General features: G+C 66.9%; 42 protein-coding genes (1 of these 42 cut by a window edge). 24 read left to right on the forward strand and 18 right to left on the reverse strand.

The genetic code is table 11. The annotated features are described in order from the left end of the window. The 3 genes from pqqB to P5F91_RS20710 all read right to left on the reverse strand — a co-directional run. On the reverse strand, positions 1 to 655 hold the 5' portion of the coding sequence (gene pqqB / locus P5F91_RS20705) for a pyrroloquinoline quinone biosynthesis protein PqqB (protein ID WP_277908148.1). 263 nt of this gene lie to the left of the window's left edge; only the first 655 of its 918 coding nucleotides appear in the window; it begins with the start codon at positions 653 to 655; the stop codon falls past the left edge of the window. 96 nt (positions 656 to 751) lie between these two features. Then, complete coding sequence (pqqA, locus tag P5F91_RS29910) at positions 752 to 946, reverse strand: pyrroloquinoline quinone precursor peptide PqqA (protein ID WP_422394482.1); 195 nt, start codon at positions 944 to 946, stop codon at positions 752 to 754. 107 nt (positions 947 to 1,053) lie between these two features. Continuing rightward, on the reverse strand, positions 1,054 to 2,517 hold the full coding sequence (locus P5F91_RS20710; protein ID WP_211107000.1) for a porin: 1,464 nt from the start codon (positions 2,515 to 2,517) through the stop codon (positions 1,054 to 1,056). 443 nt (positions 2,518 to 2,960) lie between these two features. On the opposite strand from P5F91_RS20710, the gene nosP reads away from it, so the two are divergent. The 4 genes from nosP to P5F91_RS20730 all read left to right on the forward strand — a co-directional run bounded on the left by nosP (position 2,961) and on the right by P5F91_RS20730 (position 8,532). Continuing rightward, positions 2,961 to 4,187: a nitric oxide-sensing protein NosP gene (nosP, locus tag P5F91_RS20715; RefSeq protein ID WP_145612172.1), complete on the forward strand. Its 1,227-nt coding sequence runs from the start codon at positions 2,961 to 2,963 to the stop codon at positions 4,185 to 4,187. After that, positions 4,184 to 6,952, forward strand: a complete 2,769-nt coding sequence (locus P5F91_RS20720; RefSeq protein WP_145612102.1) for a hybrid sensor histidine kinase/response regulator — start codon at positions 4,184 to 4,186, stop codon at positions 6,950 to 6,952. Before nosP ends, P5F91_RS20720 begins: the two co-directional genes overlap by 4 nt. 97 nt (positions 6,953 to 7,049) lie before the next feature. Beyond that, on the forward strand, positions 7,050 to 7,835 hold the full coding sequence (locus P5F91_RS20725; protein WP_277908149.1) for a 2OG-Fe(II) oxygenase: 786 nt from the start codon (positions 7,050 to 7,052) through the stop codon (positions 7,833 to 7,835). Between the two features lies 1 nt (position 7,836). After that, positions 7,837 to 8,532 (forward strand): hypothetical protein, encoded by a 696-nt coding sequence (locus tag P5F91_RS20730; protein WP_277908150.1) that lies wholly within the window; start codon positions 7,837 to 7,839, stop codon positions 8,530 to 8,532. Here P5F91_RS20730 and P5F91_RS20735 read toward each other — a convergent pair. The 4 genes from P5F91_RS20735 to P5F91_RS20750 form a co-directional block, all read right to left on the reverse strand. Further along, positions 8,493 to 8,885 (reverse strand): type II toxin-antitoxin system VapC family toxin, encoded by a 393-nt coding sequence (locus P5F91_RS20735; protein ID WP_145612105.1) that lies wholly within the window; start codon positions 8,883 to 8,885, stop codon positions 8,493 to 8,495. The two genes, P5F91_RS20730 and P5F91_RS20735, sit on opposite strands and share 40 nt — an antisense overlap. Continuing rightward, the gene (locus P5F91_RS20740; RefSeq protein ID WP_145612106.1) at positions 8,886 to 9,125 is read right to left on the reverse strand and encodes a type II toxin-antitoxin system VapB family antitoxin; all 240 of its coding nucleotides are present in this window, start codon (positions 9,123 to 9,125) and stop codon (positions 8,886 to 8,888) included. Positions 9,126 to 9,339: 214 nt separating this feature from the next. Beyond that, positions 9,340 to 9,915 (reverse strand): cupin domain-containing protein, encoded by a 576-nt coding sequence (locus P5F91_RS20745; RefSeq protein WP_145612107.1) that lies wholly within the window; start codon positions 9,913 to 9,915, stop codon positions 9,340 to 9,342. Between the two features lie 67 nt (positions 9,916 to 9,982). Continuing rightward, entirely contained in the window at positions 9,983 to 10,654 is a 672-nt protein-coding gene (locus P5F91_RS20750; protein ID WP_145612108.1) for a response regulator transcription factor, read from the reverse strand. A gap of 669 nt (positions 10,655 to 11,323) precedes the next feature. Between P5F91_RS20750 and pqqA (P5F91_RS20755) the strand changes: the two genes are divergently transcribed. From pqqA (P5F91_RS20755) to P5F91_RS20825, 15 genes are all read left to right on the forward strand, one after another. After that, complete coding sequence (pqqA, locus tag P5F91_RS20755) at positions 11,324 to 11,437, forward strand: pyrroloquinoline quinone precursor peptide PqqA (protein WP_211107001.1); 114 nt, start codon at positions 11,324 to 11,326, stop codon at positions 11,435 to 11,437. A 217-nt stretch (positions 11,438 to 11,654) separates the two neighbouring features. Continuing rightward, entirely contained in the window at positions 11,655 to 13,454 is a 1,800-nt protein-coding gene (xoxF5, locus tag P5F91_RS20760) for a lanthanide-dependent methanol dehydrogenase XoxF5 (RefSeq protein WP_145612109.1), read from the forward strand. A gap of 115 nt (positions 13,455 to 13,569) precedes the next feature. After that, positions 13,570 to 14,022: a c-type cytochrome gene (locus tag P5F91_RS20765; RefSeq protein ID WP_145612110.1), complete on the forward strand. Its 453-nt coding sequence runs from the start codon at positions 13,570 to 13,572 to the stop codon at positions 14,020 to 14,022. Positions 14,023 to 14,041: 19 nt separating this feature from the next. Then, a complete protein-coding gene (locus tag P5F91_RS20770; RefSeq protein ID WP_145612111.1) occupies positions 14,042 to 14,896 on the forward strand; it encodes a substrate-binding domain-containing protein in 855 nt (284 codons plus the stop codon). Beyond that, positions 14,893 to 15,480, forward strand: a complete 588-nt coding sequence (locus P5F91_RS20775) for a PQQ-dependent catabolism-associated CXXCW motif protein (protein ID WP_145612112.1) — start codon at positions 14,893 to 14,895, stop codon at positions 15,478 to 15,480. Before P5F91_RS20770 ends, P5F91_RS20775 begins: the two co-directional genes overlap by 4 nt. A 47-nt stretch (positions 15,481 to 15,527) precedes the next feature. Further along, positions 15,528 to 15,908 carry a c-type cytochrome gene (locus P5F91_RS20780; protein ID WP_277908152.1) on the forward strand — a complete coding sequence of 127 codons (381 nt, stop codon included), beginning with the start codon at positions 15,528 to 15,530 and terminating at the stop codon, positions 15,906 to 15,908. A gap of 158 nt (positions 15,909 to 16,066) precedes the next feature. Further along, positions 16,067 to 17,101, forward strand: coding sequence for a nucleoside-diphosphate sugar epimerase/dehydratase (locus tag P5F91_RS20785; RefSeq protein ID WP_277908153.1), 1,035 nt, complete (start codon positions 16,067 to 16,069; stop codon positions 17,099 to 17,101). Positions 17,102 to 17,178: 77 nt separating this feature from the next. After that, entirely contained in the window at positions 17,179 to 17,727 is a 549-nt protein-coding gene (locus P5F91_RS20790; protein WP_145612115.1) for a phosphatase PAP2 family protein, read from the forward strand. 235 nt (positions 17,728 to 17,962) lie between these two features. Then, entirely contained in the window at positions 17,963 to 18,616 is a 654-nt protein-coding gene (locus tag P5F91_RS20795) for a hydrolase (RefSeq protein ID WP_145612116.1), read from the forward strand. Between the two features lie 64 nt (positions 18,617 to 18,680). Then, the gene (locus tag P5F91_RS20800) at positions 18,681 to 18,959 is read left to right on the forward strand and encodes a XapX domain-containing protein (protein WP_145612117.1); all 279 of its coding nucleotides are present in this window, start codon (positions 18,681 to 18,683) and stop codon (positions 18,957 to 18,959) included. Between the two features lie 3 nt (positions 18,960 to 18,962). Beyond that, complete coding sequence (locus P5F91_RS20805; protein ID WP_145612118.1) at positions 18,963 to 20,858, forward strand: amidohydrolase; 1,896 nt, start codon at positions 18,963 to 18,965, stop codon at positions 20,856 to 20,858. Between the two features lie 2 nt (positions 20,859 to 20,860). After that, on the forward strand, positions 20,861 to 21,298 hold the full coding sequence (locus tag P5F91_RS20810; protein ID WP_145612119.1) for a DoxX family protein: 438 nt from the start codon (positions 20,861 to 20,863) through the stop codon (positions 21,296 to 21,298). Positions 21,299 to 21,312: 14 nt separating this feature from the next. Then, positions 21,313 to 22,206, forward strand: coding sequence for a VOC family protein (locus P5F91_RS20815; RefSeq protein WP_145612120.1), 894 nt, complete (start codon positions 21,313 to 21,315; stop codon positions 22,204 to 22,206). Between the two features lie 56 nt (positions 22,207 to 22,262). Further along, the gene (locus P5F91_RS20820; RefSeq protein WP_277908154.1) at positions 22,263 to 23,687 is read left to right on the forward strand and encodes an alginate export family protein; all 1,425 of its coding nucleotides are present in this window, start codon (positions 22,263 to 22,265) and stop codon (positions 23,685 to 23,687) included. A 4-nt stretch (positions 23,688 to 23,691) separates the two neighbouring features. Continuing rightward, positions 23,692 to 24,387, forward strand: a complete 696-nt coding sequence (locus P5F91_RS20825) for a DUF1275 family protein (RefSeq protein WP_145612122.1) — start codon at positions 23,692 to 23,694, stop codon at positions 24,385 to 24,387. Here the strand turns inward: P5F91_RS20825 and P5F91_RS20830 are convergent. Continuing rightward, positions 24,359 to 24,697: a helix-turn-helix domain-containing protein gene (locus tag P5F91_RS20830; RefSeq protein WP_145612123.1), complete on the reverse strand. Its 339-nt coding sequence runs from the start codon at positions 24,695 to 24,697 to the stop codon at positions 24,359 to 24,361. The genes P5F91_RS20825 and P5F91_RS20830 overlap by 29 nt on opposite strands. Before the next feature lie 218 nt (positions 24,698 to 24,915). Here P5F91_RS20830 and P5F91_RS20835 point away from each other — a divergent pair, with 218 nt between their 5' ends. Continuing rightward, the gene (locus P5F91_RS20835; RefSeq protein ID WP_277908155.1) at positions 24,916 to 25,983 is read left to right on the forward strand and encodes an aldose epimerase family protein; all 1,068 of its coding nucleotides are present in this window, start codon (positions 24,916 to 24,918) and stop codon (positions 25,981 to 25,983) included. 29 nt (positions 25,984 to 26,012) lie between these two features. Here P5F91_RS20835 and P5F91_RS20840 read toward each other — a convergent pair whose 3' ends face one another. Beyond that, positions 26,013 to 26,894, reverse strand: coding sequence for an AraC family transcriptional regulator (locus P5F91_RS20840; protein WP_186454840.1), 882 nt, complete (start codon positions 26,892 to 26,894; stop codon positions 26,013 to 26,015). A 257-nt stretch (positions 26,895 to 27,151) separates the two neighbouring features. On the opposite strand from P5F91_RS20840, the gene P5F91_RS20845 reads away from it, so the two are divergent. Then, a complete protein-coding gene (locus P5F91_RS20845) occupies positions 27,152 to 28,744 on the forward strand; it encodes a Na+/H+ antiporter (protein ID WP_145612126.1) in 1,593 nt (530 codons plus the stop codon). A 472-nt stretch (positions 28,745 to 29,216) separates the two neighbouring features. On the opposite strand, the gene P5F91_RS20850 is transcribed toward P5F91_RS20845, so the two are convergent. Next, positions 29,217 to 29,765 (reverse strand): PadR family transcriptional regulator, encoded by a 549-nt coding sequence (locus P5F91_RS20850; RefSeq protein WP_145612128.1) that lies wholly within the window; start codon positions 29,763 to 29,765, stop codon positions 29,217 to 29,219. Positions 29,766 to 29,893: 128 nt separating this feature from the next. Between P5F91_RS20850 and P5F91_RS20855 the strand changes: the two genes are divergently transcribed. Genes P5F91_RS20855 through P5F91_RS20865 form a run of 3 tightly spaced genes read left to right on the forward strand, consistent with a single transcriptional unit; the run spans position 29,894 to position 33,243 of the window. Next, entirely contained in the window at positions 29,894 to 31,939 is a 2,046-nt protein-coding gene (locus tag P5F91_RS20855) for an oxidoreductase (RefSeq protein ID WP_277908156.1), read from the forward strand. A gap of 11 nt (positions 31,940 to 31,950) precedes the next feature. Continuing rightward, on the forward strand, positions 31,951 to 32,385 hold the full coding sequence (locus P5F91_RS20860; RefSeq protein WP_145612130.1) for a nuclear transport factor 2 family protein: 435 nt from the start codon (positions 31,951 to 31,953) through the stop codon (positions 32,383 to 32,385). Positions 32,386 to 32,415: 30 nt separating this feature from the next. Further along, on the forward strand, positions 32,416 to 33,243 hold the full coding sequence (locus P5F91_RS20865) for a crotonase/enoyl-CoA hydratase family protein (RefSeq protein ID WP_277908157.1): 828 nt from the start codon (positions 32,416 to 32,418) through the stop codon (positions 33,241 to 33,243). A 3-nt stretch (positions 33,244 to 33,246) separates the two neighbouring features. On the opposite strand, the gene P5F91_RS20870 is transcribed toward P5F91_RS20865, so the two are convergent. The 8 genes from P5F91_RS20870 to P5F91_RS20905 form a co-directional block, all read right to left on the reverse strand. Then, positions 33,247 to 34,401, reverse strand: a complete 1,155-nt coding sequence (locus P5F91_RS20870) for an alanine racemase (RefSeq protein ID WP_277908158.1) — start codon at positions 34,399 to 34,401, stop codon at positions 33,247 to 33,249. A 270-nt stretch (positions 34,402 to 34,671) separates the two neighbouring features. Continuing rightward, positions 34,672 to 35,394: a glycosyltransferase family 32 protein gene (locus P5F91_RS20875; RefSeq protein WP_277908159.1), complete on the reverse strand. Its 723-nt coding sequence runs from the start codon at positions 35,392 to 35,394 to the stop codon at positions 34,672 to 34,674. 13 nt (positions 35,395 to 35,407) lie between these two features. After that, positions 35,408 to 36,202 carry a glycosyltransferase family 2 protein gene (locus P5F91_RS20880; RefSeq protein WP_277908160.1) on the reverse strand — a complete coding sequence of 265 codons (795 nt, stop codon included), beginning with the start codon at positions 36,200 to 36,202 and terminating at the stop codon, positions 35,408 to 35,410. Positions 36,203 to 36,216: 14 nt separating this feature from the next. Continuing rightward, positions 36,217 to 38,340 (reverse strand): tetratricopeptide repeat protein, encoded by a 2,124-nt coding sequence (locus P5F91_RS20885; protein WP_277908161.1) that lies wholly within the window; start codon positions 38,338 to 38,340, stop codon positions 36,217 to 36,219. Between the two features lie 77 nt (positions 38,341 to 38,417). Further along, entirely contained in the window at positions 38,418 to 39,014 is a 597-nt protein-coding gene (locus P5F91_RS20890; RefSeq protein ID WP_145612135.1) for a hypothetical protein, read from the reverse strand. A 48-nt stretch (positions 39,015 to 39,062) separates the two neighbouring features. Beyond that, complete coding sequence (locus P5F91_RS20895) at positions 39,063 to 40,793, reverse strand: O-linked N-acetylglucosamine transferase, SPINDLY family protein (protein WP_246134483.1); 1,731 nt, start codon at positions 40,791 to 40,793, stop codon at positions 39,063 to 39,065. Positions 40,794 to 41,001: 208 nt separating this feature from the next. Beyond that, on the reverse strand, positions 41,002 to 41,562 hold the full coding sequence (locus P5F91_RS20900; RefSeq protein WP_145612136.1) for a hypothetical protein: 561 nt from the start codon (positions 41,560 to 41,562) through the stop codon (positions 41,002 to 41,004). A 183-nt stretch (positions 41,563 to 41,745) separates the two neighbouring features. Next, a partial coding sequence (locus tag P5F91_RS20905) for a beta strand repeat-containing protein (RefSeq protein WP_422394483.1) occupies positions 41,746 to 43,299 on the reverse strand: 1,554 nt, incomplete at its 5' end.

Raw genomic sequence — 43,299 nt, forward strand, 5'->3', positions numbered from 1 at the left:
CACCGCGCAAGCGGTCCGCCAGCGCCGCCGTCATCGCGGCACAGCCGGGGATGAAGAAGAAACGGCGTTCGCCGTCATCCAACGCCACGCCCACCGTGTCCTCCCCCTCCACGATGGGGGGTGGATCGTCGTGGCCCTCCAGGTATAGCGGCACCTTGCCGGGCACGGGAAACAGCTCGATCCACAGCCCACTTTCCGCGCCGCCAATGCCGGCCCCGGTCAGGGGCACGCGCTCGTTCAACGGCAGCGCGCGTCGCGCCACCACATCACGGGCCAGCACTTCGAAGATCGGATTGGCGTCCAGAATGCCCAGGGTACGGGCGGTGCCGTGGAGGGTGAAAGGCTGGCGTTCCCGCAAATTCAGCAAGCCGGCGATGACGTCCACATCTCCGCCACTCAGCACTACCCCCGCAATGGGGGTAGAGCGCAGGCCGTGGCTGGGGTGGAGCGCTGGATTGGCGGCGATCTGCTGCCGTAGGTCGGGTGACGCATTCAGCAGAAACCAATCCCGACCATCGCGGCTGACGGCCAGCGAGGCCTGGGTGCGGGGCCGTACCGCCGGATCACCGGCGCGGGCCCGCCGGCAGGCCTCGGCATGCGAGTTCCATTGAGGAAACCCGCCACCGGCCGCCGCGCCGAGAACAAGGATATGCATGGGTCCTTAGGCGCCAAGCCAAAGCACAGGGGGCCGTCGCGGCCGTCCGGACCCAACGCCCGGAAGACCAGCGGCGGCCCCAAGTCGTTGAATTGCTTATTTCACTTCCGCGCAAGCGTAGCAGTTGATTTCCATGCCCAGCGCGATTTCAACGATCTTCGGAGTCTTCCAGCTCATAACATTTCCTCCGGTTTTGAGGGGCGGCCACATGTCCGCTCCTGTATTTAAAATAATTCTAAATTGCCTTTCCGTCAAGGGACCAGCCGATGCCGCACCTACGCGCTCCCTCATCCCTTGGGCGCAGACAGGCGCGTTGCGACACCTGAGGCTTTAAGCTTCGCGCGCCTTCGGCTGTTCCGCCGATTGAGCGCCGGCGCTGTCAGACGAACGCGGGCTTGTTAGAAGAACGCGATGGCACCCGCGGCGATCGTATCCTCTTGCGCCTTGTTGCCGCCGTGGGCCGTGGCGGTGGTGTGGGCATACTCACAGATCAGGTTGACCCAACTGGTCAGCTTATATTTGCAGCCGGCGGCCCAGGACTCGTTGGTCTTCACCAGCAAGGGGTTGACCTCGCCCGAGGCCAGGCCCAAGCGGCTCAGCCCATAGCTGCCGGATAGGGTGAACCTCTTGAAGAAGGTGTAGCTGCCCTGGACGTAGTAGCCGTCCGAACTGCGCGCCTGGCCGGCGGCGCTGACGCCGTCAAAGAACAGGCCGGTGGTCCCCAGCGCGTCGCCGGTGTAGCCATAGGCCACCAGCTCGGCATCCGCGACGTCAATCTTGGCGCCGAAGTCCCAGCCGGTGCCCCGCACACTACGTCCCTGGGGCAGCGCCTCGGCAGCCGACACGCTCTTCAAATCCTGGGTGACGACGTTGGCCCATAGCTGGGCCTTCAGCAAGCTGCTGGCGTCGGTCGGCAGCTCATAGTTGACACCGGCCTGGATCTGCGGATCGTCATGGGCGGACAGGGTGCCCGATTGGCCGGAGAAGTTGAAGGCGTCCAGCGGCTGGAAGATGCCGACCGAAGCGGTGAAGCCGCTGAACTTGGGCGTGGTGTAGGTGATCTGGGGCATGAAGTCGGTGTAGACGTAGCCGATGCCGATGCGCCCCAGCGAGGTGTTGGACGGCGCCACGTTGCCGCCGGTCGATCCCACGCCGAACAAGGTGAAGTCGTTCAGGATCGCCTGCTGGCCGAACAGTCCGATGTCGCGACCCACCTTGACCGTGCCCATGCTGGGCGTGCCCACCGTCAGGTACTGCTGGCGGAAGTCGATGCCCGACGTCGCCAGGGCATGCGCGGCGCCGGCGGAGTTGGCCCCCCCGACCCCCGACACGCTGTTCAGGCCCGGGTACAGGCCGAAATGGGCGACGATATCGAAGCCTTCCTGCTGGGTCTTCAGCTCCACGGCGAAGTTGCCGGGCAGCAGACCGTTGCGGATGGAGGAGTTCTCGCTGCTGCCCACCGCCGCCAGGCCGCCCGCCACCACATGGTTGGGCGCCACGCTGTCCGGACTGTCATGGACATAATAGCCGTTGATCTCCCCCGACAGGGTGACGTCAACGGGGCCGACATGCACGCCGATGCCCTTTTCCGTCATGCGCACGGCGAAGGGATCGGGCGGCGGGGCCGCGGCCACCGCCGCGGCGCTGGCGCTGGCCACGGCGGCCGGCGGCGGGGGTGGCGGCGTCTCGACCGCCTTGCGCTGTTTCAGTTGGTCGTATTCCTGCTGGGACAGGATGCCTTTGGCCAACAATTTGGCCAGAAGATCGTCGGTGGTGTCGGCTTTCGCCATGGATCCCGGCAGACATGCCAGGCCGCTGATCGCGGTCACGCCCAGAAACAATGCCATCCGCTTGGATTTCATTCTTGTTTCCTCCCGGCTTTATTTGCAGGGCGTCGGCCCGGTGGCCATGGCAATAAAACGCCATTCGGCGGAAGTTTCCGCGCGCCGATCATTTCCCTGCTGTTTGGCGGGGTCTTTCTGGGCCCCACCTTAATTTGAAACTTGAAGTCGTTTGCCTTGTCCGCGCAATAGAACTAAAGAACCGTTGCGGGTTGCCGGCCGGTTGCGCACGCTGGGACAAGCCTATGAAATCATGGGGGCGGTTCGTATGCGGCCCTTCGGCCGCCGCACCGCACCCGGATGGACCCATGAAAACCAAGCCTGGCGACAGCGGCCAATCCGAGAGTGGCCACTCCCACAGCGGACAGCCCCCCGGTGCCAAGACCCGCCCCATCGACGGGCCCGGCGCCACATCCCTAACCAAACCTAAGGTCGCGGCGCGGTCCGGCAAAACTCCGCCGCGGATGAACGGTGCCGCCCCCGTGCCCCCGGCCCCTTCCCTGCCGCCCCTACCCCCCTTCCCCGTGGCGCCAGCACGGACGCGCGCCCGTGGCGATGGCGGACCCACCGTGCCCTTGCGCCGCGGCGGGTCCGACAAAATGGACGCCCACGCGGCGGTGGCGGAACTGCGTCAACAGGTCGGAAACGGCGGCGACGCGGCCGGTATCCTGGTTTTCTTCTCGCCCGCCTATGACCGGGAGGAGATGCTGGTGGCGCTGAAGGAGGCGTTCGGTTCCACACCCGTCTTCGGCTGTACCACGGCGGGGGAGATCACGCCCTTCGGCTACATCAGCAACGGCCTTACCGGCATCAGCTTTCCGGCGGCGGATTTCATGGTCCACTCCGCCCTGTTCGAGGGGTTGAGCCAATTCCAGATCGCCAACACCATCGAGCGGACGCATCAACTGGTGTCCCAGCGCCATGCCCAGGCCCAGGGGCGGCCCGGCTTCGGCCTGCTGCTGGTCGATGGCCTGTCAACGCGCGAGGAACAGCTGGTCAGCGCCATCGGCAATGCGCTGGCGGGGCTGCCGCTGATCGGCGGGTCGGCTGGCGACGGGCTGGATTTCAAATCCACATTCGTGCTGCATGAGGGCCGCTGCGTCAGCGATGCCGCCATCCTGCTGCTGGTCACCACCCGCCGGCGCTTCTCCGTCTTCAAGACGGAGCATTTCGTGCCGACGGAACACAAGATGGTGGTGACCGGCGCCGATCTGGAGACCCGCCGGGTGTTCGAGATCAACGCCGAGCCGGCGGCCCTGGAATATGCCCGCCTGGTGGGCCTGTCGAACGAGCCGCTGACGCCCAAGATTTTCGCCGCCCACCCCGTGGTGGTGCGGGTGGGCGGCCAGTACCACGTCCGCGCCATTCAGAAGGTGAACCCGGACAACAGCCTGACCTTCCACTGCGCCATCGACGAGGGCCTGGTGCTGACGGTGGCGCGCGGCATCGATATCGTGGAAAATCTCCATGAATTGTTCCGCCGGCTGGAACGGGAGATCGGGCCCTTGGACGCCATCATCGGGTTCGATTGTGTCCTGCGGAATCTGGAGACGGAACAGCGCAACCTGAAGGCCGCCGTGTCGGATCTGTTCGTTGCCCATCGCGTCACCGGCTTCTGCACCTATGGCGAGCAGTACATGTCCATGCACGTGAACCAGACCTTCACCGGCGTCGCGATTGGTGGGACATGATCATTCCCAAGCCCCTGCCCGCCAACCAGGACGCAGCCCCAGTGCCGGCCGACGCGGACGCGGCGCGCCGCATCGCCGACCTGGAGCAGCAGGTGGCGAAGCTGACCCGCATCAACCAGTCGCTGATGGATCGGGTGGAACGCCATGTGGACGGCCAGGGCTCGGCCTTTTCCCTGTTCCAGACCGCCATCAGCCTGGAAGACCAGGTCCGGTCGCGCACCCGGTCGCTGGAAGAGGCGCTGGTTGATCTGGAGCGGTCCTACCAGGAAGCCGCCAAGGCGCGGGAACAGGCGGAAACGGCCCGCCTGCGCCTGTTCACCGCCATCGAGGCGGTCAGCGGCGGCTTCGCCCTGTTCGATGCCAACGATCGGCTGGTGCTGTTCAACCAGGATTACCTGAGCTTCTGGCCCGGCATGGCGGGCGACGTCCACCCCGGCATGTCGTTCAGCGACATGGTGCATCTGGCGGTGCAGCGCAAAAGCGTGATGGACGCCTATCGCGACCCCGACGGCTGGGTCCGCCGCCGCCTGCGCCAACATGCTGATTGCCAAGGCCCCACCGTCCATGCGCTGAGCGACGGCCGCTGGATGCAGATCAACGAGAAGCGCACCAATGACGGCGGCGTGGTCGCCATCTACACCGACATCACCGCCCTGAAACGGCGGGAAACGCAGCAGTGGAAGGCGGCGCTGGCGCAGAAGAGCACCCTGCTGCAGGCCACGCTGGACAACATTTTCCAGGGGGTAGCGGTGTACGACGCCCAACTGGCGCTGGTCGCCTGGAACAACGAGTTCGTGCGCCTGCTGGACCTGACGCCCCGTTGCGTGCGGCGCGGCGCCGTCTTCGCCGATTTCCAGCGCTTCAATGACGGCCTGCTGGCCCATGGCATCAGCGAGCCGCGTTTCCTGGACCCCCAGAACAACCCGCTGCCGCTGCGGCTGGAACAGACCTGGTTCAACGGCCGGGTGCTGGATATCGAGCGCAACCCCATGCCTGACGGCGGCTTCGTCCTGACCTTCACCGACATCACCGAGCGCAAGCGCAACGAGGAGGCGCTGCGCGACAGCGAGCGGCGCATCCGCTTGGTGACCGACGCCATGCCGGCCCTGATCGCCTATTGCGACGCGGATGAGCGCTACCAGTTCGTCAACGCCCCCTACCGGCAATGGCTGCGCCGGCCGGAAACGGCCATTCTGGGCCGGCGCATGCGCAGCGTGCTGGCCCCCGCCTTTTACGAGCGCAGCCGCGCCTACATCCGCCAGGCCCTGGCCGGCCAGACCGTGTCGTTCGAAGTGGAGCTGACGCCCACCGGCGATCCGGACAATCTGGCGGAGCCGCGCTACGCCCATGTCACCTTCGTGCCCCATATCGGGCTGCCCCATGCCGACCAGGATCGGGTGATCCTGGGTCTATTCACGCTGATGCAGGACGTCACGGAGCGGCGCCGCGCCGACGCCGCCATCAAGGAGGCGAACGAGACGCTGGAGCGGCGGGTGACCGAGCGCACCGCGGCGCTGACCGCCCTGAACGGCCAGCTGCAGCAGGAGATCGCGGAGCGGCGGGAGGTGGAGCGCGCCCTGCAGTCCGCCAAGGTGGAGGCGGAGCAGGCCAACCTGTCCAAGACCAAGTTCCTGGCCGCCGCCAGCCATGACCTGCTGCAGCCCCTGAATTCCGCCAGGCTGTTCGTGTCGGCCCTGGCAGAGCTGGAGCATACGCGCAAGAACAGGTCGCTGATCGACAACATCGACGTGTCGCTGAGCGCGGTGGAGGGTCTGCTGGACGCCCTGCTGGACATCTCGAAGCTGGACGCCGGGGCGGTGTCGCCGGAAATCGTGGACTTCCCCATCGGCAGCCTGCTGGGGCCCCTGTCCACCGAGCACCAGGTGTTGGCGCAGGAACAAGGGCTGGCCCTGCGCTATGTGCCGTCGCGCGCGGTGGTGCGCAGCGATATCCGCCTGCTGCGCAGCATCGTGCAGAATTTCCTGTCCAACGCCGTGCGCTATACCCAGCGGGGGGGGGTGCTGCTGGGCTGCCGCCGCCGGGGTGACACCTTGCGCATCGAGGTGTGGGACAGCGGTCCCGGCATTCCGGCCGACCAGCTGGACGAGATCTTCAAGGAATTCCACCAGTTGCATCGCGGACCCATGCTGGGCGGCCCTATTGGGAATTCGACCAAGGGTGAGGGACGCACCCGCGCCACCAGCCGGGGCATGGGCCTGGGCCTGGCCATCGTGCGCCGCGTCGCCAAGGTGCTGGACCTGACGGTGGAAACCCGGTCCATGGTCGGCCGCGGCTCCATCTTCTCCGTCGCCGTGCCCTTGGGCACCATGACGGCCTCGGCCGTCGCCCGCCGTGTCGCCGGTGACGGCAACGCCCGCCCCCTGGACGGAACCTTGGTCCTGGTCCTGGACGACGAGCCCAGCGCGCTGATGGGCATGCAGGCGCTGCTGTCCACCTGGGGCTGCGAGGCGGCGGTGGCGTCCACCGGAGAGGAAGCGCTGGAGGTGCTGGGCCGCCTGCCCCGCCCGCCCGACGCCCTGATCGCCGACTTCCACCTGGGCGACGGCCACACCGGCCCGGATGAGGTCACCCACCTGCGCCAGGTCATCGCCGCCGGCACCGGCCTGGCGCCACCCGCCATCATCGTCACCGCCGACCACACGCCGGAGGTCGAGGCCCAAGTGAAGCAGCACCAGTACTGGATGCTGAAAAAGCCGCTGAATCCCGCGCAGCTGCGGGCGCTGCTGTCCAGCATGCTGGGTTAGGCCGGCTTCCGGCCCCTGCGCGCCCGGTTGACACGCCTTCGCAACCGACGATATGCCTGACCGGTCGCTTTCACGCCCGAACAAGGTCCGGCCGCGCATGCGTTCCCTTCTGGCCGGTCTTGGCCCCGCCGATGTCCGCACGGCCCCCTTCCCCCATATCGTGGCCGACCGGCCCATGGAAGACGGCCTTTACCAGGAGCTGAGCGCCAGCTTTCCCGGGTTTGCCCGCATGGGCTGGGACTGCGCCCCGGACCAGGTGCCCAACAACCGGCGCTTCGAGCTGTCGGCCGAGATGATCCTACAATCACCGGATTTGCCGGCCTGCTGGAAGGACTTCGCCGCCTACCATGCCGGTCCGGCCTTCCTGGCGGAGGTCGCGGCCCTGTTCGACGGCCACTGGGACCCGGCCATGCTGACGGCCCTGGACGGGCGCCTGACCAGTCACAGCACCGGGTTGCGGCGCCTGACCTCGACGGGGCCGTATCGCATCCACCAGGACGCGCGCATGGAGATCAACACCCCCGTACGCGACCGCGCCTCCTCCTCGCGCGGGCCCCATCTCGACACGCCGAACCGCCTTTTCTCCTGCCTGTTCTACATGCGGGCACCCGATGACGATGCACAGGGCGGTGACCTGGTGCTGTACCGCTGGCGCAACGGGCCGACGGGGCGCATCGCGGACTATGCGCTGCCGGAAACGGCGGTGGAGGAGACCCTGACCGTGCCCTACGCCGCCAACCGGCTGGTGATCTTTCCCCAGAGCCTGAACGCCCTGCACGGCGTCAGCCCCCGCCACCCCACACCGCATACCCGCCGCTACGTCTTCGTTACCGCGGAGCTGACCGAGGACTGGTTGCGCCAACCCTTGAGCGAGGGGGTGTGACATGCGCCTGCTGGTCCATGGCATGCAGTCGAGCGGCGCCACCGCCTTCACTCGCGCCCTGGCGGAGCGACCCGGCTGCGTCGCCCTTGCGGACATCCCCAACAATTTCGCTGCCCCGCGCGTGACCACGACGGCCGACTTCGTGGCCAAGGTGGTGGTGACCACGGCCTATCCCCTGGCGACCCATATGGAACGCTTCCGCCCCGACAAGGTGGTGTTGTTCCTGCGCGACCCGCGTGACAACTACGCCAGCCTGTCGACCGCGAACTACCGCCACCATTCCGGCCTGATGGACGAGAAGTTCCTGATCCTGGACCAGTTGTTCGCCGAACGGCACCGGCTGTTCGATGCGATCATCCATTATGAGGATTTCGTCGCCCGCGACCCGTCGGTGTCCACGGCCCTGGCCGCCCTGGGCTGGCCGCTGGACGAAGCGCACTACACCTTCCGCCGCGACTACAACGACCTGCTGCGGACGCTGTGGGAAGTGGAACCAGCGTTGCAGGAAACCATGGACGTGGTCTTCGGCAACACCCGCGGCGCGGGCGTGACCGACCGCTGGCGCGACAAGCCGCGCGATCCAGCCGTCGATGCGCGGCTGGAGGCGCTGTGCCCCCGGCTGCTGGGGCATTATCGGGACCGGCCGGTGAGGAACGGTCAGGCCAGGTCGGTCAGTGCGAAGTCATCGCCCTTATAGAGAAGGGCCGCGCCCTGCGCTTTGGCACAGGCATAGGCGAAGCAATCTCCCATGTTCAATGCGGCCGGATGGCGGCCCTTGCCGTAGCGGGCGTAGGCATCATAGGCGATATCCCACTCCCGCACCCCCAGGTCCACAAACCGGAAGCCCGCTTCCTTCAGGAAATCAAGCACATGGCTGCGTGCCCTTGCCGGTTCAATTTTGTAGGATCGGCAAAGGCCAGCCGCCGTTTCCCAAACCGCAAGGGCGGAACAGAAACGATCAGCGTGCATTTCCAGCCGGTCCGCTAAGACGGCGGCATCCTCCTCCCCCGCAATGAGCGCAATAAGGGCCGACGCATCCGCGAAGATCATTCAGAAGTTTCCGGAAAGATCGTCAAAGAATGCCTTGTCGGCCGGTAGTCCGGTTGGGGCCGGTAAAGGATGGCGGGCACGGAAAGCCGCTAGGCGATCCCGCAAGGGAACAGCCTCTGCCAGGCGCTGAAGTTCCGCCCGCACCGCCAGCTTGACCGCATCCTGTTTGGAAATGCCCCGGAGGACCGCCAACTCCGCCACCAGTTCGGCGGTAACGTCGTCCTTGATGTAGAGAGGCATTGCCATTATCTCCCCAACGGGCCGCCGGATATCCAAGAAAGATACATCGGGATATCCGTGCATTCAAGAACCACCCGCGGTGTAAGAATTCCACCGCTGAGCGCTGGTCCGGAAAATTTGCCTTGTTCCACGCCGTGCAACTGACAGCTGGGCAGATGCGCCGGCTTGCGTCCTCGCTGGTTCCGGCATTGGGCATTCTGACACCGAACCACAGTTACATCTGGTAGCCGGGGGTCGGCGTCCACAGCTGGGTTAATGGCCCATTGGCCCCTGTGACGGGATCGGACGGTGGGAAGGGCAGGTGGGCGATGCGCTCCAGCTCCTCTGGCGTCGCCGCCTCGCGCCGGATATCCCAGTCCTGGCCCGGCGGATAGCCGCCCACTGCCAGGAAATCATCGCTGGCGGCAACGCGGCAGTGGCCGGTGCCGGCGGGCAGCACGGCGACGTCGCCGGCCCGCACCGCCACCCGGCGGCCCTGGGGCCCGCCCAGCATGAGTTCCGCCTGCCCCCGGGCGAAGCCCAGCACCTCATGCGCGGACGTGTGATAGTGGTGATAGTCGTAGATGCCGTCGCGCCAGCGCGCGGGCCAGCCGTTGCGCTGGAACAGCGCCTCGAACACCGCCGCCGGGTCGCCCTCGCCCAGGGGCACCATGCCCCGGTAGATCAGGACGTGCAGGCGGGCGTTGTTTGGCACCCAGCTGAGGCCGTGCAGGATGAAATTCTCCGGCCAGCGGCCGTGTTCACCCGCCATGCCGCCGTAGGCATCGGCTTCGGCGTGCTGGTCGGCCATGACATGTCTCCCTGAAGGCGGAACGGTTCCGCCCTCTGAAATCCGCCGGGCCGCCGCAGGTTCCGAATCAGCCTTCCGCCACGTCGGCGAAGCTGTCCAGGTGCAGACGGCCGGCCATGACCACGGCCTGGGTCCGGCTGTAGACGCGCAGCTTGTGCAGGATGCTGGAGACGTGGGCCTTCACCGTGGTTTCGGCGATATCCAGGTCATAGGCGATTTCCTTGTTGAGCTTACCGGTGCCCAGCAATTGCAGGACGCGGCGCTGCTGCGGCGTCAGCGTCAGGACCCGCTGCAGGAAATCATCGTCCGCCGCCTGGCCCTTGGGGTCGGGTGCCGGCTCAGCCAGCGCCAGGTCATCGGGACGGTAGGTGCCCCCGGCGGCCACCAGCGACAGAGCGGCCACGATCTCAGCCCGGGGGGTGGACTTGGGGATGAAACCCATGGCGCCCAAGGCCAGGGCCTCGCGTACCAGGCGTGGGTCCTCCAGGGCGGAGATCACCACCACGGGGGTGGCGGGGAATTGACTGCGGATGCGCACCAGCCCCTCGAATCCGTCCACACCGGGCATGCGCAGATCCAGCAGCAGGAGGTCGGCGGCGCCGATGGACTCCAGCAACTGCATCACACCCGCCAGATGGGCGCACTCCAGGATTTCAGGCTGGTCAAACGCGGACTCCACGGCCAGGGCCAGGGCGCCCCGCACCATGGGATGATCGTCGGCAATGATTATTTGCGGCATGCGTCGCCTCGTTTGCGGGCGATTATGATTCGGCGTTTCCTCGACCTTGACGATAGTCGATATCGATCAACCCGGCTAGTGCCTGGGAGGGTTAGGCCGCGTCCCATCGGCGGAGCCTCCACCACCGCCAGGCGGCTGTATGCAACCCTTTGACATACAATCAATATCAGACTGGAAGAGCGAATGCCGACACCCCCCTGCGCGGGTGCGGCACGGGTGTCAAATTACCCTTGTACCAAAGTACAATTGGCACCCGGGACGGGCTTCTTGAAGATGGGCAGCAAGCCGAACGGTGGCGCATTCCCTCTGAAGTTCCAAAGGGAAGGCCGGAAGGAACGGCGCCCCGGAGAGGAACGGCCCGGCGGGAAAGCCCCGGCGGGCCAGCAAAGACGAAGAACTGGCAGAGTCGAAGTTCCCGCGTGATCATGGGCCTGCGGCGTGACCGGTTATTGGCATTCCCGACCGCCCCCTTTTCGGCCGACAGCCGCCTGGTTTCGACGGTATTTCTTTTACCTTGCGACATCGGGCGCGAACGACACTGATCCCACGAAGGCCGGCACGCCGGCCTCTTGGGCGGCAGGGGTAGGCGGCAGGGATGGAGACGGGATTGCCCGTGGCGGCCGGCGGCCCAGGACAGGATGGGAACATGCGGGATGGAAACCGGTCCGAATGGACCTATCCTTAACCTTCTCAAGGAGAGACCCCATGCGTTGGAAGAAGCCCATCGTCACCGAGATCGCGCTCGGCATGGAAATCAACTGCTACGCCTGCGCGGACGTCTGACGCCCCCGCCATCATCGGCCGGCCCACGGGGTCGGCTGGACGTGCATCCGCCCGGTGTGCGTCCCTGTGCGTTTTGTCCCCAGTCGCCGGGCTGGATATCCGCCTCGTGCCGGCGGGCTGGTGGCCCCTGTTCAGCCTAATCGCGTCGCCCATCCGCCGGCCAGGCGGACACCAATCGGACCGGACCTACCGGCCAATCCCCAGGGAGGGAATTGAGATGAAACAGCGGAAGAAGGTGTTGTTGTCGTGGACCGCCCTCGTGACGGCCAGCTTGCTGTCCAGCCATCCGTCGCTGGCCAACGACGAACTGTCCAAGGCGAGCAAGGACCCCAAGCAATGGGTCATGCAAGCCGGTGACTACGCCAATCAGCGCTACAGCTCCTTGAAGCAGATCACCACCGCCAACGTTAAGGAATTGCGCCCGGTGTGGACCTTCTCCACCGGCGTGCTGCGCGGCCATGAGGGCGGCCCGCTGGTCGTGGGCGACGTCATGTACGTCCACACCCCCTTCCCCAACGTGGTGTACGCGCTGGACCTGAACAACGCCGGCCGCATCCTGTGGAAGTATGAGCCCAAGCAGGACCCGACCGTCATTCCCGTCATGTGCTGCGACACCGTGAACCGCGGCGTGGCCTATGGTGACGGCAAGATCATCCTGAACCAGGCCGATGCCAATGTCGTGGCGCTGGACGCCAAGACCGGCAAGGAGCTGTGGAAGGTCGCCAACGGCGACCCCAAGAAGGGTGAGACCATGACGGGCGCGCCCGTCATCGTGAAGGACAAGGTGCTGGTCGGCATCAGCGGCGGCGAATTCGGCGTGCAGGGCCGCATGACGGCCTACAACCTGAAGGACGGCTCCGTCGCGTGGAAGGCCTATTCCGTCGGCCCCGACGACCAGATCCTGGTCGACCCGCAGAAGACCACCAGCCTGGGCAAGCCCATCGGCGCCAACTCTTCCCTGTCGACCTGGCAAGGCGACCAGTGGAAGACCGGCGGCGGCGCCACCTGGGGCTGGACCAGCTATGACCCGCAGCTGAACCTGATCTATTACGGCTCGGGCAACCCCTCGACCTGGAACCCCAAGCAGCGCCCCGGCGACAACAAATGGTCCATGACCATTTTCGCCCGCGACGCCGACACGGGCATGGCCAAGTGGGTCTACCAGATGACGCCCCATGACGAATGGGATTATGACGGCGTCAACGAGATGATCCTGGCCGATATCAAGGTGAAGGGCACGCCCGTCAAGGCGCTGGTCCACTTCGACCGCAACGGCTTCGCCTACACCATGAACCGCGAGACCGGCGAGCTGCTGGTGGCGGAGAAGTACGACCCGGCGGTCAACTGGGCCACGCATGTGGACATGAAAACCGGCCGGCCGGAAGTCGTGGCGCAGTACAGCACCGACAAGAACGGCGAGGACCACAACACCAAGGGCGTCTGCCCGGCGGCCCTGGGCAGCAAGGATCAGCAGCCGGCCTCGTATTCGCCGGATACCGGCCTGTTCTACGTGCCGACCAACCACGTCTGCATGGACTATGAGCCGTTCAAGGTGTCCTACACCGCCGGCCAGCCCTATGTCGGCGCCACGCTGTCCATGTTCCCGCCCAAGGGCGAGAATAACCTCGGCAACTTCATCGCCTGGGACGCCAGCACCGGCAAGATCGTCTGGTCCAACAAGGAAACCTTCTCCGTCTGGTCGGGCGCCCTGACCACGGCCGGCGGCGTCGCCTTCTACGGCACGCTGGAAGGCTACCTGAAGGCCGTGGACATGAAGACCGGCAAGGAGCTGTACAAGTTCAAGACGCCGTCGGGGATCATCGGCAACGTCACAACCTATGAGCACGGCGGCAAGCAGTACGTCGCCGTGCTGTCCGGTGTCGGCGGCTGGGCCGGCATCGGCATGGCCGCCGGCTTGGGCGGCGACACGGACGGCCTGGGCGCCGTCGGCGCCTACAAGCAGTTGGCCAACTACACCCAGCTGGGCGGTGTGCTCACCGTCTTCGCCCTACCGTAACCCCTCTCTCCTTCTCAGCCCCGCCTGGGGATCATCCCTCAGGCGGGGCTTCTTTGCCCCTTGAGCTAGAGCACACATGCCTGGACTCCCCACTTCGCGAAAAGAGGTCCGACTGATGCCGAAACGCTTGGCGCTGGCCGCTGCCGTCACCCTTCTGGCCCTGCCCTTCAGCGTCGCCGCCGGCGCCGCCGATGGCAGCGCGCCCACCGCCACCAAGGTGGCGGCCGAGGCCAAACCCTATAAGGTCGAAGGCGGCAAGGTCGATCCCGGCACCTACAACGGCTATCGCCGCTATGGCGAGTCCTGCATGCGGTGCCATGGTCCTGACGGGGCCGGCAGTTCCTACGCCCCGGATCTGACCGACAGCCTGAAGCACATGGATTACGATACCTTCGCCGAGACGGTGATCAACGGCCGGAAGAACGTGAATACCGCCAACAACAACGTCATGCCCTCCTTCGGCACGACGGAGGACGTGGCAAACTACCTGGACGACATCTACGGCTATCTGAAGGCCCGGTCCGACGGCGCCATCGGCCGCGGCCGGCCACAACGCATCGGGGACTGAGAACAACGGCGGCATCCTCATGAAAACGGCCTTCCGCCTGGCGCTGGCGGCGTTACTGCCGCTGGCCCTGCCCGCATCCCAAGCCCTGGCCCAAACGGCCGAGCTGGTGTCCCGCACCGAATTGCGCGTCTGCGCCGACCCCAACGACATGCCCTATTCCAACCAGAAGGGCGAAGGGTTCGAAAACAAGATCGCCGCCATCATCGGCCAGGATCTGAAGCTGCCCGTCAGCTATGTCTGGTTCCCCCAGGTCATGGGCTTCGTGCGCAACACCCTGCGCGCCCGCCAGTGCGACCTGGTCATGGGCACGGTGGCCGGCGACCCGCTGATGGACAACACCAACGCCTATTACCATAGCGGCTATATGATCGTGACGCGGGCGGACGCCGGCATCACCGCTACCTCGGTCGGCGATCCCAGCTTGGCCGACAAGCGCTTCGGTCTGGTGGCCGCGACGCCGCCCACGGACCTGCTGCTGCGCCATAACCTGATGGCGCACACCACCTCCTATGCCCTGACGGTGGACACCCGGTACGAGTCGCCCTCGCGCGCCATGCTGCAGGATCTGGCTGACCGCAAGATCGACGTCGCCCTGCTGTGGGGTCCCATCGCCGGCTATTACATCAAGCAGGACAAGCTGCCGCTGAAGGCCGCCTTCCTGGACCCCGAGGGGGACGGCAACCGGCTGGATTTCCGCATCGCCATGGGCGTGCGCGCCAATGAGCCGGAATGGCGCCGCTCGGTGGATCAAGCCCTGCAGCGCCATCGGGCGGAGGTCGACAAGCTGCTGGCGGACTATGGCATCCCGTTGTTGGATGAGCAGAACAAGCCCATCCCCGCGTCCTTGCCGGGGGCCGCCGGCGCCAAGCCATGAAGGTGCTGCCCGCGGCCGTTCTGGCAAGCGTGATGGCCATCCTGCCCGCCATCGCCGCGTCGGCGCAGACGGCCCCGGCCGTGCCGGAGCCATTGGGCTATCGGCTGGATGATTATCGGGCGCCGGTGCCGGCGACGGTGTCCGGCGGCCGCGTGCTGACCACCGCCGCCCTTCAGGAGTTGCTGGCGCGGGAGGGGACCCGTGTGGTGCTGGTGGACGTGCTGCCCTCCCCCCGGCGGCCGGCCGGCATGACACCGGGATCGCCCTGGATGCCCCTGCCCCATGACGACCTGCCCGGCAGCGTCTGGCTGCCGGACGTGGGGCGGGGCGCGCTGAACCCAGCCCTGGAAAACTGGTTTCAGCAACAACTTGCGACTTTAAGCGGGGGCGACAAGAACCGCCCGCTGGTGTTCTATTGTCTGCCCGAATGCTGGATGAGCTGGAATGCGACCAAGCGCGCCGCCGGTTATGGCTATACCAATGTCGCCTGGTACCCGGACGGCGTTGACGGCTGGCGTGCCGCCGGGTTGCCGCTGGCCACCGCCACGGCGCTGACACCCCCGGCATCCCCGGGGACCCCCTGAGTTCAAAAGTTCACGACGACCAGAGACCAGGTAAAGGAGAGCGGAAGGTGCGACGTATCGGATTTTGGGCGGCGGTTGCCGCCACGATCATCGCGGGTGGAACGGCCGGAACGGCCCTGGCGGACGGTGATCCCGCCGCCGGCCAGATGGTGTTCAAGAAGTGCGCGGTCTGTCATTCCATCGACGCTGGCGTGAACAAGGTGGGCCCCAGCCTGCATGGCATCATCGGCCGCAAGTCCGCCACCGCGCCGGGCTACGACTATTCCGCCGCCATGAAGGGCGCCAACAAGGAATGGACGGCCAAGGAGCTGGACACCTACCTGACCGACCCGCGTGCGGTCGTGCCGGGCACCAAGATGGTGTTCGTCGGCCTGAAGGACCAGAAGGACCGTGACAACGTCATCGCCTATCTGGCGACGCTGAAGTAAACGGTTTCATCCTCAAATCGTATTCCCAACACCCCCGTCCGGAGCTACCGGACGGGGGTGTTTCCGTTTGGCGTCACGGGTCTTTACGGCATCATGTTAATGGGCCATTAATCCTTGTCCTGCATTATGCCATCGGCATTAGAGAGGGGCGGGGGCCCGTGAGCACCAGAGCCGGTACGACGGTTTCAGACACGGTCATGTCGCGCGGCGCCACCGCGGCGCCGGCGCCCCTGATTCGCGCCCGCGAACAGCAAGGCCCCGTCATGGACCAGGCCTGGCAAGCCCCTGGCGACACCGATCCCGCAATCACCCCCGTGGCCCAGTCCGGTCCGGCCTTCAACCTGGGCCTGAGCCGCAGGGCGTTCAAGGTACTGTGGTCGCTGCTGGAAGCGGGGGCGGTGGCGTTCCTAGGTGGCATTCTGCTCTGGCTGGCGGTGCACGCCGGACTCGTCGCGGCCGACGACCTGCGCATCGGCCTGTGTCTGGCCGCCGGCCCCGCGCACGTCCTCTTGGCCTGGATGCTGGGCCGCCACGCCCGGCCGCGCCACTCCGACGAACCGCCATGGTCCGTGGTTGCCCAGGTGATGGCAGCCTTGTTCGCCTGCCTGCTGGCGGTGGCGCTGGCCAACGACAGCGGCGTCGCCACTATCGCCTGGATCGCCGTGTGGGCCGTGCTGGCCACCGGCGCCATGGTCCTGGCCCACCGCCTGGAAGGCGCCATCGTCCCTCTGGCCATCGCCCGCCGCTGGCGGGTTCGCCACGCCGTCATCGTCGGCGCCGGCCCCGCCGTCCTGCGGCGGGTAAAGGACATGGCCGGTCGTATGGATTATGAGATCGAGTTGCTGGGCATGTTCGGCGACCGGCCGCCCGATGGCGGTGTATCGTCCCGCCAGCCACCCTATCTGGGCGGCCTGGAGTCCCTGTTCGACTTCCTGGCGCGTCATGGGGCCCGCCATGATGGGGAGGTGGGCGTATTCATGGCCCTGCCGTGGACGGCCGGTGACCGTACCGCCGCCGTGCTGGAACGGCTGCGCACCGTGCCCGTCACCGTCTGGCTGGTGCCCGATCCGGAGCTGTCGGCCCTGGCGTTGCCACAATCGGGGCCCAGTCAGGCGGGGCCCAATCAGGCGGGCCCGAGTCAGGCGGGCCGCAATCAGGGCCGCGCGCCGGCACCGGAATGCCAGGGCCGATGATACTACCCACACGTTCCGTTCGTCAGCGCCGCTTGTTAATCTCCCGGTTCATCCGCAAGCTTCCGTGACGTGTGGACATGCAGCTTCTGAGCACCCTGGCCACGATCGGCTTCGTCCTGCCCGTGTTCGCCGCCCTTATGGGCATGCTGCTGGCGCGGCGCGATTATAGCGTGGCGGCTGCCTGGGGCGGCGGCGTGGTGCTGTCGCTGCTGATCGCCCTGGCGATCCGCGGGATGCTGCGCGCGGACCCGGACCTGCCGCACTTTCCCAGCGGGCACGTCACCCTCGCGGTGGCCTTCTATGGCGGACTGCTGGTCATCTATCTGCGCGGTGGCCACAGCCATGGCCGCATGGCCCTGCCGTTGATCATCACGGCCCTGGCCAGCATCGCCCTGGTCGAAGGCTGGTCGCGCGTGCTGCTGACGGAACACACCTGGGTGGACGTCATCGGCGGTTTCGTTGTCGGATCCCTGGGCCTGCTGGCCACGGGCTGCCCCTGGGCGGTGCGCCGCATCCAGCGGGGCTCCCGCCTGTACCTGGCGGCAACCCTGGCCGTGGCCATTCCGCTGGCCTTCCTGAATGTCCGGTGGCTGGACAGCCTGATCCGGACCTTCGTGGTGCTTTAGCTCCTACCGCCCCTCCAAAAGACGCAAAGCGGCCACGGTCACCGGGCTGGTATCGACACCAGCCCGGCGCGGGGAATGCCGCGCCATGCGTCGGTGACTGAACCGTCTCGAGCTTCAAATCTTCGACCCTTTCGACAAGACCCCAGGGGGCCCAGGGCGGCATTTTCCCCCTCGTGCCGGCCATCCTGTCCGGCAGCATTTTCGAAATCCCGCCAGCTTTCGCGAGGAAAACACCATGTCCATCACGGCCACGCCCACCCCCGGCGCCAAGCTGCTGACCCCCACCGATCACACCCTGATCATGATCGACTTCCAGTCGCAGATGTCCTTCGCGACGCATTCGATCGACGCCATCACGCTGCGCAACAATGCGGCCCTGGTGGCCAACGCCGCCGCCGGCTTCAAGGTGTCGACCATCCTGACCACGGTGGCGAAAAGCAGCTTCTCCGGCCCGATGTACGCCGAGATCACCGACGCCTTCCCCGGCCAGGACCTGCTGGACCGCACGTCCATGAACACCTGGGAAGACGCCGCGGTGATCAAGCAGATCAACGCCATCGGCAAGTCGCGCATCGTGCTGTCCGGCCTGTGGACCAGCGTCTGCATCGTCGGCCCGGCCCTGTCGGCCATTGACCAGGGCTTTGAGGTCTACGTCATCACCGACGCCTGCGGCGACGTCTCGACCGAGGCGCACGAGCGCGCGGTGGAACGCATGATCCAGGCGGGCGCCCGTCCCATCACCGCCCTGCAGTACCTGCTGGAGCTGCAGCGCGACTGGGCCCGGACCGAGACCTATGACATGACCACCGGCATCGCCAAGAAGTGGGGCGGCGCCTACGGCCTGGGAATCACCTACGCCAAGACCATGTTCAACGCCCACGAGGGCTGAACCGTCAGCGCGGCCGGGCATGCGCCCGGCCGCGTCCTTCTTCTGGTGGCAGGGAGAACGCCCCATGAAAGTCTACCTCTTGTCGCTGGGCGCCGGGTTGCTGGTGGGCGTCATCTACGCCCTGATCAACGTCCGGTCCCCCGCCCCGCCCGTGGTCGCCCTGGTGGGCCTGCTGGGCATCCTGGTGGGCGAGCAGATCCCGCCCCTGGTGAAGACACTGTGGGCCAAGGAGCCGGCGGCCCTGTCCTGGGTGCAGGAACAGGTGCGTCCGCACATGTTCGGCCACCTGCCGCAGGGGGGCCCCAAGGCCGCCGCCGCACCCGATACCGCTAAAGGGACCTGAGAAATGACCACCGCTGCCGATGTCCAGACGGCCGACCTGATCCTGCATCACGGCCTGTTCACCACGCTGGATCGCGCCAACCCCACCGCCACCGCCGTGGCCGTGAAGAACGGCCGCTTCCTGAAAGTCGGTGGGGAGCATGAGGTGATGGCCCATGCCGGCCCGGCCACCAAGGTGATCGACCTGAAGGGTCGCCGCGTCCTGCCCGGCCTGATCGACAACCACCTGCACATCATCCGCGGCGGCCTGAACTTCAACATGGAGCTGCGCTGGGACGGCGTGCGGTCACTGGCCGACGCCATGGCCATGCTGAAGCGCCAGGTGGCCATCACCCCCGCCCCGCAGTGGGTGCGCGTGGTCGGCGGCTTCACCGAGCACCAGTTCGTGGAAAAGCGCCTGCCCACCATCGAGGAGCTGAACGCCGTGGCGCCCGACACGCCGGTGTTCATCCTGCACCTTTATGACCGCGCGCTGCTGAATGGTGCGGCCCTGCGCGCCGTGGGCTACACCAAGGACACGCCGGAGCCGCCGGGCGGCCAGATCCTGCGCGATGCCAAGGGCAACCCCACCGGCCTGCTGCTGGCCAAGCCCAACGCCGCCATCCTGTACGCCACCCTGGCCAAGGGGCCCAAGCTGCCCTTCGAGTACCAGGTGAACTCCACCCGCCATTTCATGCGGGAACTGAACCGGCTGGGCGTGACAGGCGCCATCGACGCCGGCGGCGGCTTCCAGAACTACCCTGATGACTACGAGGTCATCCAGAAGCTGGCGGATGAGGACCTGCTGACCATCCGCCTCGCCTACAACCTGTTCACGCAGAAGCCCAAGGGCGAGAAGGACGACTTCCTGAACTGGACGCGGACCTCGACCTACAAGCAGGGCACCGACTATTTCCGGCACAACGGCGCCGGCGAGATGCTGGTGTTCTCCGCCGCGGACTTCGAGGATTTCCGCCAGCCCCGCCCCGACATGGCGCCGGAGATGGAAGGCGACCTGGAAGAGGTGGTGCGCATCCTGGCGCAGAACCGCTGGCCCTGGCGCATGCACGCGACCTATGACGAAACCATCAGCCGCGCGCTGGACGTGTTCGAAAAGGTGAATCAGGACGTGCCGCTGGAGGGCCTGAACTGGTTCTTCGATCACGCCGAGACCATCTCCGACGAATCCATCGATCGCATCGCGGCCCTGGGCGGCGGCATCGCCGTGCAGCACCGCATGGCCTACCAGGGCGAGTATTTCGTCGAGCGCTATGGCCTGGGTGCCGCTGCCGCCACGCCGCCGGTGGCGCGCATCCTGGAAAAGGGCGTCAAGGTTTCCGCCGGCACCGACGCCACCCGCGTCGCCTCCTACAACCCCTGGGTCTCGCTGGCCTGGCTGATCACCGGCAAGACTGTGGGTGGCCTGCACCTCTACCCTCGCGCCAACTGCCTGGACCGCGAGACGGCCCTGCGCATGTGGACGGAGAACACCACCTGGTTCTCCAATGAAGAGGGCAAGAAGGGCCGTATCCAGGAAGGCCAGCTGGCCGACCTGATCGTGCCGGACCGCGATTTCTTCGCCTGTGCCGAGGATGAGATCGCCGACACCACCGCCCTGCTGACCGTGGTGGGCGGCAAGGTGGTTTACGGCGCCGGCGACTTCGCCGGCCACGACGCCGCCCCCATCCCGCCGGCCATGCCCGACTGGTCGCCGGTGCGGACCTTTGGTGGCTACGGCGCCTGGAACCTGCTGGAACCGACAAACACGAAGCTGCAACGCCAGGCGGCCCAGTCCTGCGGCTGTGACAGCGCCTGCGGCGTGCATGGCCACAGCCACGCTACCGCCTGGTCGGCCAAGCTGCCCATCCGCGACCTGAAGTCCTTCTGGGGCGCCTTGGGCTGCGCCTGCTGGGCCGTCTGATCATGGCGACGGCCTCATTGGTCCAGCCCGCCGCCCGCCTGCTGACGCCCCCCGCCGTCCGGTGGGTGGCGCTGCTGGGCCTCTGCGCCGCCTATATCCAGGGCGGCATCAACAAGGCCTTGGATTTTGGCGGTGCGGTGGCGGAGCTGGCGCACTTCGGCATGCCGGCCTATCCCGCGCTGGCAGCGGCGGTCATCGTGCTGGAGCTGGGGGCGTCGGCGATGATCCTCAGCGGCCGTCTGCGGTGGCTGGGCGCCCTGGCCCTGGCCGGCTTCACCCTGTTCGCGACCTTCGTGGCCAACCGCTACTGGGAGATGGCCGGGCAGGAGCGTTTCATGACCGCCAACGCCTTTTACGAACACCTGGGACTGGTCGGCGGCTTCGTTCTCGTGGCCTGGCATGACCTGAAATCCCGCACCCCTTCCTCGTCCGCATCCTGATGGGAGCCTTTCCGATGCGTATCCGTTCTTATGCCGCCGCCTTGCTGATGGGCGCCTGCCTGGCCCTGCCCCTGGCGGCGCAGGCGGCCACCTCCGCCAGCCCGGCCGTCGCCGTGGCGCCGCAGTACGACACCACCCACGTCTATGTGGCGGTGGAGGACGTCGACAAGTTTGTCGCCAGCTTCCTCGCCACCTTCGGCGGGCAGAGCACCAAGCAGGTGGTGGCCACCGTCACGCCGACGCCCAGCAGCACCACGTCGCAGCTGCTGCAGACGCCGGTGGGCACCGTCTCGCTCTTCGGCTTCAAGACTCCCATCCCCTACCCCTTCGGCGCTGAGCGCACGGGCTATCTGGTCACCGACATGGACGTGGCGACGAAGGCCGCCGTCGCCGCCGGCGCCGACGTGCTGGTGGAACCCTTCCCCGACCCCATCGGCCGCGACACCGTCATCCAGTGGCCGGGTGGTGTGAACATGCAGCTGTACTGGCACACCACGACGCCCAACTACACCGCCTTTGAAACCGTGCCGGAGAACCGCGTCTACGTCTCCGCCCACAAGGTGAAGGAGTTCGTGAAGGACTGGGTGGCCTTCAGCCATGGCAAGGTGGTGTCGGATGATGCCAAGGCCCCGGGCGTGGAAATTGGCCGTCCCAACGACACCTACCGCCGCATCCGCATCGAGAGCGCCTTCGGCAAGATGACCGTCCTGGTCACCGATGGCCACCTGCCCTGGCCCTATGGCCGGGAGATGACGGGCTATGAGGTCAAGAACCTGGATGAGACCCTGGCCAAGGCCAAGGCCGCCGGCGTGACCGTGGTGGTTGAGCCCTACACCGCCGACCACCGCAAGGCCGTGGTGGTGCAGTTCCCCGGCGGCTACGTCGCCGAAATCCACAGCGCGTCCTAAGACCCGTCATGATCCGCCGACGGCACCCGTCATCGCGCCCGTGCCGTCGGCACCTGATGGCATCTACACTCACTCTGGGCACCCTGGCCCTGGCCTGCGCGGTTACCGCCAGCGCCAGGGCGCAGGAGGATGACACGATAGAGACGCCCGTGGCCCCGGCCGCGACCCGCCCGGCCATCAAGTCCAACCGGTGGCAGGAGGATTGGTCGGCCCTGGCCAATCCGGCGCTGCGCACCGAACCGCTGGACGGGCTGAAGTACATCCCGCTGGACGCCACCAACCCTCAGACCTACCTGTCGCTGGGCCTGACCCTGCGCGAGCGGTTCGAGGATAACGAGGCGCCGCTATTCGGCATCGGCGGGCGCAAGGGCGACAGCTACGTCATCCAGCGCCTGCAGACCCATATGGACCTGCGCATCGATGGCCATTGGCAGTTGTTCGGCCAGTTCGAGGATGCGCGCGCCTTCGACAAGACCACCCTGACGCCGGCCGACCAGAACCAGGCCGATCTGCGCCAGGCCTTCGTCGCCTACAGCGGCGACCTCACCGACGACATCACCTTGAAGGTGCGCGCCGGCCGGCAGGAAATGGGCTTCGACCGCCAGCGCTTCGTCTCCACCCGCGACGGGCCCAATGTGCGCCAGGCCTTCGATGCCGTGTGGGTCAACGTCGAGACCGCCCCCTGGCGCATCATCAGTTTCTGGAGCCACCCGGTGCAGTACCGCACGGGGGAGCCGTTCGACGACTATTCCAACACCCACCTGCAATACGGCGGCATCCGCGTGGAGCATGCCGGTGTGGGTCCGGGAGAACTGTCCGCCTACTATTCCCGCTACCAGAACGACACCGCCAAATACCTGGACGCCAGCGGGCTGGAGCGGCGCGACATCTTCGACCTGCGCTATGCCGGTGCTGCGGCCGGCTTCGACTGGGATGTGGAAGGCATGGCCCAGTGGGGATCAGTGGGCCCCAAGGCGGTGGGGTCCTGGGCGGTCGGCGCCCTGACCGGCTATACCTTGAACGACGTCGTCTGGACGCCGCGCCTGGGCCTGCAGGCGGATGCCGCCTCGGGCGACGACCGCGCCGGCGACGGGCGGCTGGGCACCTTCAACCCGCTGTTCCCCAATGGCTATTATTTCGCGCTGGCGGGCTACACCGGCTATGCCAACCTGATCCACCTGAAGCCATCGCTGACGGTGAAGCCGATGCCGAAGCTGAGCCTGATGACGGCGGCGGGCCTGCTGTGGCGGCAGACGACGGCCGACGCCGTCTATGTCCAGCCCAGCAACGCCGTGCTCGGCACCGCCGGCAAGGGTACGCCCTGGACCGGCGTATACGGCCAGTTGCGCGCGGACTATGCCGTCACGGCCAACCTGACCACGGCGGTGGAGGCGGTGCACTACGCCGTCGGCGACACCTTGCGCCGCGCCGGCGGGCATGACAGCGATTATCTGGGCATTGAAGTCAAACTGGGATGGTAAGGCCATGAAACAGGGTTTGCCCGTGTTGTTGAGCGTCAACGGCGGCTATGTCGACACCGCCGGTTTCCTGGCCTTGCAGGGGTTGTTCACCGCCCATGTCACCGGCAACTTCGTCACCTTCGGCGCATCCCTGGTGCTGGGCACCTCGGGCGCCGGAGCCAAGCTGCTGGCCCTGCCGGTGTTCTGCGTGGTGGTGATCCTGTCGCGCTTCCTCTGCGCCGGACTGGAACGGCGGCAGATCCCCATCCTGCGCACCCTGCTGGTGCTGAAGATGCTGCTGCTGGCCGGCGGCGCCGCCCTGGCCATCCACTTCGGCCCCTTCCACAACGGTGACGCCCTGCCCGCCATCGTCACGGGCATGGTGCTGGTCACCGCCATGGCCCTGCAGAACGGCATGCACCGCGCCCATATGAGCACCACGCCGCCCACCACCCTGATGACTGGCACCACCACCCAGATCATGATCGATCTGGCCGACCTGATGCGCGGCGTGACGGGGGAGGCGCGGGCCGCCGCCAAGGGGCGCCTGGGCAAGATGTCGGCCAGCGTCATCGGCTTCGCGTTCGGTTGCGCCGCTGCCGCCGGCCTGTTCCTGGTGGTGCGCGAATGGGCCTTCGTCGTGCCGCCGGTCATCGCCTTCATCGGCGTCCTGGTGACGGGCGACGTCCAGGCTAGCCCTGTGGCGCCAGCAGGACGGTGAGCAGGATCTCCTCCCCCACCTCGCAGTCCTGGTACAGCGCCTCTTCCAGCGCGTTCAGCGCCCGGTTGATGCGCACCAGCTTGGCGGCGTCCGCGCGCACCACGTGGAAGCGCGCCGCCAAGGTGCGCTGATCGCCCTCGAAGCGCGGAGTGCCCCCCTCGATAGCGGCGGAGGAGGATAGGTGGTCCGCCACCATGGCGTAAACCGCCTTCGGCCGGCGCGCTCCCCGCCGTTCCCCCACCACCCGCAACAGCCCGATCTCCTCCATCTGTTTCAGGTGATGGTAGAGCGAGGTCACCGGCCGGCCCATGCGCTGGGCGATTTCCCGCTGGTATGACTACGTCCTGCATTTCGGCCCCGGCGTCTTCCTGCCCTTCGCCGTCCGCCTGGGGGAAGATGGCAAGGTGGCGGGCTTCTCCATCGGCTAGCGCTTCCTTCCCACCGCCGCTATAGTTACCGGTAACATGCCGAGTGGCTATAAAGGGAGGAAACATGAACGGGACCAAGCGGGTACTCGCCCGATGCGTAATGGCGGCTGTTTGCCTGGCCGGGCTGGCCGGAAATCCCGCACTGGCCGCCACCGTCGAACACACCACTGTCGAGCGCGCGCCCTGGGGCACCGGCCCAGGTGGAGAGAAAACGGAGACGCTGACCGTCGCCAACGACATCGCCCGCCTGACGCTGTCCACCTATGGCGCGCGCATGGTGTCGCTGCAGTTGCCCGACCGCGACGGCCATTGGTCGGACGTGCTGATCCTGCCCGACACACCGGACAAGCTGACGGATTTCTGGGTGATGGCCGGCGCCTCCATCGGCCGGTTCGCCAACCGCATCGCCAACGGCGCCTTCACGCTGGACGGCAAGACCTACCAGGTGGACCGCAACCTGGGGCCCCATACCCTGCACGGCGGGTCCAACGGCTTCGACAGCCGGGTGTGGGAGGCCAAGGCCGTGCGCGACGGCGTGGAATTCCACTATGTCTCGGCGGATGGGGAAATGGGCTTCCCGGGCACGATGGACGTGAGCGTGGCCTATCACCTGGCCAGGCGCGGGGGGCAGGCCATCGTCACCATCGACTATGACGCCACCACGGACAAGCCAACGGTGGTCAACCTGACCAACCATGCCTTCTTCAACCTGGCGGGCGCCGGGCAGCCCATGACCGGCCAGGCCGTCACCATCGCCGCCGATCGCTACACCCCCACCAGCCCCGACGCCATCCCCGACGGCAGCGTCAAGCCGGTGGACGGCACCCGTTTCGACCTGCGCCATTCGACGAGCTTCAGCGCCATCCTGGGCAGCGGCGGCATGGACCAGAACTTCGTCCTGTCCGCCCCCGGTCTGAAGACCCCCGTGGCCACGGTGACCGACACAGCCTCCGGCCGCATGATGGAGGTGTACACCACCGAGCCCGGGCTGCAATTCTACCTGCCGGCCAAGCCGCCCGCCCTGAACGGCGTGCCCACCCACGGCTTTTCCCTGGAATCCCAGCACTTCCCGGACAGCCCCAACCACCCCTCCTTCCCGTCGACCATCCTGCGACCGGGCCAAACCTTCCACTCCACCACCCGTTATGTGTTTACGGTGGGGCGGTGAGGGCACGATATGGAAATTAAGAGCGTCAGCTACCCCTGCCGCCGCCGCCAAGCCGCCGGGGGCATGCCCGTGGCTGCGGCGAAGACGCGGGTCAGATGACTTTGGTCAGCGAAGCCGCAAACCAAGGCGATCTCCGCGATGGGTAGCGGGCCGCGCAGCAGCTCCCGCGCGCGGGCCACGCGATGGTCCAGCAGCCAGCGATACGGCGTCTGGCCGGTGGTTTCGCGGAAGGCTTTGATGAAATGGCTGCGCGACAGGCCGCATTCGGCCGCCACCTCAGCGATGGCGACGTCACCGCCCATGTTGGCCATCAGGAACTCCTTGGCGCGCGCCTCTTGCCATTGCGACAGGCCGCCCGTGCGCCGGCCGGCCGACGGCGCCAGCGTGGCCATGCCGCCATAGGTCTGGGCCACGTGGATGGTCAGGGCCAGGGCCACCTGGTCCACGAACAGGCGGTTGCCCCGATCCGGCACGTCCAGTGCCGGCAGCAAGGCGGACGCCAAGCCATAGGCCACCGGGTCCACCGTGCCCCGCGCGCAGGCGAAGCCGCTGATCGCCGGGCGCTCCAGCTCCTCCGTCAGGGCGTTCAAGCTGGCGCGCGGAATCTGGACGCGCACATTGTCGAAGGATGAAAGGTGGCGGCAGGCCCAGCCCTCCCCCAAGTGGGTGACGGACAAGGCCATGCGGGCGTGCCCGCCGGCAAAGACCAGGCGGCCGCCGCGCCACAGCTCATGCCGGGGAAAATCGCGCAGCTGGATGATGACGGAAAACATGTCCAGGCACGGGATGTCTTGCCGGTCGCGGCTCGCGGGGTGGTCCTGGCGCAGGCGCAGGACCTGCGTGTCGCCCGCCCGCAGGCCCGTGGCGCGCGGCCCATCCGGGCGGGCACTGGCCAAGTGTGTGTCCGGCATGATCTCCCCCATCTGGTTGGCGCGATCCCGCTTCCCCCCGAAGGGGGTGCCCCTCTAGACTACAGCCGCTGGGGACGGGTTGTCGAAAGGCAAGGCCGTGGCAGAACCGTCGCCGGCATCCACTCCACCATCCCGCCGTTTTGGCGGGACTATCGTTCAAATCCACGCGCATCCGACAAGAACGGTCGCGCACCGGGGCCCTACGGTGGCCTTCATTCGCGTGGAAAAGTGTTTTGCCAGTAAATCATTGGGGAATCATGAGCAGCGTCGGGCAGTTCGAATTCATCCTGCTGCTGTTGGTGGCCATCCTGGGCCTGCGGCTGCTGGCCGGCCGTTTGGGCTTGCCGCCGGCGGCGGCGCTGATCATGGGCGGGATGGGCCTGGCCTTCGTGCCGGGTGTGCCGACCTTCGACCTGGACCCTGACCTTGTGCTGGTGCTGTTCCTGCCACCGCTGCTGATGGATGGAGCTTATTACACCGTCTGGCGGGAGTTCCGGCGCAACCTGGCCGCCATCCTGCAACTGGCCATCGGCGCGGTGCTGTTCACCACCCTGGCCGTGGGCGTGGTCACCCATATGCTGGTGCCCCACCTGCCTTGGGCGGTGTGCTTCGCGCTCGGCGCCGTGGTCTCACCCCCCGACGCGGTGGCGGCCAAGGCGGTGCTGGAGCATGTGACCCTGCCCCGCCGCCTGGTCGTGCTGCTGGAGGGGGAAAGCCTGCTGAACGACGCCGCCGGCCTGGTGCTGTTCCGCTTCGCCATCGCCGCGGCGTTGACCGGCGCCTTCAGCCTGGGCCAGGCCACCCTGGCCTTCACCGGGCTGGCGGTGGGCGGCGTCATCGTGGGCGGCGTTCTGGGCTATCTCTGGATTCGGGGTCTGCGCCTGCTCAAACATGAGCACCTGACCATCACCGCCATCTTCATGCTGCCCTGGGCCGCCTATATCCTGGGGGAGGCGGCGGGCGTCTCCGGCGTCATTGCCACGGTGGCCGCCGGCCTGGTGCTGGGCTGGCACCAGCATGAGGTCTTCACCGCCAGCGTGCGCCTGATGAGCACCGCCGCCTGGCAGGTCATGGTCTTCGTGCTGGAGGCCCTGGTTTTCATCCTGATCGGCCTGTCGCTGCGCGGCGTGATGAGCCGCCTGGGCGGTGTGGAACACGCGCTGGGCACCCTGGCCGTGCCGGTTTTGGCCGTGCTGGGCACCGTCGTGGCCGCCCGCTTCCTCTGGGTCTTCGCGGCGGAAGGGGCGGGCCAGATCCTGGGCCTGCTGGTGAAGCGACGGCCACTATGGTCCCCCGCCAGCGCCCTGCTGCTGAGTTGGGCCGGCATGCGGGGTGTGGTCACCCTGGCCGTGGCCCTGTCCATCCCTACCGGGGTGCCGGGACGCGACCTGATCCTGGCCGCCGCCTTCGCCGTCATCCTGGGCACCGTGTTGATCCAGGGCAGCAGCCTGGGCCCCCTGATCCGCTGGCTAGGCCTGGACAAGTCCGCCGGGCACCAGGGTGCGGTGCTGACCGCCCCCCAGGCCATGGCCGCCGTCGCCGCCGCCCAGCTGGAGGCCGTGCGCGCCCGCGCCCATAATGCCGACGGCAGCGTGCGCCACCCCCGCCTGCTGGAGCAGTACACCCACCGCGCCCGGGTGGCCGAGCGCTACTCCAAGGAGCGGGACGTGCTGAGCGCCGACCGCAGCGAGCACTACGACGTGATCCTGGCCACCATCGCCGCCGGACGGACGGAGGTGCTGCGCCTACACCGCACCGGCCGCATCCACGACGACGTGCTGCACGTCCTGGAATATGAGCTGGACTTGCAGGAGATGGCGGCCAGCACGTCGAGAATGAGGTTGGGGTAAGCTCCTCGGCGTTATGGCTATTTCCGCTAATGCCTCGTCTGGTCTGGCCGCTCAGCGATAATCCGGCCGACGGCACTGTCAAGAATGGCCTCGAATTCAGCGATCTGCTCGGGCGATGTGCCAAGTTCGGCCAAGTGGGGGGCCGATTCCGCAATTCCTCGAAGGTATTCCCGGAGTTGATCTTCAAAGTTTCCAGTAACGAAAACCTCGTAGTTGAGCTGTGGCGCGCAGTCGTATAGCCGCTCTTTTTTTTTTCAGTTTTGAACGAGCCGGATATCGCAGTCTCATACCTTCCGGCATGACGGTTGGAACATATCGTATCTTCGCGTCAACACTCGCAAGGCTAGACGTGGCAAATGCCGCGCTGAGAAATGGACCGACGCAGCGACGCGCCACATCCAGAGCCGCATACGCGGGCTGGAAAACTTCAGCTGAGGCATAGAATTCCACGTGCCCTCCGATATCAAAGCGTTTAACGGGTCGCCATATCCTCATCCGCCGCCAGCACGGCGATGGCCTTGCGGCAGAAGTCCACCCATAGCGTTTCCGCCATCACGCCGGCCTGTAGCACCAGATGCTGCAGCTCCCGCTGGCGGCTGTCGGCACCGTTGGGGAAGTCGCGCCGTTCGATCTCCTGATACAGGGCCAGCTTTTCCAGATGCTGGGCCAGGCGGCTTTCGATGTCGCGCACCAGGTCGGTGGGGCCGATCACCGCCTCCGCCCGCAGGCGCACCATCAGTTCATCGCGCAGGGGTTTGGGCTCCTGTGCCTCCCCCGTCCAGCGGCGCAGTTCCTCCCGCCCGGCGGGCAGCACCTGATAGGCGCGCTTGCGGCCCCGGCCGGCCTCCGGCTCCAAGGCCGTGATCCAGCCCAGTTCCTCCAGCCGTTTCAGCTCGCGGTAAATCTGCTGATGCGTCGCCTGCCAGAAGAAGCCGATGGAACGGTCAAAACGGCCCGCCAATTCGGAGCCGGAGCAGGGGCGCTCCAACAAGGCGGTCAGCAGGGCGTGAGGCAGGGACATGACGGCTCGATCCAAGAATGCGGCCCCTGACGGTACCCGGCCGGACCGCCTTTATGCAACCAGTTGCATAAATGAGCCGGCTGCCCCATTATGCAACAAGTTGCATAATAAAAGACGGGCGCCCCACCATGACCACCCCCTACCCCCACCTGCTGCAGCCGCTGGACCTGGGGTTCACAACCTTGCGCAACCGCGTGCTGATGGGGTCCATGCATACCGGGCTGGAGGATAGCCGTCAGAACCTGCACCGCCTGGCCGCCTATCTGGGGGAGCGGGCGGCGGGTGGGGTGGGACTGATCGTCACCGGCGGCTTCGCGCCCAATATCGCCGGCTGGACCAAGCCCATGGGCGGCACCCTGGCGCTGACGTCCACCGCGCGGCGCCACCGTCCTATCCCCCAGGCCGTGCATGCGGAGGGGGGCAAGATCGCGCTGCAGATCCTGCATACCGGCCGCTATGGCTATCACCCCTTCGCCGTCGCGCCGTCGCGCATCAAGTCACCCATCAGCCCCTTCACCCCGCACGCGCTGAGCGCGCGCGGAATCGAGCGGCAGATCCGCGCCTTCGTCCGCTGCGCCCTGCTGGCGCGGGAGGCCGGGTACGACGGCGTGGAGATCATGGGGTCCGAGGGCTACTTCATTAATCAGTTCCTGGTGACCCACACCAACAAGCGTACCGACGCCTGGGGCGGATCCTACGAGAACCGCATGCGCCTGCCCGTCGAGATCGTGCGCCGCACGCGCGAGGCGGTGGGCCCGGATTTCATCATCATCTACCGCCTGTCCATGCTGGACCTGATCCCCGACGGCAGCACGTGGGGGGAGGTGGTGCAATTGGCCAAGGCGGTGGAGGCGGCCGGCGCCACCCTGATCAACACCGGCATCGGCTGGCATGAGGCGCGCATCCCCACCATCGCCACCTCCGTCCCCCGGGGAGCCTTCGCCTGGGTGACCAAGAAGATGAAGGGCAATGTCGGCATCCCCCTGGTCACCACCAACCGCATCAACACGCCGGAGATGGCGGAGCAAATCCTGGCCGAGGGCTGCGCCGACATGGTGTCCATGGCCCGACCCCTGCTGGCGGACGCGGCGTTCGTGAACAAGGCCGCCGCCGGCAAAGCGGATGAGATCAATACCTGCATCGGCTGCAACCAGGCCTGCCTGGATCACACCTTCAAGGCGCAGATTTCCACCTGCCTGGTGAATCCCCGCGCCTGCCATGAGACGGAGCTGACCTACGCCCCCGCCGCCGTGGGCAAGCGCATCGCCGTGGTGGGTGCCGGTCCCGCCGGCCTGGCCGCCGCCACCGTCGCCGCCCAGCGCGGCCACGCCGTGGAATTGTTCGAGGCGGCAGGCGAGATCGGCGGCCAATTCAACATGGCCAAGCGTATTCCCGGCAAGGAGGAGTTTCATGAGACGCTGCGGTATTTCCGCCGGCAGATCGACCTGACGGGCGTCACCCTCCACCTGAACCGCAAGGTCACCGCCGAAGACCTGATCGGCGGCGGCTTTGACGCGGTCATCCTGGCCACGGGCGTCACCCCGCGGGATCCACGCATCCCGGGGCAGGAGGCCGGCATGGCCAGCGGGCGGGTGGTGACCTACCTGGACGTACTGCGCCACAACAAGCCGGTGGGCCGCCGCGTGGCGGTCATCGGCGCCGGCGGCATCGGCTTCGACATCAGCGAGTATCTGGTGCAGGACGGCCCCTCACCCACCCTGGACCTGGCGGCATGGCAGGCGGAGTGGGGCGTGACCGACCCGGCCAAGACGCGCGGTGGCGTCACGCGGCCGGAGATCACGGCGCCGGCGCGCGAGGTCACCCTGTTGCAGCGCAAGTCCGGCGGCCTGGGCAAGGGGCTGGGCAAGACCACCGGCTGGATTCACCGCCGCCTGCTGAAGATGAAGAACGTACAGATGCTGGCCGGCGTGAATTACGAGCGCATCGATGAGGGCGGCCTGTTCATCACCTTCGGCGAGAAGCGGGAGAATCCCACGGTGATCGAGGCCGACACCATCGTGCTGTGCACCGGGCAGGAACCGCTGCGCGAGCTGCACGAACCACTGAAGGCGGCGGGCGTCGCGGTCCACCTGATCGGCGGTGCCGACGTGGCGGCGGAACTGGACGCCAAGCGGGCGATCAACCAGGGCAGCCGCCTGGCCGCCACCCTCTGACGGAGACCATCATGACCGACCTGCCGCTGCATCCCGCCGTCGCCGCCAGCCTGGAAAAATGGCACGACGGCGTCGCCCGCCGCGACCTGTCCTTCCTGCCCGCCATCGTGCATCCGGAGGCGGTGTTCCGTTCCCCCATGGCGTTCACGCCCTATGGCCCGGCGCAGGCCTTGGTCCTCATCCTGGGCACCGTCATCCAGGTGTTTCAGGATTTCGCCTATCACCGCCAGTTCATCGACGCCGACGGCCTGAACGTGGTGCTGGAGTTCAGCGCCAAGGTGGGCGAGCGCGCGCTGAAGGGCATCGACATGATCCGCTTCGACGCGCAGGGCCGCATCGTGGAGTTCGAGGTGATGGTCCGCCCCATGAGCGGCCTGCAGGCCCTGGGCGAGGAAATGAGCCGCCGCCTGGCCCATGCCCTGCCCGCGCACAAGCAGCGGATCTGACCAAGCCCGGCGCCCGAGGGAGCGGAAACCATGACACATGCGGTCCCCCAGAGGGCGGTCCCCCAGAGGGTCGACCTGGACATCGAGGGTGCCATTGCCCATGTCCGCCTGACCCGGCCGGAGAAGCTGAACGCCCTGGATTTGGACACGCTGCGCCAACTGGTGCGCACGGCCGCCACCATCCGGCGCCAGCCGCAAATCCGCGCCGTCATCCTGAGTGGTGAAGGTGCGGCCTTCAGCGCCGGCCTGGACTTCGCCGCCGTGACCCGGAAGCCGTGGGAGGTGGTGAAGGCCTTCGTCACCCTGGGCCGCAGCACCAACCTGTTCCAGCGCGCCTGCTGGTGCTGGCGCGAGCTGCCGGTGCCGGTCATCGCTGTGCTGCACGGCCGCTGCTACGGCGGCGCCCTGCAGGTGGCGCTGGCCGCCGATTTCCGCATCGCTACGCCGGACTGCGAGCTATCGGTGATGGAGGGCAAGTGGGGCCTGATCCCGGACATGAGCGGCAGCGTGTCCCTGCGCGAGCTGGTGCCCATCGACGTGGCCAAGCGTCTGACCATGACGGCCCAGGTGATCAGCGGGACGGAGGCCAAGGCCCTGAACCTGGTGACCGAGGTGGCCGACGACCCCATGGCGGCGGCGGAAGCGTTGGCGGCCGAGCTGTGCGCGCGCTCCCCCGATGCGGTGGCCGGCGCGAAGGCCCTGTTCCAGCGCGCCTGGAGCGCCAGCATCCGGGGCGCCTTCGCGGCCGAGCGCCGCATCCAGTTCAAGATCATGCGGGGCCCCAACTGGCGCATCGCGCTCAGCGCCGGCCTGGAGAAGAAGGCGCCGCAGTTCCGTGAACGCAGCTTCAGGCCCTGAACCTTACCAGCCGTTGAACCGGTCCCAGCGGCGAAGACCACCGCCATCCTTGGGCAGGACGGTATAGGCGTCGAACTGGGCGGCGGTGGCGCAGGCGTGATTGGGCAGGATGCGCAGCTGGGTGCCGATGGGGAACAGGGCCTCCAGGTCGGCGCCGGTCGCCCCCGTCCAGTGCAGCACGCCGTGTTCCTGGTTGGCATCGCGGAAGGCCAAATTGGCAACGGGCGTTCCGTCAATGGCGGCGACCAGGCCGTAGCCGTGGTCCTTGGCCTGGCGCTGGGTGCCCCGGTCGCGGCTCATGGCCATCCAGCCGCCGTCGGTGATGACCCAGCCCGTGTCGGCGCGGTGGCCGATGACCGTGCACAGCACCGATAGGGCGATGTCGTCCACGGTGCACACACCCACACCAGCCATCACCAAGTCAAAGAAGGCATAGACGCCGGCACGCACCTCCGTCACCCCCTCCAGGTGCCGGGCGCTGAGGGCGGTGGGGGTGGAGCCGACGCTGACCACCGGGCAGGCATGACCGGCGGCGCGCAGGCGTTCGGCCGCGCGCACGCAGCCCGCCCGCTCCTGCTCCGCCATGGCCGCCAGCGCCTCGGGCGTGTTGAGGCTGTAGGAGCTGCCAGCGTGGGTCATGACGCCATCGAGGCGGGCGCCGCCACCGCCTTCGACCGTCAAGGCCGCCGCCACGTCCAGCAGCGCCGGTGCCTCCGGATGGATGCCGGAGCGGTGGCCGTCGGTATCGACCTCGATCAGCACGGTGTGGACATGGCCGTTCTCCCGCCCATGGCGGGACAGGCGCTCCGCCGCCGCCGCCGATTCCACCACCAGCGTCAGGCGCACGCCGGCCTTGGCCAGGCGCAGGGCGTGGTCGAACTTGGGCGGTGCGATGGCCACGGCGTAGAGGATGTCGCCATAGCCGGCAGCGAAAAAGCACTCCGCCTCCTTCAAGGTGGACACGGTCAGGCCCCGGGCGCCGGCGGCGACCTGGCGCCGGGCCACCTCCAGGCACTTGGCCGTCTTCACATGGGGCCGGAAGCGGACGCCCAGCGCGTCCATGCGGGTCTGCATGCGGGCGATGTTGGCCGCCATCCGCCCCTCGTCCAGCAACAGCAGGGGCGTTTCCAGGTCAGGGGGAAGGACGGGACGGGTCACCAGGGCTCTCCTGCCGGCGGTCGAAAGCGGCCGAAGATAGCGCGCGGACGGCCCCGTCCCCAGAAGAAAAGCCCGGTTCGATCGGGTGAACGAACCGGGCCTGAAGGTGGGTAGGAAGGAAGATGAAGCCCCGCGCGCCCCGGTCCGCCCGAATGGGAAGGGACGCGCGGACACCTGCAACCCGCCAGCCGGGCGCCGGTTCCAGGGCGGACCATGACGTTTCTGAGGCGCCTGGCTTCCGCGCCAGACCTGCCCGACATCGCAGCCCGCCTACCGATACGACGCGAAGCTGGGGTCGATGGGGGACAGCAGCAGCCGGTGGCGCTGTTCATAGGTCAGGGGGTGGAAGATTTCCCCCAGCAGTTCCGCCCAGCGCAAGGGATAGGGCGAGGGCTGGCCGTTGGGCAGCAGCACGCCCGTCTGGTCCAGCGGATGGATGGCGGGATGGCGCCGCAGCGCTTCCAGCTTTTGGTCCAACAGCGCCTCCGTCCGCGCCAGCCAGGCGGCGGTGAGCGGCGTGCCCTTCCTGAAGATGAAGGCGCAGAGGCCGATCAGCTCCTGATGCGAGCGGCGCAGCAGGTCGCCGAACTCCCCGGTGATGTGCGGGATGCCGTGGGCCAGCTCCTGATAGCCGAGGGCCAGCTTGTCCGACGCCGCCAGCTGGTCGAAGAACGGCCCCCACCGCTTGGAGGTGCTTTTGATATCCGTGTAGCCACCGCCATAGTGGTGCATCAGGTAGCAGCGCAGATAGTCCGCCTTGTGGGTGGAACTGAGATAGGGCCAGGCGGGGTGCAGGGGGAAGTCCGGCTTCACCCAATCCCCCACCGTCTCACGCGTGATGAAGGCGACGCCGCAGCCGGTGTTGCGGAAGATGGTCCACAGCGCCCGCAAGCGGGCATCCGACATGATCTCCGGCCCCGTCCACAGGCAGAAGACGATGCGGCCGGCGAAGGCGTCCAGGTCATGCGGCTTGGCGGTCCCGAGGGCGGTCATGATAAGGCGGCCGTTAGAGCATTGAAGGGGTGGCCGGGATGCCCAGGCCATTCATCAGCGACACCCGCCGCTGGGCGATGTCCGCATTGGGCGCGGGGTGGCGGCGGTAGACGTAGAGATAGTCTATGACGACGTTGTAGTCGTTGGCCGCGCGGCTGTCGCCCCGGCGGTCCGTCGTCGCGTCCTTCACCTCGAAGATGCGGGAGGCCAGCACCGGCACGTGCACCGGCATCTGCCGGTTGATGACGGCCAGCATGAAATCCCAATCCTCATAGGCCCGCATGAACACGTCGAACTCCAGCCCCGCCAGCAGCGTCCGCGGAAAGGCGAAGCACGACATGTGGACCTGATTCTTGATGTAAATCTCCAGCGTCAGGCGTCCGGCCACGTCCATGAAGCCCTCGTCCAGGAACTCCGGCCCATCCGGCCCCCGCCGTTCGGTGACGACGCTGCTGTTGGCGTAAACGGCCAACCCCTGCTGCACCGCGGGCTGGGCCAGCAGGGCGGGGATGAAGTTGGCGTGCCAGGCGTCGTCATCGTCCAGGAACAGGACATAGCGCCCGCGCGCCAATGACAGGCCCAGGTTGCGGCTGGCCGAAGGGCCGGGGGCGCCGTTGCGCCGGATGTAGATGTCGTCCGCCGACAGCCATGCGGCGCAAGCGCGGTCCGTCTCCCCATCCGTTGCGTCGGAAACGACAATGACTTCCACCGCCGCCGGCTGCTGCTTGACGGATTCCAGGGCGCGGCGCAGCAGGTGCGCCCGCTTGTGCGTGGGAATGATGACGGTGACGTCGGGTTGGGCGGCCATGGCGGTTTCGACGGTCAGCGCTTGCCCGCCTTGCGGCCGGCGGCGGGCTTGTCGGCCGCGCCAGGGGTTTGTATCTCCTCCGCCAACCGCGCCGTCACCGCCGCCATGACCGGCCCCCATTCACCCGGTGCCGGCTGGCGGAACTGCGTCAGATTAGGATACCAGGGGCTGGTCTCCATCCCCGCCTCCAGCCAGCGCCAGCAACTGTCGAAGCGGTTCAGCAGCCATACCGGCCGGCCCAGTGCGCCCGCCAGGTGGGCCACGGCGGAATCCACGCTGATCACCAGGTCCAGGCCTTGTACCAGGGCCGCGGTGTTGGCCATGTCGGCGAAATCCGCCGTCCAGTCGACCAAGCCCAGGGCGGCGCCATCCCCCCCCTTCTGCAGGGAGAAGAAGCTGGCCCCCGCCTGGTTCAGAAGGGGCGCCAGCAGGTCCGGCGCCACGGAGCGGCTGCTGTTGCGCGGGTGGTTTGGGTTGCCCGCCCAGCACAGGCCGATGCGCAGGCCCTGGTGCGCGGCCAAGCGCTGGGCAAACGCCGCCGCCTCATCCGCGGGGGCGGCCAGGTAGGGCACCTCCGCCGGCACCGTCGCCAGCGTGGTGCGGAAGGCGCCCATCAGGTTGTGCAGAGGCAGGCGCAGGTCGAACCCGGCGGAAAGCTCGCCGATGGCCACCGCCTCATCCACCTCCGGCATGGCGGCCACCAGGCGCAGCAGTTCCGGCTGGCATTCCACGACAACGCGGGCGCCGAGGGCCTTAAGCGGCCGGGCGTAGCGCACAAACTGCAGCGTATCGCCCAGGCCGCTGTCGGCCGACAGCACGATGGTGCGTCCGTCTTGGCGGATGGGCTGGCCGGCCGGATCCATGAACAGGCCGATCTGGCTTTCCGTGATACGGCCATGCCAAATCCAGGCGATGCCCTCCGCCCCCTTGACGAAATCGCCCTTCCGCAGGTGCTGGCGGCCGGTATAGATGTTGGCTTCGACATGCGATGGGTTGATGCGCAGCGCATTGGCCAGGTAGGCCAGCGCCTCGTCCGTCCGCCCCAGGTGCTCGGCGTATTTGCCAAGACGGCAGTAGACGTCGTCGAGGTTGCCCAGCAGACCACCCTTTTCCTGCAGCAGGGCTACCGCGTCCTCATAGGCCCCCAGCGCGTCATAGGCCTGGGACAGCGCGTTGATGACCCGGGGATCGTCAGGAGCCGCCGCCAGCGCCCGGCGCAGCACATCCCGCCCCTCTTCCGCACGCTGGTTGGCCACCAACCGGTTGCCCAGGTTCAAAAGGGCGTCAACGTAGGCGGGATTGATCTCAAGCGCGCGACGCAGCAGGCGCTCGGCGTCCGGGAAGGGGGCAATCAGGGCCAGGTTGTTCATGACCACCAGATTGTCCGGATCGGCGGCCAGGATGGCGGTGTAGGCGGCGTGTGCCTCCCCCACACGGCCCTGCTGATGCAGGCCGATGGCCTCGGCGAACTTGGTGCCGATTTCCTGCCGACGCGCCACCTGGGCGAACCGCGCCGCACTGTCGTCGGCCGCAGCACCCAAGCCCCAGCCCTTGTTCCGCTTGCGCAACACGACCTCGATGGCCGATTCCGACGTGCCCTTCAGGGTCTGGTCGCGCAAGGGCGCGTCATACTGGAAGCCGCTGTCCAGCTTCTCCAGCTTCAGCACCTCCACCTCTTCCTTGAACAGATCCAGCACCTGCACGACGCTGATCGACTTCGGCGACCAGCTCTGCGGCTTCAGGATGGTGAAGGTCCATTTATGGTCCTGGTTGAAGATGGAGGGCCACATGCCCTGCTCATACATATCCTCGTCCGGAACGGTGATGATCAGGTGGCCGCCGGGCTTGCAGATGCGGATCCAGTTGCCGAGCGACCGCACCGGGTCCACCAGCTTTTCCAGGCAATGGCTGGAATGGACGAAATCGTAACTGTTGTCCGCCACCCCTTCCATCAGCATGGCGTCACCATCGGGCAGATGCCACGACCGGGCGGACTTCATCAGCGGAAAATAGTCCCGGAGGTTACCCAAGGGGCTGGGGCCGCAGCCGATGTCTATCCCATCGCCCACGATCCAGCGGCGGGCGAACCGCCCGTCCGCAGCGCGGCGCAGCATCTGCTTGGTCGTCTCATCCGCCATCACGCTACTCCGCATACCGGCAGCGTCCCGCCCCGGGACGCGTCGAGAAAAAGACCCAACCGAGCCGCAGGCACCGGTCACCGCGGGGTCAGCGCCAGATAACCATCATCGGCATAGTCGCGGACGATAGTGTGAGTGTGGCGGAACTGGTGGAAGACGAAATCGATGTTTCGGTCATAAAAGGCCAGCTTGTGCTCAGGCACCGGCACGGCGCCATCAGCGTAGGGGCCGTCCTCATAGGCGCGCAGACCATTCACCAGGATCACATCGCGGCTGCGCGGCCGCAACTGGCGCAACTGCGTCATCAGGCTTTCCAGTGGCGGGCACAGAGCGTCATTCCCACCGGGGCCGTACTTGGCCTGATGGTAGGCGGCACCGGGTTGATGGCCATCCAGCCAGAACAGTATGGGAAGCTGCGCCGGGACCAAGGGTACCACAGCCTTCAGCACATCCTCGCAGGTGGCGTACAGCAGCTGGGCCCGGGGCATATCCACCAGGCGCGCACGCGCCTGGTTCAGGGCCTCCGTCGCGGTTTCGGCGGAGAACAGCCGCTCAAATCCAAAAGATGCGGCATGCAGCACATTGTCACCCGTCCCTGTCAGGGTCTCCAGATAGACCTGACACTGATAGGCGTCCAGCAGGCCCTTGAGATTGAAATGACGCAGTGTTCCCATGCGACCCACCGTTGGATGTGCAGCCCCTTGACCGTCCGCGTCCCGGTGTCAGCCGGCCTTGCCAGGCGTGACCCGGATGGCCAGCAGCCGTTCTTCCAGTTCCTGGACGAAACGGTCGGTGTCGCCCAGGGTGCGCCGCCAAGCCTCGCCGCCCGCCAGCGCATCGCGAAATGCTTTGTACTCTTTGGGCTTGTTGCCCAGCTTCACCGCCAGTTTCACATAATCGTCCACACTGGTGGTCACGCCCTGGGGCAGGCCCACGGTGCGGAGCAGGCTGCCCGCCATGCGCGAGGCGAAGGTCTTGCCGGACAGGGTGACGATGGGCAGGCCCATGCGCAAGGCGTCGCTGGCCGTGGTGCCGGAGTTATAGGGATAGGTGTCCAGAAACACGTCGGCCAACGGCAGGCGGGCCAGGTATTGCGCCGGGCTGGCCGGGCCGGCGAACAGCAGGCGGCCGGGATCGATGCCCCGGGCACGGGCCCGTTCCTGCATGTTCTGCCGCGCCCACGGCGTGCGGGCCAGCAGCCACAGCACGGAATTATCCACCCCACCCAGGATGCGCATCCAGGCGTCGAAGACCTCTTCCGTGATCTTGTAGGTATTGGAGAAACAGGTGTAGACGAACTTGTCCGCCGGCAAGCCCACACTTTCCCGCGTGGGTGATGGATCCACCAGCGCCTTGCTGTCGTTCACCTGATAGCAGATGGGCATGTACAGTGGCTTGGGGTGGAAATCGCCCGCCAAGTCCTTCGGCACCACGAAATCGTCGACGATGGCGTAGTCCAGCTCAGGAATGGGCTGCGAACCGACGAAGCCCAGGTAGGTGATCTGGACGGGTGCCGGCTTGCGCCGGACGATGCCGGGGCGCGACCCATCGGTCAGACCGTTGAGGTCAACCAGAATATCCAGCTCATGCTGGCGCATCAGCGCCGCCACCTGGTCGTCGCTCATCTCCGCGACGCGGAACCATTGGTCGAAGGCGCCCAGGATGCGATGCCGCAGATAGCTGTTGTCATCCAGGCCCATGTCATAGCCATAGACCTCGAACCTGCTCCGGTCGTGCTTCTCGATCAGCTCCACCATCAGCATGCTGACGGGGTGCAGGTTGTAGTCAGACGACAGGTATCCGATGCGCACCTTCTCATGGGCGTAGCCCTGCGCCGGAGCCAGCCGTTCCGGCGTGCCGAAGCGGGAAATCCACTGTTCGACCCAGCGGTTGACCACCGCGTTCTCGTCGAACAGCGACATCAGCGTCAGGCCGCCGGAGCTGGCGACCATGTCATCCTTGGTCAGGCCGGGAATGGGCAAATAGACGGGCCAGGCGCACATCTTCAGGCGCAGATGCACCCAATGGCTGATGGCGTCGGACTGCTTGGGCACGGTCAGCAGGCTGCGGTACAGCTCCCGTTCCGCCTCCTCGAACCGATTCAGCCGTTCCAGCAGGCGGCCCCGCTGATTCAGCAGAGTGGTACGCATGTCATCGGGCTGGATGGATCGGCGCCAAATCTCCAGCGCCTCGTCATGCTTGCCCTGGCCTTCGGACATCAGGCCCAGGTTGATGGCGGCGATCAGGAAATCGGACTTCAACGACAGGGCGGCGTTGTAGGCCGCACCGGCCGCAACCGTGTCGCCCACATTGGCCAGTTCCACACCCAGGTTGAAATAGGCCGCATGCCGCAAGGTGGTGTCGACCGGCACCTCATCCAGCCAAAGCTGGTACAGCGAGGCGGGCCGCATCCAGGGGGCGGCCTCCCGCGCCGCCTCGACCAAGCCAAGCAAGGCCGGGAAATCCAGGCGGCCCACCAGGTAACGAAATGCCGTTTCCTCGATCCCCGGCGGGATCTTCCACGCTCTGGCGGTCAGGTATTCGATAACGTCAGCGGTTTGCAGCGGTGCCTGATGTGTAATGGAAGCAGCAGAGGCCACGGTCGACGTTCCATGAATAAAGCACCTCAGGACTTCTTAGCTCCTGAAATATCAAATGGAATCATAACACGATATTGACGGTGGAGCGATCCGCAACTTTAGCCTGCTCGCTGCCCGGTGCCGCTGTTTCAGCCGGTGGCGGCGACGCCGGCGCGGAGGTCGCACCGTTAACGGGGGTCGCGGCGGCCTGGGCACCGCCATTCTGCGGTCCCGATGCCTGAGCGACGGCCGTCTGGGTCTGCACGACCTTGGCATAGGCCGTGCTGCCCTGCAGCTGGCGCGAGGGCGACAGCCGGAAGGCGCCTTTCTCGGACTTTTCGTTCTTCGTCGTCACGTTGTCACCAACCCGAACCACCGGCCGCTGATATCCCGGCATCGCCGGCGATGCCTGTGCCGCCATATTATACGCCGCCACGCCCGACAGCATACTCTGCTGAGAGATACGGACGGCATCCGCCGGGGTACTGCTCTGGGCGGCCCTGGATGGCTCCGCCGTAGCGCCCGCCTTGGCCAGGGCTTTCTGAAAGTCGGTATCGATCCGGCTGGCAGGCGTAGCCTTAGTTAGGGCGGTCCTGCTGACCACCCCGCCTATCGGCCGCGATGACACCGGATCGTTACCCATGAACCCCAACCCCGCACGCGTCCCCACTATCGGGACGTATGCCTTAACCACGAATCGAGGGCCCTGAAAAGCACCGAGGATTGAGAGGCTCAGCGCCCCTCAATCCTCTGGCACCCGCCCCTGAACGGGCCGGAGATGCTGCCCCGCACCCCCGGCCCGATCCATTACGCCACTCTTACATCCTTACCCGGACAGGCCCGTCAGCCAAGCGTTGACTTGATCGGTATTGAACGCGTGGACCTGGGCCGAGGTGAACACGCTGGCCTGAGCCGTCGTCAGGTTCGACAGCTGGTCGGTGGTCAACCCGGAAATCTGATCCGTCGTCAGGTTCGTCACCTGGCTGGTCGTGAACTCCCGAATATCCGCCGTGGTGAGCGCGCTGATCTGGGCCGTCGTCAGCGACTGCACCTGGGCGCTGCTGAGGGCCGCCACCTGGCTGCTGGACAAGGCCGACAGGTTGTCGGTCGTAAGACCGGACAGCTGGCTAGTCGTCAGAGCCTGAACCTGTGACGAGCTCAGCGCCCGGACATCCGTGGTGCTCAACGCCCCCAGCTGATCGGTCGAGAGCGCCTTGACCTGGGCACTGTTCAGGCCGGTTACCTGGCTGCTGCCCAAGGCCGAAAGCTGAGCCGTGGTCAGCGACTGGACCTGGGTCGTCGTCAGCTTGGTCACCTGGGCCGTGCTCAGGGCGTTCAGGTTATCCGTGCTGAGCGTCGACACCTGCGCCGTCGTCAGGGATGAAACCTGGGCCGTGGTCAGGGCCCGCACATCCGACGTGCTGAGGCTGTTCAGCTGGTCGGAGGTCAGGGCCTGAACCAGAGCGGTGGTCAGGCTGGCCACCTGGGCGGTGCTGAACGCCGTCACCACATTGGTGGTCAGGTTCGACACCTGCGCCGTCGTCAACTGGCCGATCTGAGCGGTCGTGAACTCCCGGACATCGCTGGTGGACAGCGCGTTCAGCTGGGTGCTGGTCAGCGACTGGACCTGGGCGCTGGTCAGAGCCTGGACTTGGTTGCTGGTCAGAGCCGACAGGTTGTCACTGTTGAGGCCGGACAGCTGGGCCGACGACAGAGCCTGGACCTGGGTGCTGCTCAGCTTCGTCACCGTGGCCGTGGACAGGGCGTTCAGCTGGTCGGAGTTCAGCGCCTTCACCTGAGCCGTCGACAGGCCGGTGATCTGCGCCGTTCCCAGCGCCGAGACCTGGTCGGTGGTCAGGGCACCCACCTGGGCCGTCGTCAGACCGGCTTCCTGCGCCGTCGACAGCGCCGCCACATTGGTGGTGCTGAGGGCCGACAGCTGCGCCGTCGTCAGTTGGCCGATCTGGGCGCTGCTGAGCTCACGCACATCGGCAGTCGTCAGGGCGTTCAGCTGATCCGTGGTCAGGGCCTGGATCTGGCTGCTGGACAGCTTCGCCACCTGATTGCTGGACAGCGCGTTCAGGTTGCTGGTCGTCAGGCCGGACACTTGGCTGGTGGACAGCGCGCCGATCTGCGCCGTCGTCAACGCTTGGGCGTCCGCCGTGCTGAGCGAGGCCAGCTGGTCGGTCGACAGCTGCTGCACGTCCGCCGTCGTCAGATTGGCAACCTGCGCCGTCGTCAGGGCCCCCACATTGGTGGTGTTCAGGTTCGAGACCTGGGCCGTGGTCAGCTGGCCGATCTGGGCCGTCGTCAGTTCCTGCACGTCCGCCGTGGTCAGGGCATTCAGCTGATCCGTGGTCAGAGACTGGACCTGGGCGGC

It is taken from the genome of Nitrospirillum amazonense, assembly GCF_029594735.1.
GTDB lineage: Bacteria > Pseudomonadota > Alphaproteobacteria > Azospirillales > Azospirillaceae > Nitrospirillum > Nitrospirillum amazonense.

Bases quoted from the DNA above. Each gene is read 5' to 3' on its own strand.
- P5F91_RS20815 (WP_145612120.1), top strand. From the start codon at position 21,313: ATGCGTATCCGTTCTTATGCCGCCGCCTTGCTGATGGGCGCCTGCCTG.
- P5F91_RS20735 (WP_145612105.1), bottom strand. From the start codon at position 8,885: ATGATCTTCGCGGATGCGTCGGCCCTTATTGCGCTCATTGCGGGGGAG.
- P5F91_RS20800 (WP_145612117.1), top strand. From the start codon at position 18,681: ATGAAAGTCTACCTCTTGTCGCTGGGCGCCGGGTTGCTGGTGGGCGTC.
- P5F91_RS20775 (WP_145612112.1), top strand. From the start codon at position 14,893: ATGAAGGTGCTGCCCGCGGCCGTTCTGGCAAGCGTGATGGCCATCCTG.
- P5F91_RS20830 (WP_145612123.1), bottom strand. From the start codon at position 24,697: ATGGGCCGGCCGGTGACCTCGCTCTACCATCACCTGAAACAGATGGAG.
- P5F91_RS20710 (WP_211107000.1), bottom strand. From the start codon at position 2,517: ATGAAATCCAAGCGGATGGCATTGTTTCTGGGCGTGACCGCGATCAGC.
- P5F91_RS20770 (WP_145612111.1), top strand. From the start codon at position 14,042: ATGAAAACGGCCTTCCGCCTGGCGCTGGCGGCGTTACTGCCGCTGGCC.
- P5F91_RS20725 (WP_277908149.1), top strand. From the start codon at position 7,050: ATGCGTTCCCTTCTGGCCGGTCTTGGCCCCGCCGATGTCCGCACGGCC.
- P5F91_RS20730 (WP_277908150.1), top strand. From the start codon at position 7,837: ATGCGCCTGCTGGTCCATGGCATGCAGTCGAGCGGCGCCACCGCCTTC.
- xoxF5 (WP_145612109.1), top strand. From the start codon at position 11,655: ATGAAACAGCGGAAGAAGGTGTTGTTGTCGTGGACCGCCCTCGTGACG.
- P5F91_RS20805 (WP_145612118.1), top strand. From the start codon at position 18,963: ATGACCACCGCTGCCGATGTCCAGACGGCCGACCTGATCCTGCATCAC.
- pqqA (WP_422394482.1), bottom strand. From the start codon at position 946: ATGAGGGAGCGCGTAGGTGCGGCATCGGCTGGTCCCTTGACGGAAAGG.
- P5F91_RS20820 (WP_277908154.1), top strand. From the start codon at position 22,263: ATGGCATCTACACTCACTCTGGGCACCCTGGCCCTGGCCTGCGCGGTT.
- P5F91_RS20840 (WP_186454840.1), bottom strand. From the start codon at position 26,894: ATGCCGGACACACACTTGGCCAGTGCCCGCCCGGATGGGCCGCGCGCC.
- P5F91_RS20875 (WP_277908159.1), bottom strand. From the start codon at position 35,394: ATGACCGCCCTCGGGACCGCCAAGCCGCATGACCTGGACGCCTTCGCC.
- P5F91_RS20880 (WP_277908160.1), bottom strand. From the start codon at position 36,202: ATGGCCGCCCAACCCGACGTCACCGTCATCATTCCCACGCACAAGCGG.
- P5F91_RS20750 (WP_145612108.1), bottom strand. From the start codon at position 10,654: ATGCCGCAAATAATCATTGCCGACGATCATCCCATGGTGCGGGGCGCC.
- pqqA (WP_211107001.1), top strand. From the start codon at position 11,324: ATGGACCTATCCTTAACCTTCTCAAGGAGAGACCCCATGCGTTGGAAG.
- P5F91_RS20810 (WP_145612119.1), top strand. From the start codon at position 20,861: ATGGCGACGGCCTCATTGGTCCAGCCCGCCGCCCGCCTGCTGACGCCC.
- P5F91_RS20825 (WP_145612122.1), top strand. From the start codon at position 23,692: ATGAAACAGGGTTTGCCCGTGTTGTTGAGCGTCAACGGCGGCTATGTC.
- P5F91_RS20850 (WP_145612128.1), bottom strand. From the start codon at position 29,765: ATGTCCCTGCCTCACGCCCTGCTGACCGCCTTGTTGGAGCGCCCCTGC.
- P5F91_RS20890 (WP_145612135.1), bottom strand. From the start codon at position 39,014: ATGGGAACACTGCGTCATTTCAATCTCAAGGGCCTGCTGGACGCCTAT.
- P5F91_RS20835 (WP_277908155.1), top strand. From the start codon at position 24,916: ATGGCGGCTGTTTGCCTGGCCGGGCTGGCCGGAAATCCCGCACTGGCC.
- P5F91_RS20745 (WP_145612107.1), bottom strand. From the start codon at position 9,915: ATGGCCGACCAGCACGCCGAAGCCGATGCCTACGGCGGCATGGCGGGT.
- nosP (WP_145612172.1), top strand. From the start codon at position 2,961: ATGAACGGTGCCGCCCCCGTGCCCCCGGCCCCTTCCCTGCCGCCCCTA.
- P5F91_RS20740 (WP_145612106.1), bottom strand. From the start codon at position 9,125: ATGCCTCTCTACATCAAGGACGACGTTACCGCCGAACTGGTGGCGGAG.
- P5F91_RS20795 (WP_145612116.1), top strand. From the start codon at position 17,963: ATGTCCATCACGGCCACGCCCACCCCCGGCGCCAAGCTGCTGACCCCC.
- P5F91_RS20865 (WP_277908157.1), top strand. From the start codon at position 32,416: ATGACACATGCGGTCCCCCAGAGGGCGGTCCCCCAGAGGGTCGACCTG.
- P5F91_RS20885 (WP_277908161.1), bottom strand. From the start codon at position 38,340: ATGGCGGATGAGACGACCAAGCAGATGCTGCGCCGCGCTGCGGACGGG.
- P5F91_RS20720 (WP_145612102.1), top strand. From the start codon at position 4,184: ATGATCATTCCCAAGCCCCTGCCCGCCAACCAGGACGCAGCCCCAGTG.
- P5F91_RS20845 (WP_145612126.1), top strand. From the start codon at position 27,152: ATGAGCAGCGTCGGGCAGTTCGAATTCATCCTGCTGCTGTTGGTGGCC.
- P5F91_RS20900 (WP_145612136.1), bottom strand. From the start codon at position 41,562: ATGGGTAACGATCCGGTGTCATCGCGGCCGATAGGCGGGGTGGTCAGC.
- P5F91_RS20790 (WP_145612115.1), top strand. From the start codon at position 17,179: ATGCAGCTTCTGAGCACCCTGGCCACGATCGGCTTCGTCCTGCCCGTG.
- P5F91_RS20765 (WP_145612110.1), top strand. From the start codon at position 13,570: ATGCCGAAACGCTTGGCGCTGGCCGCTGCCGTCACCCTTCTGGCCCTG.
- P5F91_RS20855 (WP_277908156.1), top strand. From the start codon at position 29,894: ATGACCACCCCCTACCCCCACCTGCTGCAGCCGCTGGACCTGGGGTTC.
- P5F91_RS20860 (WP_145612130.1), top strand. From the start codon at position 31,951: ATGACCGACCTGCCGCTGCATCCCGCCGTCGCCGCCAGCCTGGAAAAA.